Raw genomic sequence first — 57,671 nt, 5'->3', positions numbered from 1 at the left:
CGAGCGCTTGAGAACTATATTAAAGCTAACATATATATAGCAAAAGTAAGCAGAAAGGATTTGGAGGATGTATCAAATATTCTAGAGAATAAAGTTGCTAATGAGCGAGGTATTATAAAATTATATCTTGCCTTATTTAATGTGTTGAAAATTAAGCACCAATTGGTGTATACTAGTGATAGAAGAGAAATAAAATTTGATAAAGATTTTCAGTCATATAATTTTTTACAAGAAAGTATGATTTACTTTCCTAGAAGTAAGTTATATATGGCTCCTACTAAACTAGAATTCAGATTAGGTTTCCCACCGGGATATCTTACTGATAATTATGGATTGTTTATTAGGGAGGTAACATTGGGTGGTTTTACTTCAGGAGTTGGAAGTATTAAATATATAAAGCCTGTTAATCATGATAAAACCAACTATAACTTAACTATGAATGTAAGTTTTGACCCTGATGACCTTACAATCACAAAACTTAAGATGAATCGTACGATGGATGGTTATTATTCAGTGTATCTACAACCATTTATGGATATTGCCAAAGAGGAAATTAAAAATGAAATGATAGAAGGAGTTATTAAATCTATCAACCCAAATCTAGAGATTATTGAAAAAAAGGTTTTCAATGCATCTTCAAAAGATTTTGGGAACAAACCTTTACAGATTATAGCTGATTTAAAATCTGAGGATTACGTAGATAAAGCAGGAAATAAATACCTATTCAAGATAGGAAAGATAATTGGTCCTCAACAAGAGCTGTACCAAGAAAAAAAGCGTCAACTTCCTGTAGAAAATGAATTTGAAAGAAGTTATGACAGAAAAATTATTGTAGATATTCCTTCGGGATACCAATTTAGAAACCTTGATAATATTATTATTAATGAATCTTACAATAAAGATGATAAGCAATTATTTATGTTTACCTCTTCGTATGAGATAAAAAATAATCAACTTATAGTCTCAATAAAGGAGTTTTATAATCAAAATATTATTGATGTTTCACTATATGAAGAATACAGAAGAGTAATCAATAGTGCCGCGAATTTTAATAAGGTGACTTTAATTTTAGAGAAAGTGTAACTAAAAAATAGTTAATATAGCTTTCTTTCGATTTTTAAGCTAATTAATACCACTTCTAAAAGAGAAGTTAAATAGTGGAGAAGATGGGACTAACTTTGTTGGGCCCATAGACCACATTTTGAGAATGAAGCCTAAAATGGCTATCGCCATTAAGACCATTTGTTTACATCAAAACCATTAAAACTAACGTTTTAAGTTTTACTGTAAACAAAAAGCCCGCACTACCGTGCAGGCTTCTATTGATCTGTGGAGAAGATGGGACTCGAACCCACGACCTCTTGACTGCCAGTCAAGCACTCTAGCCAGCTGAGCTACATCCCCATATTTCCCGCGGTGATGTAGCGAAGCGCCTGTCCGCCGTAGCGTAGCGAAGGAGGAAGCTACATCCCCATTTTTGTTTATTAATTAGCGCCCTTGAGTACTAATAATGGAATTCTACTTTCAAAATCTTTTTTCAGAACTTTATTTTCTTCCCAAAGTTTTCCAAAGAATCCTCTATTACGTCTGAAAACGCATAATAGATCCGGGTTATTTTCATTAAGATGTTCTAAAACCCCCTGAAACAGCGTTGCATTTTCGGAAGATTTGTAAGAACTAATTAGCGCTGCCAAATCTTTTTGAAACTCCAAATCTTCTGGCAAAAAGTCTGCTGTCTTTACCTGAAGAAGTTTAATTTCGGCGTTAAATGTACTCAAAATTTCTTTGATCGGAGCTAAAGCGTTTTGTTTTTTGATATGACCGGATTTTATAGCCATTAAAACTTTGGATATAGTTTTGAACGCATAATTTTCCGGAATAATTAATACAGGTATTTCTGTCTTTTTTACCAAACTTCCTGAAGTTTCTCCAAGATAATAAGGTTCTTTGATATCATCACTTTCGGCACCCAAAATGATTAAATCAATAGAGTGTTTTAAGTTAAAATCTGGAATCGCTTCTAATAAGTCACCTTCTAGCGGAAGTGCAATAAGATCAACCCCTTTTGTATCTACTTGAGCAATTTTTTCTTCAATAGTAGTAACCGAAATGTCTTTGAGTGTTTCATTTACAGAAGGAAGGCTTCCTGATCTGGCTAACTCCTTAAAAGCTTGCACGACATATACCGTTCCTCCAAGTTCTTTTGCAAAATCAATCGCATATTGAAGCCGATGGATACTTACAGAATTTTGTGAAATCCCTAAAGGAACAAGAATGTTTTTCATTAGTAAGCTTGATTTGTGTTTCAGGATGCAAAATTACAATTTTTGAACAGCCGTATTGGTTTAGAAAATGATTTCTTTTCTTAAAGTTTATATAAAATCATATCCTGATATACTTCAAGTGCTTTTCTGAGAAAGAATAGTTCGTATTTTTGGCATTTGAAAAAAATATGATTCGTAAAGCTTTACTTTCTGATTTAGATGCTATTCATAAATTAACGCAGGCTTGCGCTAAAGCGATGATAGCAAAAGGAATTTTTCAATGGAATGAGGACTATCCTACTCGATCTCGATTTCAGAAAGATATCGAACTAGAGGAGTTATATATTTTGGAAGAAGAGCATCTGATCAAAGGAATTATAGTGATTACAGAATTGATGGATGACGAATACATTCCAGTACAATGGTTAACAGATAATCAAAACAATCTTTATATACATCGATTAGCAGTGCATCCTGATTATTGGGGTAAGGGACTTGCACAACAATTGATGAGCTGGGCAGAAACAAATGCCGTAAAGAATGGTTATCAGTCTGTTCGCCTCGACACGTTTAGCCAAAATAAAAGAAATCAAAAATTTTATGAAACCAGAGGATATAAGAAATTAGGAAATATTTTCTTCCCTAAGCAAAGTGAGCATCCTTTTTATTGTTATGAACTACTATTGTGAGCAGTGTTATAAGTTTTAAAAATATAAACCGTCTTGCAGTTCCTGCAATCATCGCGGGAATTGCAGAACCGGTATTGTCTGCAACCGATACCGCAATTGTGGGTAACATACCGGTTAACGGCACAGAATCTTTGGCAGCAGTAGGAATTGTGGGATCTTTTCTATCTATGTTGATATGGGTACTGGCACAAACTCGTGCGGCTATCTCAGCAATCATTTCACAATATTTAGGTGCAGGAAAACTTGATGAAGTAAAGACATTGCCTGCGCAGGCAATTCTTTTTAATATTGGCTTAAGTATTACGATTCTTCTTATTACAGTTCCCTTTATTAAAGAGATTTTCATACTTCTAAAAGCAGAAGGTCAGGTGCTGGAGTATTGTATCTCATATTACAGTATTAGAGTGTGGGGATTTCCCTTGTCATTGTTTGTGTTTGCTGTTTTTGGAATTTTTCGAGGACTACAAAACACGTTTTGGCCAATGATTATTGCACTTATTGGGGTTCTGGCCAATATCGTTTTGGATTTTGCTTTGGTGTATGGGATAGAAGGCATTTTAGAACCCATGTATCTTGAAGGTGCTGCTTGGGCAAGTTTATTTTCACAAATTTTAATGGCGGTATTATCTCTGATTTTATTGTTGAAAAAAACCGAGGTATCATTACGATTAGAAAAACTATGGCATCCTGAAATGAAACGCTTTTTAGTAATGAGTGGAAATCTTTTTATTCGTTCACTGGCATTAAATACAACATTACTTCTGGCAGTAAGAGAAGCAACAAGTATAGGAACAAATTATATCGCAGCACATAGTATTGCGATACAGTTATGGTTGTTCTTTGCTTTTTTTATTGATGGATACGGTGGTGCGGGTAATATACTAGGAGGACGATTATTAGGCGCTAAAGATTATAAAAGCTTAGTTTCCATGTCAAAGAAAGTTAATATATATGGAATTGCCGTGGCTTGTATTCTTGGAGGATTTTCTTTGCTGATTCCAGAACAGTTAGGTTTAATTTTTACAAAAGATCCAGAAGTACTAACAATATTTACAGGTTTCTTTTATTTAGTGATACTAGCATTGCCTATTAATGCATTAGCTTTTGTTGGTGATGGAATATTCAAAGGACTTGGTGAGACTGGTTTTTTACGAAATGTGTTATTGGGATCTACTTTCCTTGGTTTTATTCCTACCTTATTACTGGCGAGATATTTTGATTGGAAACTGCACGGAATATGGATTGCGATTAGTGTTTGGATGTTAATCAGGGGATTGGCCTTAGTGGTTAAATTCAGAAAGAAGTATTACCCCTTAGCAATTTATTAGAATATAATTCTAATAATAACCATTGCAATAATTACATATAAACAAACCAATACGGTCACTAATCTAAATTTTTCCACATACTTTTTTTCCATACATTAAAAGTAATAGATGTATCAAAAAATATGAATACGTGAAAACACCTGTTTATCCTGAGTGATTACATCTTATTTTTGAATCTAAAATATTGCCTATTTTTAACAAAAATCTAATAGCATGGCTACTACCCGCAGAAACGGAAGTTTATACACACATTCAGAAAATCATATTGCCACTGTAGAGTTTGGGCATCCTTCCAGTAATTCTTTTCCGTCTGAGTTACTAGAGAGATTAGCTAACACTTTTAATACATTATCTGCTGATCCTTCTGTGTATGTTATTGTTCTAAAATCGGAAGGAGAAAAAGCTTTTTGTGCAGGAGCTTCTTTTGATGAATTAATATCAGTTTCTAATCTTGAAGAGGGGGAAAGATTCTTTTCGGGATTTGCTAATGTGATTAACGCCATGCGGAAATGTAAAAAACCAATCATTGGCAGAATACAAGGAAAAACAGTTGGTGGAGGAGTAGGGTTGGCTTCGGCTTGTGATTACTGTATGGCAACAGAAGCAGCTTCTATCAAATTAAGTGAGCTAACCATTGGCATCGGACCATTTGTAATAGAGCCGGCAGTTTCCAGGAAAATAGGTTTGGCGGCATTTGAAGCGTTAGCGTGGGATGCATCTCAATGGAAAAACGCATATTGGGCAAAAGAACAAGGATTATATGCCCGAGTATTTGAAACCATTTCTGAGTTGGATAAAGAAGTTCAGTTCTTTGCAGAGAAAGTAGCAAGTTATAATCCTAATGCAATACAAGCAATGAAGCAGGTAAACTGGAAAGGAACAGAACACTGGGATCAATTATTGACAGAAAGAGCAGCAGTATCCGGAGAATTGGTACTTTCAACGGTTACCAAAGAAGCATTAAAAAAATTTAAAAAATAAGATATGGATATACTCAATTTTTTAGGAGGCAATGGATTATTCCTGATTATGGGAATCATATTGGTGGTAGTTTACTTTTATAATAAAAGAAAGAGAAGATAATGTTCATTAACTTTGTAGAAAGTTTTAAAGCAAGAAATGAGTAAAATCAGAATCACCAAACAGTTTTCTTTTGAAACCGGTCATGCATTATACGGTTATGACGGTAAGTGTAAAAACGTACACGGTCATAGTTATAAATTAAGTGTTACTGTTATTGGAAACCCTATTACAGATACTTCTCACGTAAAATTAGGAATGGTAATTGATTTTGGTGACCTTAAGAAAATAGTAAAAGAAGATATAGAAGATGTCTTTGATCACGCAACCGTCTTTAATAAAAATACACCACATGTAGAGTTGGCTAAAGAATTAGAGCAGAGAGGGCATAATGTGATACTAGTAGATTATCAACCTACAAGTGAAAATATGGTGATTGATTTTGCCAAAAAAATTAGAGCTCGACTTCCGGAGAACATATTACTACATTCTTTGAAACTTCAGGAAACCGAGACCTCTTTTGCAGAGTGGTATGCATCGGATAATGATTAAAAATAAGTTTTGACTTTTTAGTATCTAATAACGTACATGAAACCGATAAATCTTCCAGAAGGCAAAAAGATATATTTTGCATCCGATAACCATTTAGGAGCTCCTACTACCGAGAAGAGTTTTCCAAGAGAGCAAAAGTTCGTAAAATGGTTGGATGAAGTTAAAGAAGATGCAGCAGCTATTTTTTTGTTAGGAGATCTTTTCGACTTTTGGTTTGAATATAAAACAGTGGTGCCAAAAGGGTTTACCAGAACTTTAGGGAAACTGGCAGAGATTACGGATGCTGGTATTCCTGTGTACTATTTTGTGGGGAACCATGATCTTTGGATGAATGGTTATTTTGAAGAAGAATTGAACATTCCGGTATTTCATAAACCTCAGGAATTCACTTTTAACAACACTACATTTCTTATTGGTCATGGAGATGGTTTAGGACCAGGAGATAAAGGATACAAACGCATGAAAAAAGTGTTTACCAATCCTGTTGCTAAATGGTTTTTTAGATGGTTACATCCAGATTTAGGAGTAAAACTAGCACAATACCTTTCTGTAAAAAACAAATTGATTTCTGGTGATGAAGATGTTACTTTTTTAGGAGAGGATAATGAATGGCTTGTACAATATTGTAAAAGAAAACTGGAGACAAAACATACCGACTATTTTGTTTTTGGTCATAGACACTTACCCATGGAAATTAAGCTGAATGACAATTCTAACTACACCAATCTTGGAGATTGGATTGTTCATTATACCTATGCCGTTTTTGATGGTGAAGAAATGAAATTAGAGAAATATAAAGAAGAATAAGAAAAGCGGATGATCAAACATGATCATCCGCTTTTCTTATAGGGTAGAACTTCTAAGAACACATTATTGTTTTGCTATCTTTTGGGTTATTACTGTATCATCTAATCGTACTTTAATGATGTAAAGCCCGCTTGAAATCATACCTTTTTTCATGTCATTTAATGAAATTGATTTAGTGCCAGATTCCATAGCGCCGATGTTTTTCTTCGCTATAATATTTCCTTTTAGATCAATAATCTCAATAGAAGAATACATTACTTTCTTAGACATAGAAATAGAGATACTAACATCATCGGAAGTAATGGGCATTGGATACACACCAATAGAATATTCTTCGGTATTCTCTTTAACCAATTCATTTAACCTGTTGATGTCTAAACCTTTGACAATAAATTTTTCCCAAGACCCAATGGCATTTCTATTGCAGTTAATAGCCTTATTACCATTTTCATGACTTACGTACTTTCCGTTATTTCCTTTTATGGCATAAAGATCTCCACCAAGGGATTCTAATCTAAATTTTTCCCAAGATCCAACAGCGTTTCTATTACAGTTCATAGGCTTATTACCATTTTCTGAACTAACATATTTGCCATTACTTCCCTTAAAGCTTACCGTTCCATTTCCAGCAGATTCAACAATAAATTGCTCGCCTGTTCCTACAGAGTTTCGGTTGGCTTGCATGGTTCTGGTTCCACCTTCAGAACTTACGTATTTATTAATGCTTTGCCCTAATATTGTCACTAAACCGTTATTTCCTCCACCATCTCCTACAGTAAATGAAATAGATTTTGTTGTTTTGGCTCCTTTGCTATCTGTAGCTTCTGCCTTTAATGTATAACTTCCTTCAGGTAGATTTTTAAGAGCATCATCTTGATTATTTTGATTCCAATTATAAGGAGAAAAGTTTTCTTGTCTTATAAAAGAATTATTAAGATATAGGCGTACATTACTAACACCATCGCTGTCTGTTGCAGTAACCGTAACTTCCAGCGTGGCAGGAGCAGAAAAAGTAGCGTTATTTGATGGAGTTATAAAAGAAGTGTTAGGTCCAGTATTATTTCCACCACCATCATTTCCTCCAAAGCGAGGTCTGGATCTTAACCAATCCATATCAAATCTTGGTCCTATTTGATTACATCCGGCCGGTCCCAGATCAACTCTCCCAGGGCATCCGGCTTCATCAGGAGCATCATTAACAGGTCCATTACCACATTGGATATCATTATATGGAGGATCTCCATCTCTAAAATTTCTATGAAGTGGATGCTTTTTTAATTCATCACAGACATCTTTAATATTATAATCAGTACCGTTAATGCTTAAGGTTTTGCTACCCAGATTGTGATCAAAATTAGAAGAATCACACCAGCAAAAACCGTTGGCTTCAAAACTGTCTTTCCAGCCAGGTCTTGGATTCCATTGTTGTGCGAACATTAAGTTAGCAGTAAAGAAAATTACCAAAATGTTTAAAATAGATAATTTACGTTTCATAGTTGTTGGTTTTAAAAGTTAGTATTCATTAATGAGGTTTACTGAATCTACCAACTACAAAAGTATTTCAATGAAGTGAATTGGATGAACAAGAAATAGAATCCGTAGAGAAAGAATGAGCTTTCGTATAAACAGGCAAAACAGATTTCTAAAAGTGATAGTTTATTCTCTTAGAAATGATATTATATTAACTTCTTGGTTTAACTTCTTGAGGCAATAATTTCTTTAGAAACGTGGATCCCAATTTCTTCTGAATCCTGCAAAGCATTTGGATGCTCTATGAAGATTACTCGATTGTTAAAAACAGCTTCAATTAGAAAGTGATTTCCATTAAAATAAGATTTCTTCACTGTAGCTTTTAGATTTGCATGTGCATCTATCTGTAACTCGTGAGGATATAATAAAACAGTTTTGTCGCTATCACCATCCGATAAAAAATTTGAAATAGGCAATTCATTTACTTCCCCAAATAGAGAAGCGATATAGTAGTTTTCAGGATTTTTATAGATAGTATGTGTGTTTCCTTTTATGATGATTTCTCCTTTATGAATCACAATTGTTTCTTCTGCAAAGGATAATATATCTGTTTTATCGTGGGTTGCCGTAATACTTGTGATCTTATTTCTTTTTAAATAAGCAAAGAGGTTTCTGCGTAAAGAGCTGCGTCTAAAATTATCAATATTTCCAAAAGGTTCATCCAACAGCAGTAATTCAGGTCTTTTTGCAAGCACTTTTGCCAATGCGACTCTTTGTTTTTGGCCACCACTTAGGTTTTCAACTTTAGTATCAGCAAATGGAATCATTTCTACTATTTCCAGAAGTTCGTTAACTCTACCTGCTTTTAGCTCTGGTTCGAAATTGGAAAGAAATTGACCTATGTTTTCTGCCACAGTTCTGTAGGATTGCAATTCAAATCCCTGAGAAAGGTATTTCATGTTTTCTTGTCCGGGAACTAAATTATAAGCAGGTCCTAATATTTTTTGATCATCCCAAAACAGTGTTCCCTGATCTACATCCAGAAGACCATAAATGATCTTTAGTAAAGTGCTTTTGCCGCAACCGCTGGCTCCAATCAGCGCAATATGCTGCCCTTTTTCAATAGTAAAACTGATATCTTTTAAAACCGGAACGGTATCATAAGCGAAGGAAACATTTTGAACTGTAAGCATATTTCAAATATAAATAACTTCAACAAAAAAATCCGTCTCTTTTCAGAAAACGGATCTTTTAACCCAGTTTATGCATTGGAACTTCGTTATGAGTGTCGAAAGTGCCATAAAATATGATATTTTCCAAGTTTTAGCATAGCACCGCTATGGTGAAACTTTAAAATGTAGTGAAACGGTATATTTTACAGTAGTTTAGACACGGAATAGATTTTTCAATGTATAAACTGGGTTTAATTTTAATGATAGAACAATTATCCTTTTATCTCATCATTTACTTGTTCCGGTAATACTTCATACCCCATATTGAATAGCGTAAAGCTAAAAATATCAGCGTATTGTTCGATTGTTTTAGCTACGGGGGTACCAGCTCCGTGTCCTGCGTTGGTTTCGATCCTTATCAATGTTGGGTTAGAACCACTTTGTTTTGCTTGCAATTCTGCAGCAAATTTGAAGGAGTGTGCTGGTACAACACGGTCATCATGATCTCCTGTTGTAACTAAAGTAGCCGGATATTTTACACCTTCTTTTACGTTATGTACAGGAGAATATCCTTTTAAGTATTCGAACATTTGTTTATCATCTTGTGCAGTACCGTAGTCATATGCCCAACCGGCTCCTGCTGTAAATGTATGATAACGTAACATATCGAGTACGCCAACGGCAGGTAGTGCTACTTTCATTAGGTCTGGACGTTGTGTCATGGTTGCTCCTACTAATAATCCTCCGTTCGATCCTCCTCTAATGGCTAAGTATTCACTAGAAGTGTATTTATTCTCAATAAGATATTCTGCGGCAGCGATAAAGTCATTAAATACGTTTTGCTTTTGCATTTTTGTTCCGGCATCATGCCATTTTTTACCGTATTCTCCACCACCTCTTAAGTTAGGAACGGCATAGATACCACCTTGCTCCATCCATACTGCGTTAGCAATACTAAAAGAAGGTGTAAGACTGATATTAAATCCACCATATCCATACAATATAGTAGGATTTTTACCTGTAAGTTCTATACCTTTTTTATGAGTAATAATCATAGGAACTTTAGTGCCATCTTTAGAGTTATAGAAAACTTGTTTGCTTTCATAATCCTCTGGATTGAAATCAATTTTTGGCTTGCGATATAATTCTGAAGTACCTTCTGCAATGTTATATTTGTAGATACTTCCAGGAGTTTTATAATTTGTAAAAGAATAATATAATTCCTTTTCTTCCTTTTTGGTTCCAAAACCTCCTACGCTTCCTACTCCCGGTAAATCTACATCACGCACTAATTTTCCATCATAATCATATTGCAATACTTTGGATACCGCATCGACCATATATTCTGCAAAGAAATAACCACCACCGGTACTAGGACTTAATACATTTTCGGTTTCAGGAATAAAATCTTTCCAGTTTTCTGGGGTTGGGTTAGCCGCATCTACTGTTACAATTTTTTTATTTGGAGCATTTAAATTAGTAACCAGATATAGTTTAGAACCCACGTTCTCGATAACATATGTATCGCTATCTGTGTTATCCAGAATAGTAACCAATTTGCTATTTGGTTTGCTAAGATCTTTAATAAATAGTTTATTTCCTGATGTAGAGGTGCTTGCCGAAATAATTAAGTATTTATCATCTTCTGTAACGCGGCCACCTATATATCTATGTTTTTCTTCAGGAGTGCCTCCAAAAATTAAGGCATCATCTTTTTGGGGAGTTCCTAGTTTATGATAGTATACTTTATGTTGGTCTGTTTTAGCCGAGAGCTCACTTCCTTTTGGTTTATCATAACTAGAGTAATAGAAACCTTCATTTGCTTTCCAGGACATTCCCGAAAATTTAATGTCTACAAGTGTGTCCTCAATAATTTCTTTGGTTTCTGCATTTTTAACAATTACTTTTCTCCAGTCACTTCCACCTTCAGAAATTGAATAGGCAAGTAATTTTCCATTTTTAGAAAAACTCAATCCTCCAAGAGAAGTTGTTCCATCTTCACTAAAAGTATTAGGATCTAAAAATATTTCTGGTTCATCACCTTCGTTTTTAAATCTATAGATTACATATTGGTTTTGTAATCCGTCGTTTTTATAAAAATATGTATAGTCACCTTCTTTAAAAGGGGCACCAACTTTTTCATAATTCCATAAACTAGATAATCGTTTTTTTAGCTGATCTCTAAACGGGATACTATCCAGATATCCAAAAGTAACTTTGTTTTGTGCGGTAACCCAGTTTTCAGTTTCTTCGCTGCGATCATCCTCTAGCCAACGATAAGGATCTTTGACTTCTATATCAAAATAAGTATCTACAGTATCTACTTTTTTAGTTTCAGGGTAATTCAATGGAATTATAGTTTTAGCAGTTTCTATTTTCGTTTCTTTTTTGCATCCTATGATAAACGAGATCAAAAATAGGATTAAAAGTGTTTTTTTCATGATGAGTTAAATTTTGTGGGTAAATTATTTTTAGCAAGACTCCATTTGCTAACTCACAAATCTATTAAAAGTAGTAAATTCAGTATGCTAAAGAAAGTATAAAAAAACTGCTCCAACAACGATCATATGGTTATTACACATTTATAGTGTTGCTTTGGGGTTTAGCAACTCTGCTGATCGTTTGTGTAGAGCAGTCGGAATTTTCCGTCCCCTAAGAAACGAAAAATTTTACTTTTATACCAGTAAATTTATGTGACCAGCCTGTTAAAATAGGTTTTTGAAAGTATTCCAATTGGCATAAATTAAGAATGCATTTACCAGAAAAACGAATGCACCGGGACCAATATTTGCCGGATCAAGAGTCGCGTGAAACAAGATTATATTTACCGAAATAGGTGCCATTAGGATTAAAGCAAATGGTACTGCTTTTTTGGTGACTAATAAAAGCCCGACGATTACTTCGATCAATCCAACGGTTTTAAGGATGTAACTTCCTGCTAATGCACCAAAGAATATCCCTGCGTCTGGATTGGCAAATTCAAAATCTGGTAAAAAACCTATAAACTTGTTACTTCCAAAAACGATTAATAAGATTCCTAATAGAACCCTTAATGCTAATATCAATTTAGTATTCATTGTTTTATTTTTTTATGATTAAGTGGTGTATTAGAAGGGCAAATGTTAAAAACCTTACAAATGTTGCTCAAAACCGGAGTTAAAAAAATATCTTACACCTACTGAGAAATAACTAATTGACTTAACTTTTAATATCAAAATAATGAAGCTCACACAACTTCTGATACTCACTTCTTTTATCTATTTATTTACGACGACACCTCTTATTGGACAAGATTATTTTCTAAAAGATAAGACTCCTTTTGACGACAAAATTCCATCACCTGAAGAGTTTCTTGGGTATCCAATAGGGGAACAACATACACGGCATGATCAAATCGTGGCATACTTTGCAAAACTTGCTGAATTATCCGAAAGGGCATCCATTGAAAGCTATGGTAAAACCCATGAGAATAGAAAGTTGATTATACTTACTGTTTCTACACCTGAAAACGTAAAGGGTCTTTCTAGGCTGAAAGAACAGCATTTAAAATATACAAACCCCTCAATTACTCCGTCAAACTATAATGAGCTCCCAATTTTCGTTCAACTGGGATACAACGTGCACGGTAATGAACCTTCCAGTTCTGAAGCGGCGATGCTAACGGCATATGCTTTGGTTGCGTCAAATAGTCCTGAAATAAAAACATATCTGGAGAATGCAATTGTGTTTATTGACCCCACGATAAATCCAGATGGTCGTGACAGACATACACAATGGGCTAATCAGTTTAAAGGGAATCCATTGGTGAGTGACAATTATGACGCTGAACATAATGAAGGATGGCCTCGTGGCCGAACGAATCATTATTGGTTTGATCTGAATAGAGATTGGTTATTAGGTATCCATCCGGAAAGTCGTGGAAAATTGACTTGGTATCATGAATGGTATCCAAATGTAGTAACGGATTTTCACGAAATGGGAACCAATAGCACGTATTTTTTTGAACCGATGAAGCCCATTGGCTCGCAGGATCCGATTATGCCCAAGGAGAATTATGAAGATTTAAATAATTTGTTTGCTCCTTATTTTTCGAATGCTTTGAACAATATAGGATCTTTTTATTTTACCAAAGAGGCTTTTGATGGAACTTATCCCGGTTATGGTTCATCCTATCCTGATTTACAGGGTGCATTGGCTTTATTGTTTGAACAAGCTAGTTCCAGAGGACATTTACAGGACACAGATTATGGAACCATCTCGTTTCCTTTTACAATTCGTAATCAGTATGTTTCTAGTATAGCTACGATAAAAGCCGCTGTCGAAAATAAAGAAACACTCCGCAAGTATCAACAAAACTTTTTTAAATCTGCAGTAACTAATGTAGCAAAGAATACCATTGCAGGTTATGAGTTTGGAGATGCTTATGATCAGAATAGAAATAAAGCATTTATTGATAAATTATTGCTTCATAAAATCAAGGTATATAAAAAGGGAGATCGATATGTAGTACCTGTAAAACAACCTCAAAAGCGAATGGTTCAAACAATCTTCGAAACCTACAATAAATATAGAGATAGCGTTTTTTATGATGCTTCAGCCTGGAGTGTTGCCAATTTTTATAACATGAAGTATAAGGGACTTAAATCATTAAGTTTAGAAGAAGAAGTCACTTCTACAGCAGGTGTTGTGGATATTACAAAGGTTTCAAAATCGGATTATGCTTATATCATGGATTGGGATGATTATAATGCACCGGCTGCTCTGTATTATATGCAATCCAAAGGATTACTTGTAGCTTCGGGCTTTAAGCCATTTAGTATTAAAACTTCCGCAGGAAATAAAGGTTTTAATTATGGAAGTGTTTTGATTCCGGTCAGCAAGCAGAAAAAAACCAGTGACGAAGTATTTGCAATAGTTAAAGATGCACAGGAAAAGTTTAACGTTCCTGTTTTTAGTACCAATACTGGATTTAGTACCTCTGGAATTGATTTAGGAAGTGGTAATTTTAGAAAGTTAGACACTCCCAAGGCACTGTTGTTGATTGGCGATGGGGTTAATTCATATGAGGCAGGAGAGGTATGGCATTTACTGGATACCCGAGTTCATATGCCTATTACTAAGTTAAGAATGAGCATGTTTAATAGGGCTCCTTTAAAAGAATATAACACTTTAGTGATGGTGTCCGGTGGATATCAACAGTTAGATTCTCTTCAACAGAAAAAAATAAAGGAATGGGTGTCTCACGGAAATACGCTGGTCACTATTGCAAATGCTTCGAAGTGGGTTATTGATAAGAAAGTGGTAAAAGAGAAGCTCATCAAAAAAGAAAAAGATACAGTGAAGAATAAAACAGTAAAACGATTGCCATACGTGGATGCAAGAGAAAATATAGGACGAGAACGTGTAGGAGGTGCAATTTTTGAAGTAGATCTTGATATTACCCATCCATTAGGTTTTGGATATCGAGATGCTTCACTACCTGTGTATAAGAATAATGAGGTATTTATGGCTCCTAGTAAGAACCCATACGCTACCGTGGCAAAATATACAGAAGATCCTCATATTGATGGATTCGTATCCACGGATAATTATGAGAATTATTTAAGGCCATCAGCTTCACTGCTAGTGAGTGCTATAGGAAGTGGTAGAGTAATCCTTTTTGCGGATAACCCTAATTTTAGAGGTTCTTGGTACGGAACTAACCGTCTATTTCTGAATGCATTATTTTTAGGAAAGCACATATATGTTCCTAAGGTTAGAGAGTAATGCTAATTTGTAAAATGTAAATAAAGAAAAAACCCTTGTTATCCTTTTATGATGACAAGGGTTTTGTAATAAAGGTTGGTTATTTAGCCGATTAATTTATTTTCTACAAGATACTCTCCAATCTGAACGGCATTGGTAGCAGCTCCTTTACGAAGATTATCTGATACGATCCACATATTAAGTGCATTTTCTCTCGAGTGATCTCTTCTAATTCTACCTACAAAAACATCATTCTTTCCTTCTGCATAAATTGGCATTGGATAGGTATTTGTATCCGGGTTATCTTGTACAGTAACTCCAGAAGTAGCATTCAAAATTTGGCGAATATCATTTTCCTGAAATTCATTTTCAAATTCAAGATTTACACTCTCGCTATGTCCTCCAACAACGGGAATTCGAATGGCAGTAGCTGTAACAGCTATCGTACGATCATCCAGAATTTTCTGAGTTTCATTCACTAGCTTCATTTCTTCTTTAGTATATCCATTTTCCTGGAATGCATCACAGTGCGGAATAGCATTGCGATGTATTGGATACGGATACGCCATTTCTCCTTTTTCACCTGCATATTCATTTTCCAACTGTTGTACGGCTTTTACACCAGTGCCTGTAATGGATTGATAAGTAGAAATGATAGCACGCTTAATCCTATATTTTTCGTGTAACGGTCCTAATGCCATCACTAGTTGTATTGTGGAACAGTTAGGATTGGCAATAATTTTATCTTCTGCTGTTAAATCTTTAGCATTGATTTCTGGTACCACCAACTTTTTAGTTGGATCCATTCTCCAAGCCGAAGAGTTATCAATTACTGTAATTCCTGCATCTGCAAATTTAGGAGCCCATTCTTCAGAAGTACTTCCTCCTGCAGAAAATAATGCTACATCAGGTTGCATTTCTATAGCTGTAGCTAATCCAACTACGGTAAACTCCTGATTTTTATAAGATATTTTCTTACCTACAGATCTTTCTGAGGCTACAGGAATTAATTCCGTTACCGGAAAATTACGTTCTTCTAATACTTTTAACATTACTGTGCCTACTAATCCAGTGGCACCTACAACAGCTACTTTCATCTGCTTTATTTATTATTGACTTTTGACAATACAAAAATCGGTCTTTGTTTTTAAATTCCAGCAAATGTGCTGATTATTTCTATAAGGAGAATGATTTTTTCAGAAATAATATCAATTTAAACATTTTGTTATATATTAAACATTTTGTAAAAAAGAACCGCTCTGTTTATAGAGCGGTTTAGTTAGAATATGTAGTATAGCGGTAGCTATAGATAATTCATTTGATATGCGAGATTTTATTTTTTAAGTAAATCTCTGATTTCAGCTAATAACTCTTCCTGAGTAGGACCAGCTGGTGCAGCAGGGGCTTCTTCTTTCTTTTTCTGGCTTTTTTCATATGCTTTTAGAACCATAAAAATACAGAAACCAATAATTATGAAATCGATTACTGTTTGAACAAAATTTCCATAATTTATTGTTACTGGTGCTATTGCTTCTCCAGCTTCATTAACTGAAGCTTCGGTAAGCGCAAACTTAAGCTCTGTAAAATTAACATCTCCTAACAATAAGCCAATAGGAGGCATCAAAACATCGTTTGTAAAAGAAGTTACAATTTTACCAAAAGCCCCACCTACGATTACCGCAGTAGCAAGACTTACAATATCTCCCTTCATCAAGAAAGACTTAAAATCTTTAAAAAATCCCATTTTATTAAATTTAGATAATTAGTATGCTACTAATTTAACAAAAATTAAGAAACAAGTGGATAATTATTGAAGTCTTAAAAACCTTGTTTTTCGATGAACATCAATTATTATCGATAATAACGCGTTTTACTCTCGGAGAGATTGCCGTAAGGAGCTCATAAGAAATGGTACCCGCACCTTCGGCGATTATCGCTGCAGAAGATGTATTGTCAAAAATAATTACTTCGTCGCCTTCTTTACAATCAATATCCGTGATGTCTATCATAATCATGTCCATACATACATTACCGATTATGTAAGCCTTTTTACCATGTATGGTGACAAAGCTATTTTTGTTTCCGTATTGTCTTCCGATACCATCAGCATGTCCGATTGGTATAGTTGCCGTTTTGGTATAGCCATCTGCTTTAAAAGCTCTGTTGTACCCCAGAGTTTCTCCGGGTTCTAACATATGGATCTGGGAGATAATTGATTTTAAAGATGCTACCGGTTTTAATTCCTTATCATAAATTACTTCGTTACCATATCCATATAAGCCGATTCCGGTTCGAACCATATCAAAATGGGCTTCGGGATAGTTTAGTATTCCTGAAGTATTCGATTGGTGTAGCATTGGTGTGTAACCCAATTTTGCAATCATTTCTGAAGCAGTCTTCTTAAATGAGTTGATCTGGTTTAGCGTAAACTCTTTTTCATTATGATCCTCGCTTGCCGCAAGATGAGAGAATAGCGATTGTATTTTGACGCTGTCAGTTTTGTTTAAGTGATCCATGATGTAATCTACATCATTCTCCCAAAAACCTATTCGGTTTAATCCGGTATTGAACTTTATATGTGCAGGATATCCTTTTTGTTTTTTAGTTACAGCAACTTTTATAAACTCTCTTAAAATCCTCGGACTATATAAACTGGGCTCCAGGCGATAGTCTATTAGCGATGAAAAATTTATAGGTTGGGGATGTAGTACGAGGATGGGAGTTGTGATTCCCGCTTCTCGTAAAGCAATTCCTTCAGAAACATAGGCAACAGCAAAATAATCTGCTCCAATTCTTTCCAAATGCTTTGCCATAACTACAGCATCACTTCCATAACCTGCAGCTTTTACTACAGCTAATAGTTTAACTTCTGGTTTTAGCTTACTTCTTAAATAGTTATAATTATGAGTAAGATGCGCCAGATTAATTTCCAGAACGGTTTCTTTTACACTACTCATTAGGTTTTTCAGAATTTTTAGATAATTCTTTAGGATCAGTTACCTCTATTTCTTTTACTTTTTCTTTTAATGTAGCCTTATAATAAGCGGCACGACTTAGGGGTTCATACTCATCGGTTTCTCCAAGTAATACCAAATCATCTTTTTTTGATTTTCGAAAACTAAACTGAGCAAGATTACCGGTTCGTGTGCAAACAGCATGAACTTTGGTTACATATTCTGCAGTGGCCATTAGTGCCGGCATCGGTCCGAAAGGATTTCCTTTAAAATCCATATCTAATCCTGCAACGATAACACGAATACCTTTATTGGCTAAATCATTACAAACACTTACGATCTCATCATCAAAAAATTGTGCTTCGTCGATGCCTACAACATCACAGGTATCCGCCAGAATTCTAATATTAGCCGCTGCTGGAACCGGAGTAGAACGAATCTCATTAGCATCGTGAGAAACTACCATTTCGTCATCATAACGCACATCGATGGCTGGTTTAAAAATTTCAACTTTTTGTTTGGCAAACTGTGCACGTTTCAGTCTACGGATCAATTCTTCGGTCTTACCCGAAAACATCGAACCACAGATTACTTCTATCCACCCAAATTGCTCTTTATGATTTACCGTATTTTCGAGAAACATTTTGTATTTTTCAGCATCAATTAAAAGAAACCCTACTCCTTTAATACCAAATGAGTTTTATAACGATAGATGAAACCATCTCACATTTCACTATATTATTTGGTATTGCTCTAAAGATGAGGTAAATTTATTAAAAAACAAAAAGCATAGCCCAAACGAACAAGAAAGTTATGAAGAAGAAATTGGAAGCAGAGCTTATAAGCATTGCACATAAAATATTACAAGGTAAGGATCGATCCACTCTACAACAGTTGCAAGAAGATGCGAGACAATTATATGAAAAATTAAGTATTTTAAATTTTGCTGAATCTCATTTTGCAGATAACCAACCAACTATTGGGCAGATTAGAAGTTCTTTAGAAGAACAAAATACTATCGAGATTGAAGAGGAACCTATTAAGAAGGTACAACCTAAACCGATTATTAGTCTTGATGAAGAGCCGGAAGTAGAAGAGGTTTCTGAAACCATGTTTAACCTTGGAAACAAAACGATTGAACCACCTGTAGAAGAAATTGAGGAGCAAAAACCTGAAATTGTTATTGAAAAAATCAATGAGAAGGTAACCGAAGATCTTTTTGTTCCCGTTCCTAAATTTACAGAAGAAAATGTTTTGTTATCTGAACCGGTATATGAAAAAAATGATAAAGAAGAAATAGGATCAGCACCTCAAAGTATGCCTATTTTGGATAAGATTAATGATGTAGATGAAAAACCAAAATCACTGAACGATCAATTAAAAAAAGGTATTAATATTGGGCTTAACGATCGCCTGGCTTTCATAAAACATTTGTTTGATGGAAGTTCCACAGATTATAACCGCGTGCTTTCACAACTGAATACACTGAATAGTAAAAGTGGAGCGCGACAGTTTATTAAAAACATGGTAAAACCAGATTATAATAATTGGGTAGGAAAAGAGGAATATGAAGAGCGTTTTATGGAAATTGTAACCAATAAATACGAATTCTAGGTAAGGATTAGTTCTTTTTGATCACTAAGTCTTCAAGAAATAAAGTAATAACAAGATATATGAAGATTATTTATTGGGTTGCTACAGTAGCGATGTGTGGAATTATGTTATTTTCTGCACAAATGTATTTTTTTAATACTGAAATGGTAAGAGGATTTTTTGAAAATCTGGATTACCCAACCTATTTAGTAATACCTTTGGCGATTGCTAAAATAGTAGGAATCATTGTGATCCTTACCAATAAAATAAAGTGGTTAAAAGAATGGGCGTATGCAGGATTCTTTTTCGATATGGTATTAGCCTATACCGCTCATTACATGAAAGATGATGGAGAAGGATTATTTGCTGCTTTAGGATTGATATTCCTGATCATATCATATACAACCGGTAAAAAAGTAAGACCTTAATACATGTCTAAATTATACTTAGTTCCCACTCCGATTGGTAATCTGGAAGACATGACTTTTAGAGCTATTAAAGTACTCAAAGAAGTCGATCTAATTTTAGCCGAAGATACCCGCACTAGTGGTAAATTGCTGAAACATTATGAAATTATGACACACATGCAAAGTCATCATATGCATAATGAACATAAAACTACAGAAAGCATTATCAGAAGATTACAAAGTGGTGAAACGGTTGCACTAATAAGTGATGCAGGAACGCCGGCCATAAGCGATCCTGGATTTTTATTAACGAGAGCTTGTGTAGAAAATAATATCGAAGTAGAATGTTTGCCTGGAGCAACTGCATTTGTACCGGCTTTGGTTAATAGTGGTTTGCCAAATGACAAGTTTGTATTTGAAGGGTTTCTTCCGGTAAAAAAAGGAAGACAAACCCGATTACAACTATTGGCAGAAGAAACCAGAACCATGATTTTCTATGAATCACCTCATAAGCTCATAAAAACGTTAGGAAATTTTGTAGAATATTTTGGAGATGATAGATTGGTTTCTGTGTCAAGAGAATTAAGTAAGCTTCACGAAGAAACGGTTCGAGGAACTGCAAAAGAAGTACTGTCTCATTTTGAAAATAAACCTCCCAAAGGAGAGATAGTTATTGTAGTTGGAGGTAAAAAATAATATATGGACGTATCAGACTTTATTAAAAAACTTAGAAACACTCCAGAAGAAGTTACATTTCAGAATACAATGGATATCATAGATGCTCATTACAGTTTTGAACCTGTATCTTTTGTTAATGGAAATATAACCAATGAAGCTGGGCAAAATTCTGGTTCTTGTAAGTTGTTTTCTTTTGCAAAATTGCAAAACCTAACTAAAGAAGAAACATTACATTGTTTTGGAAAGTATTATAAAGATGTTCTGGGAAATCCTGAAGGAACGGATCATCAGAACATTCGTAATTTTATGAAAACAGGATGGAGTGGGATATCTTTTACAGGGACAGCATTGACTAATAGGCTTTTATAACTGATCACCACCACTAATTAATAAGTAAACACAATTTTATTTATGTTCCTTAAGCTTTTTAGCAATCTCGCCTAATGATAATTGTTGTCCGGGATTTATGAGTAAAGAAGAAAAAGGATCAGTATTTAGGTTAGCAGTTATTAGGACTTCTTCTTTTTTTGTATCATTAATAAGAGCAAAATTAATTTGTTTGTCTAATTCATAATTTGGATCATGAACAGGCATTTTGGATTTAGCTTCCGGAGTATAAACAGGCATCTGATTATAATCAGTAAGGTTTTGCTTATCTATAAAAATATTCTTTTCTTCTGTAACTTTTTCCTGGCCATGAATACCTATAGTTAGAAAACAAGTCAGAATAATAAAAAGATATTTATGGATTGAAGCATTCATAATGGATAATTTTTTGAGCCATAAAATTACGTATTTTGGTTTGTTTTAAAGACGCTAAACGAATTTAAAAATTACAGGTATCTCTAAACGTTTTGATTATACAATAATAGTTGTTGCCTTAGTAGTTGTGGTACTATGGCAGTTACCGTATTTCGGATGGTTTCAATATCCTTTTCGATTGCTGGGAACATGGTTTCACGAAATGGGCCACGGACTGACGGCCTTGTTAGCAGGAGGAAGTTTTGAGTATTTAGAGATTTATGAAAATGGTGGAGGTGTTGCCTATTATCACTTAGGAGGAAGCTATTTACCAGCATTTATGGGTAATGCATTGGTAGCCGCAGGTGGATTATTAGGTCCTGCAATTGTGGGAGCATTATTGATTGTTTCGGCAAAATCTCATAGAAGCTCTATGATTGCACTTAGGATATTAATAGGCATTATGATACTTTCCCTATTATTATGGATTAGATCTTTTTGGGGAATTGCAGTAATGAGTTGTTTTGCGGTGTTTTTGTTTGTGATTACACTATTCAAAAGTAGAAAGTTAGAGGTTGTTGTGATCTTGTTTTTAGGCTTGCAATCTGTATTAAGCACCTATCTTCAGTTAGACTATTTGTTTACAAAACAGTTCGAAAGAGATGGCGCGATTCAGATTTCAGACACGCAGGCTATTGCAGAAAATACGATTGGCACTTATTGGATATGGGCTATATTTATCATTTTGATGAGTGTATATCTTCTCTGGAAAAGTTTTCGGTATTACTTTAAAAAATAACAACCCGAACTGATAAATTCAGGTTGTTTATTCATAAAATAATGCTTCGTTTTTTGAAAACATATTAATTTACTAACAAGAAATTTTAGCATATTTAGGATCCAGTGTTGTACCGTACACCTTATAGCATTCTGTAACTGGTTTGTCATATGTCTTGGTAAAAATCGTAGACCAACCAAATGCCCAGTTTTCTTCAACCTTCAGATAGATAGAAGTGGCGCCTTCCGGAATAGTTTCTGACTTGTTTACTCCTAGCGAGATATCTCCTGAATGCTTACTAAATTCCTTACCATTCAGTTTGTAAGAAAGTGTAAATCGTGCTACATATCCTCCTTCGCATCTAATAAGAATAGATCCTGTTTGTTTTGCGTCTAAGTGAGACAATACTGCTTCTTTTAATTCCATGATTTGTTTTTTAAACTTCTACTCTATTTATAATTAGGCTTTTCGAATCCGCCGATGTAATCAAAAAAGTAGCTACTCTTCTAATGGTTTATTTTAATTACACTCAAAATTAATGTAACCACCTGTATTTCAATAGCGTATAAGTTTCTGTTTTCAAAACCACGTATTTTCCCCATTTGCATAGTAGAATTACCTATTTGTTAAATGATTGGCTCTAAATGTTAGAAATATAAACACGTGGTAAATACGTGTTTTTTCAGGGTTATTACCTGTTAATCTGCCCATTATTAGTTACCAAAGTGTTTTTTGCTTAGCTTTAAGGAACAAACCAATTTAACGTAATAAATATTCACACAAATGGAACAAGCACTAGAACAAAAACAGCTAATTACAAAGGAGCAGTCGGATAGCATAACGAGATGGCAGGAAGAAGAAGTATTACTATTAGCTAGACATTTTCAGCGACTAAATATTGATAATAAAACTTCTACTAGTCATTATTCTCGCACGAATTTTTTTGAGATGAATACAGATGATATTAAGACCTTAAATACCCTTAAGGATATTAAAAGCATTAGAATTTACATGAGTCTGGAAGATGAGGATAAAAATAAATTCACTTTTCACCCAATCATAAATATTAAGTATGGAAGTGCCGGTAATGAAGTCTGGTTTACTTTAGAAGCTAAATATCAAAAACCAAAAGTGCCAATAGCTGCAAATGTAAATGATGGAGGAACCATTGTGCCAGGCATATTTAAGGAAATGATTTTGGCCAATTGGAATAGTGTAGAAGATAATTTAATCGATGATCTTTTTGTGGCAAAAGACGAGAGAACAAGGGCATTAACCAGAGTTAACTTTTTTAATGTTAGCAGTGATATGGTGCTGGAGCTTTTTAATACCACCTTACAGGATAATATTTCGAGATTTATTATGTATCCAGGTGTCGATATGAACAAGTTTCAACATCGAAATATGATCTCATTTACTCCGGTAATAGGAATTGTTCCTGATACCAAGGTATTAACTGAGGTGATATCAAGACATGGTTTAGTAGAATTTGATAATGAAGAGATTTTTATTGAATATTCTAAACCCTGTCCACCTACTTGTCCACCCAACTCTAATTAAGTAATTGATGAGTCCAGAGTTTTTTGATATTTTAGGTAGCATTTCATCTTTCATAGTTGTTATACCTTTAGTATTATCGATATTCAAGTTTAAATCATTACATAAAATACAACTAAAACTAGTTTACTTACTTGTAGTGGTTTTTGTAGTTGAGTTTATTGCGAACATATTATGGTATCAAAAAATTAATAACCTGCCATTGTATCATTTTTATGCAATCATAGAGTTTTTATTGATTATCAATATATACCGAGTAGTATTATCCAAAATATTCTCAAAATGGTTTTTCATTATTCTGGGCGTTGCTTTTACAGTATTTGCAGTGGTGAATACACTGTTTTTTCAGGATTTAAATACCTTTAATTCTAACGTAACAACATTGTTAGGAGTTGTGGTGATATTTTTGGCACTGAGTTACTTCTATGCCTTATTAAAGGAAGTAAAATATAGTGCTTTAGAAACGAACCCCATGTTTTGGATCAATTCTGGTTTTTTAATTTATTTTTCGAGTAACTTAATACTGTTTTTTATTAATAACAATATGTTCAAAGGGTCTACTGAAGCAAGTTATTTGGTTTGGGGACTTCATGCTATTGTAAACATAGTACTAATGCTATTTTATATCACTGCTTTATGGGTGAATCCGAAGAAGCTATAACACTAAAGATCATCATCATCGGTATGGTCGTGATTTTTTTACTGTCACTATCGGTGATTGTGTTTTTTATTATCTATCAGCGAAGATTACTGGGGCAACAAAAAAGACATCAAAAAGCAGAGTCAGACTATCAGAAAGAATTGCTAAAAACATCTATCCAGAGCCAGGAAGAAGAACGTAGCAGAATAGCTAAAGAGTTACACGATGACGTAGGAGCTATGTTAACTACAACGAAGCTATATATTGGCCAGATAACACCAGAATTAGCACCAGAAGAATTAACAACAATAGCAAATAAAATCAGTGGTTTTTTTGATGATATGATTCACAGTGTGCGGAGTATTTCTCAGGATTTAAGACCAGTGGTGTTAGAGAAGTTAGGGTTTCTGGAAGCTATTGATAGCTTGGTGCAAACGGTACGAGATTCCGGAAAAATCAAAATTTCTTTTGTAAATAATACGACACAGCATATAGCTAAAACAAAAGAACTAAATCTATATAGAATAATTCAGGAGTTAATTACCAATACCCTTAAACATGCAGAAGCTTCTACCATAAAAATTGAAATGAAAAATCAGGATGAGAAACTGATTATTGTGTATGAGGATAATGGAAAAGGATTAGATGAAAAACAACTTCAATTCAGAAAAGGATTAGGACTAAAAAACATCGAAAGCAGGTTATCTGTTTTATCCGGAACCATAAGTTTTCTGGAAGAAAAATCAGGAATGAAAGTCCGGCTAGAAATACCACAGTAAGCACTCTTAACAACCTAAATAAAAAAACCATGGAGATTATTAAACTAGGATTGGTAGACGATCATAATTTATTTCGGGAAGGTATCAAATCGTTATTAGATAAAATGAAAAATATTCAGCTTGTACTGGAAGCAGTAAGCGGCAAGGATCTTTTAACGAAGTTAAACAACGTCGTTCCTGATGTAATACTACTGGATCTGGAGATGGAAGAAATGAACGGAGTAGATGCAACGGTAAAAGTCAAAGAGTTGTATCCGGATATGAAAGTGATTATACTTACGATGCATAAAGAAGAGCGAATGATATCCTACTTGATGGAGGTCGGAGCTAATGGATACCTTTTAAAAGACACCAATCAACAAGAGTTGGAAGATGCAATACGATCCGTGTGTGAAAAAGGATTTTATTTTAACCCTTTTGTTTCTCAGGCATTATTAAAAGGATTGAAAAACAAATCAGCCAAACCTCCTGCAATTGGCAAAGACTATCATCTTACCTCAAGAGAATTAGAAGTATTGGAATTAGTCACGAAAGAATATACTACGGCAGAAATTGCCGAAGAACTATTTCTGAGTGTACGAACTATAGAAGGACATCGTAAAAATTTGATGATGAAGTTAGAGGTAAAAAACACAGCCGGGTTGATTATTAAAGCTGTGAGGGAGAAGATTATTGCTGTGTGAGAAGGAATAAAAAAAAGACCTCACAGTCCGCCTCGGCGGACTGTGAGGTCTGATCTAATATCTAACCGTCTAATTAATCCAACGATCTATAAAATTAAACGTGTTTTCCTTTTTCCCAACCGTGTTTGCCAAGATATTGCTCTCCGGACTCTATGGCTCCTTCTTCTACAGTAGTTCCCATAGAATCATTCCAGCGGTTTAGGTATCCAAATAAGGAAATAACGCCAAGCATTTCTACTATTTCACCTTCATCCCAGTATTTATAAAGTTCTGTTTTGATAGCTTCATCTACATTGTTAGGAACTAAAGATGCAGCAAGCGAGAAATCAAGGGCGGCACGCTCAGCATCACTAAACGCAGGATGTGTTTTATATTCCCAGATGTTATCTAATTGTTCTTGTTCTGCTCCGTAGCGTTCTGCTGCTCTAATTGCGTGAGCCTGGCAATACCTACAGCCTGTAGCATTACTACTTACCCAGGCAATCATACGTTTTAAGGCTGAGGTCACGCGACCTTCATTAGCCATTACTGCTTTATTGAGATTGATAAACGCTTTAGAAATGGCTGGTCTTCTCTGCATGGTTAAAACAGAATTAGGACAGAAGCCTAAGGTTTCATTAAAGAATTCGGCCAATTCTTTGGTTTCTAAATCGTGATCAGCGGATAAAGGTGTTACTAGTGGCATGTGTATGTGTACGTTTTGAATTAATTTAAATTTTAGCAAACCAAAATACAAAACTAATGTCAAACCAAGAGGAGTAGGGATGTTTTTTGTACTTTGGATTTTTAAATAATTTCTGAAGGACAATGCCAATGAGATGGACCCTAAAACCAAAACCTGAAACTTCAATAATCAACAACTTAGCAGAAGTTCTAAGCGTAGATACTACAATTGCCTCACTATTGGTCCAAAGAGGAATTGAAACCTATGATCAGGCCAGAAAGTTCTTCAGACCATCATTAGAAGATCTACATGATCCTTTTTTAATGAAGGATATGGACAGAGCTGTCTCTAGAATTGAAAAAGCAGTATCGGATCAGGAAAATATCATGGTATATGGAGATTATGATGTGGATGGAACAACTTCTGTAGCATTAATGTCTTCGTTTCTGGAAACCTTATCATCGCAGGTAACTACTTATATTCCGGATCGGTATGCAGAAGGGTATGGCGTTTCTTACCAAGGAATTGACTATGCCGCTGATAATGATATTTCTTTGATTATAGCATTAGATTGTGGGATCAAAGCTATAGATAAAGTAGCATATGCAAAGTCCAAAGGAATTGATTTTATTATCTGTGATCATCATCGCCCGGGAGACACAATTCCGCATGCGGCGGCTGTCTTGGATCCGAAACGACAGGATTGTGAATATCCTTATAAAGAATTATGTGGTTGCGGAGTTGGATTTAAATTAGTGCAAGCCATTGCTTCAAAAAAAGGGCAATCTGTAGATGATTTGCTCTTGTATTTAGATTTGGTTGCTACTGCAATTGGTGCTGATATTGTTCCGATAACCGGAGAGAATAGAGTTCTGGCATATTTTGGTTTACAAGTAATCAACCAAAATCCTAGAACTGGTTTTCGGGCAATGCTTTCACAAGTAAAAAAAGAAACCTTAACTATTACAGATGTGGTATTTATTCTAGCACCCAGAATTAATGCAGCTGGCAGGATGAAGCATGGATTACATGCGGTGAACTTATTGAAGGAAGAAGATCCGGAAATTGCCTTACAGTATGCTTCCGAAATAGAAATATACAATAGCGATAGAAAAGATGCTGATAAAAGTATTACAGAAGATGCTTTGATTCAAATTGCCCAAAATTCTGAAGAAGATAGATTCACCACAGTAGTATACGATGAGAATTGGCATAAAGGCGTTATCGGAATTGTAGCTTCCAGACTTACTGAAACGTACTACAGACCTACGTTAGTTTTTACTAAAAGTGGAGATAAGCTAGCAGCTTCTGCCAGATCTGTCAAGGGATTTGATGTATATAATGCCTTAGAAGCTTGCTCAGAACATATAGAACAGTTCGGAGGTCATAAATATGCCGCTGGATTAACGTTGAAAGAAGAGCAGTATGAGTTGTTTAAGCAAAAATTCGAAGAAGTAGTAAATTCCACCATCGATAAAAAATTATTGACTCCCGAAATACAGATAGATGCGATGATAGAATTTGATCAGATCACACCAAAATTCTTTCGGATACTCAAGCAATTCGCGCCATTTGGCCCAGGAAATATGACCCCGGTTTTTATGACTGAAAATGTAAAAGATACTGGATATGCAAAGTGCGTAGGAGCTGATGAAAAACATTTGAAATGTAAAATGCAGAAGAGTGGAATGGCAATCGGTGCGATTGGTTTTAATCTTGGCTCAAAATATAATTCAATTATAGAAAATCAAAATGTAAAGATTGCCTATTCTATTGATGAAAATGAATGGAACGGAACGGTATCTCTTCAACTGAAGCTTAGGGACATAATTTAACTAATTTTTATTTAGATTAATTATAAATAATTAATACTTTTGAATCAAATAAGATTCAGAATGAGTGCTATTGATAAAATATATAGTAATAAAGTTGGTATATCTTTTTTTTGGAAGCAACAGAAACCAATGGGCTCGCCCAAGGTTCAATTAGTATTTAGAGATATTGGATTTTTACTTACACTAAATGAACTAAAAGATTTTTCAGATGCTTGCAGAATTACAGAACAATCACAGTGTTGCAATCAATGCTCTGATCATCAAAATTGCAGATCACTGTTGCTTAGAACACCCTCTGATAAAATAGATTTGGCTATAAGCAAAGATGAATTAGAGCTGGTACAGGAGTTGATTAATGGCACTATTTTTAGAGTAGAATTACAACATTGGGTAACCACTTCTGGTCTTAATTAAATACTATCTGAGGAAGTCTAAAATTTTATAAGCGATTTCTTCAGCTTTAGTTTCTTGAATAAAGTGTTTTTCGTCAATAAAATGAATATCTGCTTCATCTATTTTAAGCGCATTCGTTACTTTGGTTTGCTGCGGAGTCCATTGTAACATAGTATCGTGAATTCCCCAAATCACCGACACAGGAATGTCTATACTTTCGAAAACCAGAGAATAGTCAGGAAAGTAGTTGCAGGTTCTGGTAAAGAAATAATACATTCCGTCAGTTTTCCCTTCTAATAAAGGAGTTTTATAACCTTCTACATCAATTTCATTTAATTTATTTTCTTTTAATCCTTCTTTGAATAAGGTTTTCAATAATGTATTTGTGGTAACTCCATTTCGATAGGACCACATAGCAGCTTTTGCAGCTGGTCCGGGGCTAAATCGTATAGGAGGATAAAATCCTTCTTCGTATAATAAGGTATTCAACACGATTAATTCTTCAATTCTTTTCGGAGCTTGATTAAAAAGCTCCCAGGTCCATACACCACCTACATCGTGCATGACATGAGACCAATACTCTATACCCAATCCATCCATAAGAGCCAGCAATCTTTTAGCGTGCTCTTTCTCACTATAAATTTTATATCCTTCAGGAGAGTCGCTAGAACCATATCCCAGCATATCCGGAACGATTACACGATATCCTCCTGCAACCAATGGGTCAATCATTTTTCGGTATAACCAACCCGATGTTGGAACTCCATGAAGTAATACAATCACAGGACCATTTCCTTTGTCTATATATTTGATGATACCGTCTTCTGTAGGAAAGGATCGCTGCTCTGCTCTAAATTCTTCATAGGTCATCTGACCTTTTCGGATTTTGGTGTTTTGATATGGTTTACACCCAAAAAAGATTACTACAACAAAAAGTAGTAAAGAAAGCTTCTTCATTTAGAATGATAATTTGTGAGCCAGCAATTTACTCAAAATGATTTTTCTATACTATTACATTTAACAAATTTCTAGTACGGTTTATGAAGATTCAAATTATCATATCAGGCTTTTGATATTTTTAATCTTCCTCATAATATTTTCAGGATGAAATTAACGTTTTGCTAAACCACCCTGTTTATAGTTATTTGGTTTCCATGGAAACTAAAACAATCTCCTGCTTTTTTGCCTAATAACAATTTCCCAATAGGAGTATTAGCTGCTATAGCAAAATATGTTTTTTTGTTACTAGTAATTTCTCCAACGGAAATACTTAAAAAATAATTTGCATTAGAGGTTTCTATAATACTTCCTAATCGTATGACTTCAGAATTAGTAGATATGTCAATTTTGGATAAAACTTCTTGTAATTTTTGCGCCTCGGATAATTGTGCACCTGCTTTTTCTCTTTCTAATTGAAGCATCGCTCGTCCGGTTTCGTGTTTGTCACCAGCCGTACTTTTTGTCTCAGAAGTAAGAGAGTCCTGTATATTGGCAATCCTGTCCTCAATTCGATTAAGGCGGTTTTGCACAAATTGTTTACAATGATTGTATAGTTCTTCCTTTAGATTTTTCAAGAAAATGGATTTAAGATTTCAAGATATAATAACCCTGATGATTGTACAAATCGTTTTGCGAACAGCATTCTCCCTCTCAATCTTTTATTCTGATAAGGACCATGTTCCATAATTACGCATTTGCTGAAGGATCCATTTTTTTCTTTCCTGAACATATGCTGATGGAGGATTAGCTAGGTATTTTCTCGGATTTGGAAGGATAGCCGCTATGGCAGCTGATTCATTAGGTTGTAGATCTTTTGAAGATTTGTTAAACCAAAATTTTGCAGCAGCCTCTGCACCATAAATACCATTGCCCATTTCGATACTGTTTAGGTATACTTCCAGAATGCGTTCTTTACTCCAGAAAGTTTCGATTAAAAAGGTGAAATAACTTTCTAATCCTTTGCGAACCCAGCTGCGTTGCGGCCATAAAAACACATTTTTTGCGGTTTGTTGTGAGATCGTACTGGCTCCTCTTAGTCGTTTGCCAGACTTGTGTTCTGAGATAGCTTTTTCTATCGCTTTAGTGTCAAAACCATGATGTTCCATAAATCTTTGATCTTCACTGCAGATCACGGCAAGTTGTAAGTTTTTAGAAATATCTTTTAAGGAAACCCATTGATGCTTGCCAGTGATCTTATTCTCTGATTGAAAATGCCTAATACCCATTAAAGGTGTTACCGAAATATCAATCCATTTGTAGATAAGCACCCACAATATACTAAGCAGGAAAAAGATCAAAATGCCTTTATATACAAAACGGAAGATTTTTTTCATAATGAATCAATACAACTGTCTATAAAAGATCAGCTAATTCTAAACCAACAAGACTTCCAATTGCCACACCCATTCCGCCAAGTCTTACACCGCAGAACACGTTATCAGAAACTTGCTTGACAATCGATTTCTTTTGATTTCCAACACCCATAATTCCACTCCAGCGATGATCAATTTCAAAATCTGTATTTGGTAAAATTGTGGTGAGCAAAATCTCTTCGAGTTTTTGCTGTACTAACTGAGTTTGATCTAGTGCGGTAGTTTCTTCCGCTTTAAAATCTAGATTTCTCCCTCCACCAAAAAGAATTCTGTTGTCAATATTTCTAAAATAATAATAGCCTCTATCCAGATGAAAAGCTCCTTTTATATGTAAGCCTTCGATAGGTTTAGTAATTAATACCTGTGCTCTGGCCGGTTGCACGTCTGTAATACCTAATTGCGAAGCAAATCCATTGGTAGCGATTAAGACCTTATTAGTTACTAACGTAAAATGATCTGTTTTTATTTCTACAGATGCGGAGGTGTCAGTAATTTCGTTGACGTTACAATTATTCAGTATTTTGATTCCGGCAGTCTGAACTTTATACAATAAAGCATCCATCATTTTACCTGTATCAACTTGTCCTTCAAATTGGTTGAGAATATAATTAGGTTGGATGTTTCTAAAACTGAAAATGTTATCTTTTTTCAAAAATACATTGTCCTTAAAAATTGGTTTTAATAGTGAATTGATATGATCAATTTTGGAAAGACAGGTTTCGTATAAATCGTTATCAGTTTTGGTAAAAAGTTCATAGCCTCCATAAGAAGAGTAATCGATTTTAGAATCTCCCAGATTCTTGCGTAATAGTTGAAGTCCACGATTTCTTTTTTGTACCAATTGTAAAACTTCTTCTTCAGAATGAGTGTTGAGGTCGTCAAGGATTTCTGACAAACTCCCGAAGCACGCAAAACCTGCATTTTTAGTACTGGCACCATTAGGAAGGATGCCTCGTTCCAGTACAAGAATTTTAGCATTTGGAAACTTCTCCCTAAGACGAAGAGCACTATTTAGACCGACAATTCCACTACCAATAATGGTAAAATCAATATTAGATAACCAGTTTTTATGTTCCCAATAGCTTAAAGACATCTTATAAAGTCATAAAAAAAGCCTCAATAAAGAGGCTTAAATGTTGATTAGTTTTCTTTTGGTTCTTCCATTTCGAAATCCTCCATAAATTTGGTAGTATAGTTCCCGGAAACGTAATCCGGATGATCCATCAACTGTCTATGGAATGGAACAGTAGTCTTGATTCCTTCTACCACGAATTCATCAAGAGCTCTTTTCATTTTATTGATTGCCTCCTCACGTGTCTGCGCGGTAGTGATCAACTTAGCAATCATAGAGTCGTAGTTTGGTGGAATGATATAACCACTATATACGTGTGTATCGATACGAACTCCGTGTCCACCAGGAAGATGTAAATTAGTTATTTTACCTGGAGAAGGTCGGAAATCCTTGTAAGGATCTTCTGCATTGATTCTACATTCTATAGAATGCAGCTGAGGATAATAATTTTTACCGGAAATCGGCACTCCTGCAGCTACTAATATTTGTTCTCTAATTAAATCATAATCTACTACTTGTTCTGTAATTGGGTGCTCTACCTGAATACGTGTATTCATCTCCATAAAGTAGAAATTACGATGCTTATCAACCAAAAACTCTACAGTTCCGGCGCCTTCATATTTAATATATTCTGCTGCCTTAACTGCTGCTTCTCCCATTTTATCTCTTAGTTCATCAGTCATGAACGGAGAAGGGGTTTCTTCGGTAAGTTTTTGATGTCTTCGTTGTACAGAGCAATCTCTTTCTGATAAGTGGCAAGCTCTACCGTTACTGTCACCTACAATTTGGATTTCGATATGACGAGGTTCCTCAATAAGTTTCTCCATGTACATATCATCGTTACCAAATGCAGCTTTACTTTCTTGTCTGGCAGATTCCCAAGCATTTTGTAGGTCTTCTTCTTTCCAAACAGCACGCATTCCTTTTCCGCCGCCACCGGCACTCGCTTTAAGCATAACCGGATAACCAGTTTCTTTAGCCACTTTTATACAAGTTTCAAAATCAGGAATTATACCTTCGCTACCAGGTACACAAGGCACGCCGGCTTCGATCATCGTAGATTTAGCAGATGCTTTGTCTCCCATTCTGTCAATCATTTCTGGGCTTGCTCCGATAAATTTTATCTCGTGTTCTTCACAAATTTTGGAAAATTTCGCGTTTTCTGATAAGAATCCATATCCGGGATGGATGGCATCTGCATTTGTGATTTCTGCAGCGGCTATTATATTAGACATTTTAAGGTACGATTCGCTACTAGGTGCGGGTCCGATACATACTGCTTCATCTGCGAAACGAACATGTAAACTTTCGGCATCTGCGGTAGAATATACTGCTACAGTTTTAATACCCATTTCTTTGCAGGTTCTGATTACACGCAATGCAATCTCACCTCTATTGGCAATTAGAATTTTTTTAAACATAACGTTCTAAATTTAAAAATCTCAAATTCCACGTTCCAAATTCCGACGTATTGGATTTTGGGATTTGTCAATTGGAATTTTAAAATTGGGTTATGATGGGTCTATTAAAAATAAAGGTTGATCAAATTCTATAGGAGAATTATCATCCGCTAATATTTTTACGATTTTACCTGAAACTTCACTTTCGATTTCGTTAAAAAGCTTCATTGCTTCAATAATACAAAGTACATCTCCTTCTTTGATAGTATCACCAACTTCTACAAAAGTCGGCTTATCCGGTGCAGGTTTTCTATAAAGTGTTCCTATGATAGGAGATTTTATAGTGATGTATTTTGAATTGTCATCTGCTACAGGCGTATCTGCAGCGGGAGCAACAGGTGTTGATTCTGTAGTTTGTACTGGTGCTACTGGTTGGGGAGCAACTCCAGTACTCATAGGAATCTGTTGTACAATTGTTGTTTCTTTGTTTTCTTCTGAAGTAGTTTTGATAGTAATTTTTACATCTTCCATCTCTAACTTCACTTCGCTAGCCCCAGATTTGGCCACGAATTTGATTAAATTCTGAATTTCTTTTAAATCCATAATGTTGGGTATTGTGTGTTTTAGTTGTTTAGGAATTATAGGCCCATTTTAAGAAAATTGACCCCCAAGTAAAGCCTCCACCAAATGAGGCAAATACTATATTATCTCCTTTTTTGAGTTGTTTTTCGTAATCACTTAATAATAATGGCAATGTAGCTGAGGTAGTATTACCATATCTATGAATATTCATAAGAACTTTGCTTTCATCCAGGTTCATTCTATTGGCGGTAGCATCAATAATACGTTTATTAGCCTGATGCGCAACTAGCCAATCTACATCATCACCTGTCATATCATTGCGTTCCAAGATTTTAGTGCTTGCATCTGCCATATTGGAAACTGCATATTTAAATACTGATTTTCCGTCTTGTTGAACAAAATGTTGTCTATTTGCTACGGTTTCTTTAGATGGAGGCAGGATAGACCCACCTGCTTCAATTTTTAGGAACTCACGTCCTACACCATCAGTACGTAAGTACTCATCTTGTAGCCCTAATCCTTCTTGGTTAGGTTCGAAAAGCACTGCTCCACCGCCGTCACCAAAAATAATACAGGTGGTTCGATCGGTATAGTCAATGATAGAAGACATTTTATCTGCTCCAATCAACAGGATTTTCTTATATCTCCCAGCTTCAATGTAACTGGCCGCAGTAGACATTCCGTATAAAAAACTGGAACAAGCTGCTTGTAAATCGTAAGAAAATGCATTCACGGCTCCTATTTCTGAAGCTGCATATGCAGCTGTTGCAGCTACAGGAAGGTCTGGAGTTGCAGTGGCGAAGATTACCATATCAATCTCTTTGGGATCAAGATTTTTTTTGGCAATTAAATCTTCCGCTGCTTTTATGCCTAAAAAGGAACTTCCTTTTCCTTCTTCTTTTAGTATTCTTCTTTCTTTAATACCGGTACGAGTGGTGATCCATTCATCGTTTGTATCAACCATGGTTGCTAATATCTCATTAGATAACACATAGTCTGGCACATAGGCGCCTACAGCTGTGATAGCGGCTGTGATTTTACTCATATCTTGATTTTAGTTTCATCTGAGACCTATTATTTATAAGTTTCAGATGGAATTCGCTAGTGCCCGTTTTACGGGAATTAGCATCAATAAATTGCTTAGGTTATTTCATGACTCATTACACAAAAATGTAAAAAGTGGTTGAAATTACTAAATTACATGCAAATATGGCGCAAAATAACTGGATTTTGACACATATTCAACTAAAAACAAAAAAACTCTCACATTTGTGAGAGTTCTCTATAGAATTTTAACAGTATGCTTACGCTACTTCTTCTTCAGTATTGTCAATAATTACTTGACCACGGTAGTATAATTTACCTTCGAACCAATGTGCTCTGTGGTATAAATGTGCTTCTCCAGTTGTAGGATCAGTTGCTATTTGTGGTACAGTAGCTTTATAATGTGTTCTTCTCTTATCTCTTCTTGTTTTGGAGATTTTTCTTTTAGGATGTGCCATTGCTTAGCTATTATTTATCGTTTAATAAGTTTTTTAATTTATCCCAACGAGGATCAATTTCCTCGTTATCATTTTCTAATGTTTTTTCTTTCGGACTTAACTCTTCCAGTCTTTCTAGTATATCTGATTCTAATGTTCCGTCTTCGACACCCGGATGAACTCGTTTAGAAGGTACTCCTAAAACTATAAGTTCATAAATATATTGCTGAACGTTGATTTCATATTCTCCATAAGGAATAATAAGAATTTCTTCATTCTCATTGTTATACTCTTCACCGAACTTAACTACTAAAAAGAATTCATTTTCAATAGGCAAGTCAAAAGGTTCGTTAGTAACATCGCAATTTACATTCACTATGCCATTAGCCGTAAAACGAAGTTCTAACATCGTTGTTTTCTTGTTAAACTCCAGATCGACTTTTATAGCAGATGCATTAAATTCATCATACTCAAAATGTTCGAAGAACGTATTGCCAATTTGATACTCAAAATTGTGTAATCCTTGCTTCAGTCCAACAAAAGGGATGTTAAACTCTTTTTGTGGTTTCATCTCATCATCAGTTTCGAGTCTCTGCCGATTCGGCAAAGGCGGGTGCAAAGATAACAAAAAAACATTATGAATGCATTTTTGTAAATAAAATTATATCAGAAAGTTAGTATTTAGTTAATAAGACTTTGAGTAATTGAGTCTATGCCCCTTCTTTTTCTATAAATTAACCGAATTAAGAGGGTTCGATCTGAATTCAAATTTTTATCCTGATTATGCAAGGTTTCTATGTTTCCAATGCATTTGTATTTTTTTCGTTTTTAGCTTTTATTTTGGTTAAGAGCTACATTGCTTCCTATTTTAACACTTACTTTCTAGTGCCTATTGTTTCTCTTTGTTTCCTTTGAATTGAGGTTTTCTAGGCTGTTTTTTTAACGGATTTGCGGTTAACTCAAGATATTCTTGTCTGTTTTTAAAAATTTTCAAAGCCGCAAATACGGCTTCCTTAAAAGATTCGTTATCCGCTTTATTTTTTCCTGCAATTTCAAAAGCAGTCCCATGATCAGGAGAAGTGCGCACTTTATTCAATCCTGCTGTATAATTGACACCTTTTCCAAAGGATAATGTTTTAAAAGGAATCAATCCCTGATCGTGATAAGCAGCAACAACTGCATCAAATGATTTATAACTGTCTGATCCAAAAAAACTATCTGCCGCATAGGGGCCATATACTAATTTACCTGATTCATTTATTTTTTTGATTGTGGGTTTTAAAACCTCTTCATCTTCCTTTCCAATAACACCATTGTCTCCGCTATGAGGATTAATTCCTAAAACGGCTATTTTTGGTTTGCTGATTCCAAAATCCTGCTTTAGAGCAGTATAAATAGTATCTACCTTTTTTTGGATTAGTTCGGGTGTAATGGTATCCGCAATATCTTTTACGGCAACGTGATCGGTTAGTAACCCTACTTTGAGAGTGTCTGTAATCATGAACATTAAGCTATTTCCCTCTAGTTCCTGATCCAAATAATCGGTATGACCGGGGAAATTAAAATCTTCAGACTGTATGCTATGTTTATTGATAGGAGCTGTTACCAGAACATCTATTTCGTCATTTTTTAATGCAGCAGTTGCTGCCTTTAATGATTTGATGGCATAGGCTCCAATTGTTGAATTTTCTTCTCCAAAATTAATATCTACTCCTTCTTTCCAAACATTGATAACATTTACTTTTCCATCCAGGATTTGGGAAGTATTATCAATACCGTTAAAATTCATATTTAAAGTATACTGCTTTTTCAGAAAAGAAAGAATCTTTACAGATGCAAAGATCACAGGAGTACAAAAATCCAGCATCCGAGGATCTTCAAATGTCTTTAGCGCTACTTCACTTCCAATACCATTTAGGTCACCAATAGATATTCCTAATCTTATTTTTTCTTCTTTCTTCATTATAACTTACTTTATAAGTATTTTTGAAACCTAAAAACAGATCACAAATTTTAAGGTCACAAATTTAACTAAATAATTCGCATTTATGTTTACAGGAATCATTGAAGAATTGGGAACAGTTATGAATCTAAAAACGGATCAAGGGAATCTGGATATTACGGTTCGTGCGAATTTCACTACTGAACTAAAAATTGATCAAAGTGTGGCTCATAATGGAGTGTGTCTTACGGTTGTTTCCATTAAGGATGACACGTATGTTGTAACAGCAATTAAGGAGACGTTAGATAAAACAAACTTAAATGATCTAAAAGAAGGGCAGATAGTAAATTTAGAACGGGGAATGAAACTAGGAGCTCGCCTGGATGGTCATATTGTACAAGGTCACGTAGATCAAACTGCCATTTGTACTAACATAAAAGAGGCAGATGGAAGCTGGTATTTTACTTTCGAGTATGATCCTTCATTAAGTAATATTACCATAGAAAAAGGCTCTATCACTGTTAATGGGGTAAGTCTTACAGTTGTCAATTCCGGAAAATATGAGTTTAGTGTAGCTATTATTCCGTTTACCTATGAACACACTAATTTCAGTACTTTCAAAGTAGGTACTGTAGTTAATTTAGAGTTTGATGTTATTGGTAAATATGTAAAAAGAATAACAGAATTGGGATAAGTTTCCCTCACCTTTTCTAACTAGCCAAAATAGTATCTATTTTTTCTACTTCGCTAAATCGAAATAGAGAAAAGGATTCTTCGTCTATTTTTAAAATCACGCCTCCTAAATCCTTATCGTTTACACATGATTTAAAATCCAACACTTTCCCGAAATGTTGACTTTTGGCATCAATTACTTTATACTGCATAATCACAAGTTTTGATTTGTATTCCCTTTATCATTACTGGTGTTCTTTCCCCAAAAAACATGCCAGAACGTAGTGATCTCGGAAAGTAAATTTAAAATGCTAGGGGCTATTATAAAAATTATTTTATCAGGTTTTATTAACAACGTAGTCTCAATAATCTGATTTTCAGGCGTAACTTAATGAAAAATGATAAAACAATCGTTAGGATTTGGTTAATTTTTTAGATCTGTAAATTCTTTGTTTTATCTTGGTATTATTGTTGTGGGATTGTATGACAGTTCTAATAATTGGGGTTTTGTACTATATGAATTTTGAATTTGCAGTTCAGATTTATTTATCAAAGAAAGATCCCTCAAAATTTAATTTTATAAATCGCTGAATTATGGGTGCACACAAATTATCACTTTTCGTTGTTTTAGCTTTCCTTCCCCTAATGGTTTTATCGCAATATAACATTAGAATTGAAGCTCATGTAATTGATCAAGAAACAAATCAACCTATCCCTTACGCTAATATTGGTTTTGTGGATAATGGAATTGGTACCGTAAGTAGAGAAGACGGTTGGTTCCAACTTTTATATGATGAGTCGAGAATATCCAAGACCGCAACCGTACAAATTTCCAGCATTGGTTATAAAACATTAAGTTTTTCGGCCAATCGGTTTTATAATTTACTTACCAAAGACAATAAATTATTTTTGAAGCCAGAGGTACAAGCTCTGGATGAGGCAGTGGTTTTCGCGGGGAAAAGTGTCCGTGACTCCCTGGGATATTTTTCATACGCTTCTAACCTGATGGCATATTGGAAAGATAAACAAGCACTGGGTGGCGAGATAGGTTCTTTGATAAAACTTGGAAAAAAGAGAGATACGAAACTTCATAAATTAAAGTTTAATATTCTCGAAAATTCAGCAGATAGTATTTTGGTAAGGGTAAATGTTTACAATGTAAAAAGAGGAAAACCGAATCGTAATATCCTTCGCAATAATATTTATCATACCATTTCAAAGAAAAAAGGAGAAGAGATAATTGATTTAGCTCCTTATAATATTAGATTAGAAGACGACTTTATTATTGCATTAGAATTAATAAAAGTACACGGAGATGATATAGAATTTGCTATTACGGCTAGCCCTCGAGGAAAAGCGTACTTAAGATATGTAAGTAAAGATGCCTGGAAAAGATTGTATGAAAGAGGAATAGCCTTTCGTGTAGAAACATCATATTCTGAATCTGAAATTGTAATTGAAGAAAGACCAAAACCAAATCACATAACTATGTATTGGGACACCTCTTTATCTATGAGAAATCGAGATTTGGATGCAGAAAAGAAATTGGTGCAAAAATATCTTTCAGCTTTAGAGGATGTAACCGTTGACCTGATTCCATTTTCTAATAATCTTCAGAACAAACAAACATTTAATATTAAAAATGGCAATGTTAGAGATCTCACAAAGGCTTTAGAAAAGTTAGAATATAACGGTGGTAGCGATTTTTCGGAATTATTCGATGAAAATATACAAACAGATCAATATTTAGTTTTTACAGACGGTTTAGCTACCTATGGTAATCATCAAGCTAAATATGATATACCTGTTTTTTATATAAACAGTAAGGAGGAAGGCGATCATGTTTCATTACAACAAGCAAGCCAATACAGTGATGGTTTTTATCTCCACACACCAAAAATGAGTTTGTCACAAATGCTTGCTAATTTGTTGAAAGATACTATTGATGGTTCTGTATATAAAAAGAATAATACTGAAGATTTTCTTACCGGAGAGGTATATGCAGATCAAAGTCCAGTCCAGGGATGTACCGTTCGTGTAAAAGGTTCGTTGATAGAAGCAGAGACCGATGCCGATGGTAAGTTTATGATAGATGCCAAGATAGATGATGTTTTAGTGTTTGAGCATTTTGGTATGGATCCAAAAGAAATGGTCATAACAAATACCAAAGATTTTAAGGTTATATTGAATTCTAAATATGACAGACTAGCAGAAATTAACATAAAATCAAAAAAATCCGGTGGAGGTGAGGATATTGTAAACAAAGGAGATCAAAAAGTAAAAAAAAGAAGTTTAGGGAGTGCTTATTATGTATTGACTGAAGAGGACTTTCCTAAATCGGCAGTTTTTTTATCAGATATTATACGTGGTCGATTTCCTGGAGTTGAGATTTTAGGGAGTGGAGATCGGGCAGGATATCGTATAAGAGGCTCAAGATCTATCACACAAAGTGTTCCACCACTATTTGTAGTTGATGGTGTGCAACTTTTCGAGCCGCCTGGTTTTTTACTTCCTAATTTAATTAAAAGTATATCTGTAATTAATGGTTTGGCAGGGACGGTAAGATACGGATCATTAGGAGCAGGAGGTGTGTTTATTATTGAGACAAAACTTAATTCTCCGGATTTCAAAGAAGATGAAGAAATGAATTCTTTGTTTGCGAAAGGGAATGATTATAACGAATCTGTGGTTCTTATAGACACTAATCAAGACAGACCAACGTATTTAAATGACTTATGGAATAGTGTTACTTATCAAGAAGCGGTTGCGGCATATTATGAATTAAGAGATACTTATTTTACAGAGGTTTCTTTCTATATTTATGCGGCGGACTATTTTAGAATGTGGGACAAGGATTTCTCAAAACAAGTACTGTCAAATATTGCCGAGATCGGAAGTAATAATTATAAGGCAATGCGTTCACTAGCATTTAAATTAGAGGAGTTAGGAGAAATTGAAGCATCAGTATTGGTATACGAAAAGTTACTGGAATTGAAGCCAAACTACGCACAATCTTATTTGGATGTAGCAAGAATATATACCGATAGAGGAAATTACAAAGAGGCGTTTGATCTTTATAAAGAAATGTTGGCTAATAGAAATGAAAATGTCAAATTTGATGCTGTTGCTGAACAGTTAAAGTCTCAAATACAACGTTTTATGAATAATCATAGAGTAGAAGTATCTTATACGGATTTGCCAGAAAGTTTTTTAGGGGTGAAAAGTGCTCCTGCGAGAATTGTTTTTGATTGGAACGATCTTAATGCTGCTTTCGAGCTTCAGTTTGTAAGCCCTAAAAATAAATACTTTAAATGGTCTCATCACTATGAGCAACAACCTGATGTTCTATTAAAAGAATTAGAACAAGGGGTGAGTTCGAAGGAGTTTGTTCTGGATGAAACGTTCCAAGGACAATGGATTATAAATATTAAATCTTTAAATGAGAATACTTCTTCTCTAAATCCGGTTTATATGAAGTATACTATTTATCATAATTATGGATTACCAGAAGAAACCAAAGAGGTAAAGTTTATCAAACTAAACAATCAAAAGGAAAAAGTTAGTTTGGATAAATTTACGATCTGATAGATAAGATATTTTATTGATCAGGATATAAAAAAAGCCCTAGTGTTTACTAGGGCTTTTAGGCGGTCCCACTTGGGCTTCCTTGGGCTTTGCTCAGGACAGGCTTCTCGTCCTATTTGTTTTTTTAAAAGAAAAAGCTGCTCCTGTAAAAAGAAACAGCTTTATTCAAAATGTGTGGTCCCACTTGGGCTCGAACCAAGGACCCCCTGATTATGAGTCAGGTGCTCTAACCAGCTGAGCTATGGGACCTAAAACGGAGGGCAAATTTAAGTAATTGCTACAAACGCGCCAAAAAAATCTTTCGATATTTTGAGAAAACTTTAGGCGCGCTAAAATCTAACTTAATGCTCCTTCTATTTTGGCGAGGGTTGGGAAGGGGCTTCTTGACAAAGCTCTACCAAAACACCATTAGTAGTTTTAGGGTGTATGAAAGCAACCAACTTATTATCTGCTCCTTTTTTTGGAGTTTTATTAATCAATTGAAACCCTTCTTTCTCTAATCTTTCCAATTCTTTTTCGATATTATCTACATCAAATGCAATATGATGTATGCCTTCTCCTTTTTTAGCAATAAATTTTCCAATAGGACCATCATCTTTAGTGCTGGCCAGAAGTTCTATCTTGTTCTCACCGACTTTAAAAAATGAAGTAATCACAGCTTCACTTTCTACAACTTCTTGTTTGTACGGAGGAACTCCTAATAATTGTTCGTATAAGGTATTGGCCTGATCAATATCTTTTACTGCAATTCCTATGTGTTCTATCTTATTAATATGTTTCATGGGATGTTGTTATTACTACAAGGTAAATACTAAGGTGTAAAAGTATAAAATAGTTATAAGTAAAGGATTTTATAACAAAAGAAAATAAAGAATCACATAATTACCTATTTTTGCAATCATGGAAACAAACAGACAGAAAAAAATAGGTGGGGTATTACAGCGCGATGTTGCCGATGTAATACAACATGCGTTGCGTGAAGCGGGAGTACAAGGGATTTTAGTTTCTGTTACTAAGGTAAGTGTAACTACGGATTTATCAATAGCAAAAGTATATATGAGTGTTTTTCCTCATAGTGAAGGAGAAAAGGTATTAACTGAAGTTAATGCTGTAAAATCACAAATAAAGCATCAGGTAGCACAGCGTACAAAAAATCAACTACGTCGTATGCCGGAATTATCCTATTTTATAGATGATTCCTTAGAGTATATAGATAATATTGACAAAGCAATAAAGGGGAAAGAAAACCCTATCCAAAATCCTGATTTACTACCACGTCGTAAAAAGAAGTAAAATTTTATTGCGTTTGATAAAGAATAAGGGTCTTATAATCTCTTTAATCTTTTATCTTTATTCCAAAATTAAATTTATTTAGATTCGGTATTTAACGATTTGAAATTTTCTTACTACATCGCTAAGCGGTATCTTTTTTCTCCTGGTAGCAGTAATGCAATCAATATTATTACCGGTATTGCAGCTGCTGGAGTAGTCATTGGCGCAATGTCTTTGTTTATAGTATTATGCGGTTTTGCAGGTCTCAAGGATTTTAGTCTTCAGTTTTCATCTTATTTTGATCCTGACCTTAAGCTTTTTCCGGCAAGTGGTAAGACCTTTGCTTTTACGGATTCTCAAAAAGAAAAATTAGCTAATTTAGAGGGTGTTGCTAGTTTTTCTGAGATTATAGAAGAGCGTGTATTTCTCGAATTTAAAGACAAACAAAAAACTGGTTTTATAAAAGGTATAGATGCTAATTATAAAAATGTAATCCAAACTGACAGTATCATATTTGCCGGAGAATGGTTAACCGGTAATGATGCACAAGTAGTTGCCGGATTTGGTATAAGCAGAGAATTAGGTATGGGTGTAGAACAGATATACACCAATTTTTTAAACATATATGTTCCTAAACCAGGTAAAGGAATCCCTAAAGATCCATCCAAAGCATTTAGAAAAAAAACAGCGGTTAATACCGGAATTTATACGGTAAACGAAGATCTCGACAAAAAGTATATTTTTTCTACCATTGGATTGGCAAGAGATTTATTAAAAATACCTGAAGGCTTTGTTACAAATATAGAGCTAAAGTTATCACCGGACGTAGATGAAGAGGATATAAAGGAGCAATTACAAACACTTTTTGCAGATCAGGTAATTATAAAAAATAGGATACAGCTTAATGATACTTTGTATAAAATGCTAAATACAGAGAATTTAGCCTCATATTTGGTGATCACCTTGATAGCGATCATTGCACTTTTCAATGTTGCTGGAGCAATCATCATGATGATCATTGATAAAAAAAGTAACATTAAGACATTATATAATTTAGGAGCCACTTTACCAAAAATCAGGGCAATATTCTTGCTTCAAGGATCGCTGATGACCATTTTGGGGGCATTGCTGGGTCTTCTTTTAGGTTTTATTGTAATAGTATGTCAGCAACAGTTTGGGTTGTTAATGATCACACCATCATTACCGTATCCAACTAAAATCACAGTGGTTAGCTTTGTACTTGTATTTTTTACAATTACGGTGATTGGTATTGTAGCGTCATTACTTGCTTCTAGCCGAATTAATCAGAAGTTAGTAAGCTTTTAATTAATAGGCTTATACAAATTCGAATCCGGTAAACTTTTCCTGAATCTCATCAAAAGCGGCAAATACATCTTCAGAATGATCACTAGTTACCATTTTCATTCGGTATTCTTTAAAATGTGGAATTCCTTTGAAGTAGTTGGTATAGTGTCTTCGTGTTTCAAAAACACCAAGCTTTTCTCCTTTCCAGTCAATAGCCATTTGTAAGTGTCTGCGTGCTGCAATCACTCTTTCTTCTATAGTTGGTGGTGGTAGATGTTCTCCAGTTTTGAAAAAGTGTTTTACCTCTTTGAAAAACCAAGGATATCCAATACTGGCCCGACCGATCATGGCTCCATCCAATCCGTATTGATCCCGCATTTCCATGGCACGCTCCGGACTATCTACATCACCATTGCCAAAAACTGGAATATGCATTCTGGGATTATTCTTTACTTCTGCAATAGGTCTCCAATCGGCATTACCTTTGTACATTTGTGCGCGTGTGCGGCCATGAATAGCAATAGCTTTGGCTCCTGCATCTTGTATTCTTTCTGCTACTTCGACAATCTTAATAGAATCATGATCCCAGCCTAACCTGGTTTTGACAGTTACAGGTAATTTAGTATGTTTAACCATTGCTTTGGTTAGAGAAACCATTAAATCAATATCTTTAAGAATACCAGCTCCGGCACCTTTACTAACTACCTTTTTTACCGGACAACCAAAATTAATATCTATAATATCCGGACCAGATGCTTCTACAATCTCTACAGATTTAAGCATGGAATCGAGGTTAGCTCCAAAAATCTGAATTCCAACCGGACGTTCCTTCTCATAAATATCCAATTTCATAACACTCTTTGCTGCATCCCGAATTAACCCTTCACTGGATATAAACTCAGTATATACAACATCTGCTCCTTGTTCTTTGCATAGTGCCCGAAACGGGGGATCACTTACATCTTCCATAGGTGCTAACAGCAACGGAAATTCTCCTACATCTATGTCTCCAATCTTTGCCACAACCTTTGTCTATTACGTTATTTTTATTTTATTATGACGCAAAAGTACGAATTATAAGCAATCTTCGAAGATCTATAAAGTTTCTATTGCAAGACAGGTTTAAAAATGCGGGGTGAGATGATATAAACCTTCTAAAATCGATTATATTTGCAGACTAAATGATTTTGATTCAATAGAATCGGAATTTTTCGGGCAGGGATAGAAGTGGCATCCTTTTTTGTTGTTGAAGGCAAGCGCGGTAGAAAACAAAAAAGATATAACGGATAGCCCGGTTCAGCCCGCCAAAAAAAATAGAGATGAAGAACATAAGAAATTTTTGCATTATTGCGCATATTGATCACGGTAAGAGTACGCTGGCGGATCGGCTTTTAGATTTTACCGGATCTGTTACAGCTCGTGAAGCTCAGAATCAGTTATTGGATAATATGGATCTGGAACGCGAACGTGGGATTACGATCAAGAGTCACGCGATCCAGATGGAGTACACATATAAAGGTGAAGAGTATATTCTGAATCTTATTGATACTCCCGGACACGTAGATTTTTCTTATGAAGTTTCTCGTTCTATTGCTGCTTGTGAAGGTGCCTTGCTAATTGTTGATGCCGCACAAAGTATACAGGCGCAGACCATTTCTAATTTATACTTAGCGCTAGAAAACGACCTGGAAATTATTCCGGTGTTAAATAAGGTAGATTTACCAAGTGCTAATCCAGAAGAAGTAACAGATGATATAGTAGATTTGTTAGGTTGTGATCCTGAAGAGGTGATTCCTGCCAGTGCAAAAACCGGTATTGGAATCGAAGAAATTCTGACCGCCATTATCGAACGAATTCCTGCCCCAGAAGGAAATCCTAATGAACCATTACAGGCTTTGATTTTCGATTCTGTATACAATTCTTTTAGAGGAGTAGAGACTTATTTTAAGGTGGTGAATGGTGAAATAAGAAAAGGACAGCAAATTAAATTTGTTGCCACAGGAAAAAATTATTTTGCTGATGAGGTGGGTACGTTAAAACTAAAACAAGCTCCCAAACAAGTAATTAAAACAGGTGATGTGGGATATCTCATCACAGGTATCAAAGATGCACGCGAAGTAAAGGTAGGAGATACCATTACAGATGCAAAAACTCCAACCAAGAATGCTATCGCAGGTTTTGAGGATGTAAAACCTATGGTGTTTGCCGGGATTTATCCTGTAGATACAGAGGATTACGAGGAACTGAGAGCTTCTATGGAAAAACTACAGCTTAATGACGCATCGTTGGTCTTTGTGCCGGAGAGTTCTGCAGCATTAGGTTTTGGTTTCAGATGTGGATTTTTGGGAATGTTACATATGGAGATTATCCAGGAGCGTCTGGAACGTGAGTTTAACATGACTGTAATTACTACAGTGCCTAACGTATCATATCACGCCTTCACCAATAAAAATCCTGATGACATTATCGTAGTAAATAATCCATCTGATTTACCGGATCCATCGTCGATGAATCGTGTAGAAGAGCCTTATATAAAAGCTTCTATTATTACAAAATCAGATTTTGTGGGATCTGTAATGTCTTTATGTATTGAGAAACGTGGTGAAATCACAAATCAAACATATCTGACAACAGAGCGTGTAGAGCTTACTTTTGATATGCCACTAGCGGAAATCGTTTTTGATTTTTACGATCGCCTTAAAACTGTGTCCAAAGGATATGCTTCTTTTGATTATACTCCAATTGGGATGCGTGCTTCTAAATTGGTAAAAGTGGATATTTTACTGAATGGAAATACCGTAGATGCATTGTCCGCATTATTGCATAAGGATAATGCGTATGCTATCGGTAAAAAGATTTGCGAAAAACTGAAAGAATTGATTCCGCGTCAGCAATTTGATATTCCAATCCAAGCTGCAATTGGAGCTAAATTTATTGCTCGTGAAACGGTAAAAGCGCTACGTAAAGATGTAACGGCCAAATGTTATGGTGGAGATATCTCTCGTAAACGTAAATTACTTGAAAAGCAGAAGAAAGGTAAAAAGCGTATGCGTCAGGTAGGAAATGTAGAAATTCCTCAAGAAGCGTTTATGGCGGTGCTAAAGCTGAATGACTAATTTTATTTAGGGAATTTTACTGGAAATAAGTAGGAATAAACCTATATTTATTGAGTTAAAAAACAAGATTAAATGCATTTTTTTAGGATAAAGTGTATTTATTGATTGTATTTTGCTATATTTGTTCCAGATTTAAAATATAATTAAAAACCCCTAACGCAACTAGCTATGCAGAATTTTTTTACCAAGCAACCTATTTACGTTTACTTTTTTATTATTTCTATCGTATTGGCTTGCCTTTCTTAGTAAAAGATAGTTCTCTATCAGTCACCTTTTGATATAAAAAATACTCGGATTAAATAAATTTGTTTTTTTTGGCTTCGATCATCTTTGCCAACATATATTCTACACCGTTTTCATCGTTACTCTTGGTGCTGTAATTGGCGGCTGCTTTTACATTAGGATGTGCATTTTGCATAGCAAAACTGTAGGTGGCTTGTGACATCATCTCCAAATCATTGTTGTAATCACCAAATACCATGGTTTCTTGGGTTGAAATATTGAGACTCTTTTGAAGATTTTGAAGTGCGTGTCCTTTATTAGCATCATTGTGAGATAAGTCTAACCACACTTTGCCAGAAACTTTTACTTTTAATCTGTTTTCTAGATGTTTTAAGGCGGGATATAGATACTTTTCTGATCCTTTTTCATTGCAGATAGCGATTTTTAGATACTGATCATCTAGTACCTGAGACAAATCATCTACAATCTTATATCTTCCGTAGAATTCGTTAAGCATGTTTTCAAAATCTTTCCCATAATCTTCGATATATGCTCTCTTTCGACCACATAATATTACCTGAGAGCCTTTTAAATCTTTTGTGATTTCTAATAACTCTAAATAGGTTTCGCGATCAATTTCTGTGGTTTGCAATTCTTCATCCTTGTGCATGGTTAAAGCGCCATTTTCTGCAATGACAATCATATCATCTTTAATGGCGTTCAATTTATGTAGGATACTATAGTATTGTCTGCCGCTTGCGGCAACAAACGTAACTCCTAATTCTTTTAGTTCGTCAAATAGATAGAAAAAGGATTGACTTACTTCTCCTCTGGAATTAAGAAGTGTACCATCCATATCTGTAGCAACCAGTTTTATTTGGGATAAATCCATGCGATTAAAATTTAAAAAGCAAAGGTATAGGAGTTAAAAGTAATACAATCTGTTATTGATATAAATTTATATTAAATTGGTGTTTTAGAATATTTGAAAATGAAATTTTTCCAAAAAGAAATAAAGCTCCAATCGTATCCCAGAGGCTTTCATTTAATTACTGAGGAGGTTCTTGCCGAAATTCCAGAAATTACCAAGATAGAAATCGGGCATTTGCAAGTATTTATTAAGCATACCTCGGCAAGTTTGACAATTAATGAAAATGCGGACCCAACGGTGCGACAAGATTTTGAAAGTCATATGAATACCATGGTGCCAGAAAATGCAGCATACTATATCCACACTTATGAAGGTCCTGATGATATGCCTGCTCATATCAAGGCTTCATTAATGGGTACTTCTGTACAAATACCCATAACTAAAGGGAAACTTAATCTGGGAATCTGGCAAGGTATTTATCTATGTGAACATAGAAATTACGGTGGTTCCAGAAAATTAGTTTTGACGGTTTTTGGTTCTTAAAACCAGTTAGCCCAAGGAATTCTGGATAGCATTAACAACCAGGCGATTGTATAAAAAATAGCCAGCATTTTAAACTTGGGAGTGGAGGTAAGTTTCTTTTTGTGTTTAGAATATCCAATAGTAATAAAAACAACCATAGCAATCATCATCATTGGATGTTCTAGATTATACAACCTTAATAGAGGATCTCCCATAATATCTTTTACAGAAACTCCTTCTGTGAACCACATAATACTTGGAGAAACAAAAAATATAATAATTCCTATAAGCAGTTGAAGATGTGTAACGATTAGACCAAAAAGTGATATTCTAAAATCTTTGGGGGCGTATTCTCTTTTAGAAAAGAAACCGATTAAAGCATTAATAGTGGCTAGTGTAACCACAAGAACAACCAGGTAAGCCCAATAAGAGTGAACGACTTGTATAGCTTCGTACATAATGATGTGTTTAGTTAGTGAAACACTATTTTTATCCTGAACTATTCGGAGGTAAAAATAGTAAGTTGAACTGATTCCGATGAAAAGCGGAATCTTATTTTTAAATTAATTTTCTCAAAGGTAAACATAATGAATAAAAAAACCTCGCTCAAATGGAGCGAGGTTTTGGTATATAATGATAAGAAGGTGTTAGTTAAAGATATATCTTAAACCAACTTGCATTTGCCATCTTGATGATTGTAATCCTCTATCATCTAACTGCTCTAATCCATCTTCGAAAGAAGCAGGGTTAAAACTAAACTCTGGATTTGGACCAGCCTGCTCTGTTTCTAATAATCCAACATTCCCAGGAATAAACTTACGTTTCCCCCAATCTTCATTTAGTAAATTAGTGAAGTTGAAAATATCTAAAGATACCTGAAGTGTATTTTTGTGCTTTCCTGTATTGATATAAAAATCTTGTAGGAATTTTAAATCAATAGTATTACTCCAAGGACCTCTGTCACCATTTCGCTCTGCATATTGTCCTCTTCTACTTCTTAAGTAATCATTTCCTTCAATAAATGCGTCTAAAGCATCCCATTGTTGTTGAGAACTTAATCCATTTTCTCCATCAACCAATACAATTTCGCTTTGGTTAGCAGGTATATATATTAAAGCATTATCTCTAGAGTCATCATTTAAAAGATCTCTACCTTCTCTATAAACAAATGAGTATGGAGCACCTTGATTAGCTTCAAAGAAAAGTGCTATAGTAGATTTCATAAATCCAAGGTATTCCTTTTCATAACTTACGTTTGCAGTGATACGAGAACCTTGAGAGAAATCAGATCTGGATGTTGGTAAGTCAGAGTTTTTACCGTTTACAGTTTGGATATTTCTCCACTGAGAACTGTTTTGAGAAGAAGTTCCATCAAAAATAGCCTCTGCCTCACCGTAAGAGTAAGAAACACTTCCTTGGAATCCATTTTCAAAAGGTTTTCTTAGGGTAACAGATGCGTTGTATGAGAAACCTTCACCAGTATTAGTTCCTAGAGTAATTCTACCATAGGTGTTATCTAAAAGATCACCAAAACTGTCGCTATAAAAAGGTCTGTTATCAGCACCATTCAAGGTGCCTTCTGCTTCCCCAATGTTTAAGTTTTCGTAATAGATATTTGTAATTACATCCGTATACAAGAAGTCTGCACTAGCAATTAATCCCCATATTGGTAATTTTTGATCTATTGCAATATTATACTTCATAAACTGAGGTAACCTTAGGTTCGGTGTAAAAATATCCACATTACCAGCAAGTCCACCTGTTCCAGGTTCTACAGCCACTGGTTGTTGGTTAATGTCAGGGTTAAAAGTGATGGTTGAAGGATCTAAATTAAATCCACCAGTAAATCCACCAGTAATACCATTGTTATTATATGATCCACCAGGCCATACTAAAGGAATTCTAGAAGTAAACATTCCTAAACCACCACGAACTTGAGTAGTTTTGTTGTTTTTTACATCCCAATTAAAACCAATTCTTGGAGATAAATGAGCTTTAGGGTTAATTGCTTTACCAACTCTTGCTCCCTGAAGATCTTTTCCTGCAGCCTCCAAGATAGGAATTGTTCTATTGTTGAAATCATCATTTACAGGACCATCATCAAAAATAGGTACATCTACTCTTAAACCTGCAGTAAATCTAAAGTTTTCAGCAATACTCACTTCATCCTGAATGTAAACACTTGGCTGGTATAATTTGAATTCTGAAGCACCGTCAGATTCATCACCTACAGCTGTTCCTCCAACTAAAGAATAACCTCTTTGGTATTCATCAATAATACCAGCGTAGAAGTCGCTAACACTGTTAAATGTGTAGTCACCATAGTTAAACGCAAAGAAAAGGTTCTTTATTTTTGAAAACTCGTGTTGGGTACCAATTGTAATGGTGTGTTTACCGCTATAGATTTCAAAATTATCCGCTATATTTAAAATATCCTGATCCAATAAGTTAGCAGTAGAGAAAGGTTCAGCACCAAAAGTAATAGTACCACCACCATCTCTGATATCGACACTTGGGAATGGATTACCAGAAGGATCACGATCATCTCTAACCGATTTATATCCAACTAATAGACTATTAGATGCCCAACTACCGAAAGAAGAATTTAATTCTAAAGTAGTTTCATTTTTTGTACTTTCAAAAAATTCAGACCCATTAATGAAACCAATATTTCTGTTACCACTATTTCTAGCTTCAAGATTTTCTGCCTTTACAAAATTGTGTTTAACACTCAACTGATGATTATCGTTAATATTCCAGTCTAGTCTTACTGTAAACTTATCACTATCTAACGTTCTGGTATTATTATCAAATCCACCTGGATTAAATCCGTATGTAGTCTGTAAAAAATTAGAAAGATCTTGGATTTCAGATAAACTGGAATCACCTTGGTAATTACTAAAATTAAAAGGTTGTGGAGTTTCAGTTTGTTCTCTTTCGTAGTTTACAAAATAGAATAATTTGTCTTTTACGATTGGACCACCTACTCTAATACCATAGATATTAGAAGAAAAGTCTGCTAATTTTTCAGCAGATTCACCATCTCCAACAAGACTAGGAGGAGTTTTTCCTGCAAGATCCTGATTTCTAAAGTATGTATATGCAGATCCTTGAATTTTATTTGTTCCTGATCTTGTAATTGCATTGATCGCACCACCTGCAAATCCGGATTGTCTCACATCAAAAGGAGCAATGTTTATCTGGAATGTTTCTATCGCGTCGATAGAAAAAGGGTTTACTCCTGTTTGTCCACCATCTGTTCCTGATCCTGCTAAACCAAATACATCATTACTAACACCACCATCGATATAGAGTGCATTGTATCTGTTATTCTGTCCGGCTAAAGAAACAGAGAAACCATCATCACCTTCAGTAATCTGAGCTTGTGGAGTAATTCTCACAAAATCCGCAACCGATCTAGATACAGAAGGTAAAGAGTTGATCTGTCTTTCTGTTACGGTAGTTTCCGTTCCTGTTTTACCAGAATCAAATACCCCATTTCGAGTAGCTGTTATTACAACTTCTTCAAGAGCGCTAGCTTCTTCTTTCATCTGAGTGCTGATGTTTTTAGAATCTCCTAATTGAAGATATACTCCATCCTGAACAAATCCTAAAAACCCTACGTATGAGATTGTTATTCGGTACGGCCCACCAGTTCTCATATTGGCGATTCTATAGAAACCGTCAAAATCTGTAATTGCACCATACTTAGTCCCAGAAGGAGTGTGAATAGCAATTACATTAGCACCCGGAAGTGCTGCTCCCGTATTATCCGTTACTTTTCCATTCATGGAAGATTTTGTAACACCTTGAGCAAGCGCTTCTGAAAACGTTGCTAAAAGAATTACAACAAATAAAAATGTAATCTTTTTCATTATAATGAATTGAGTTAATTGTTTGGCGCAAAAAAACAAATCTTTGCGCAATTAAAGTTTATCTTAATGTTAAAATTTTTACATAAAATTTTAACGGTTTTAAGGTAACTCAATTTTATAATGAATTGATTTGGAGTTAATTGAAAATATCAAAAAGTTATGAACCAAAAAAAACTTAACTCAAATACTTTTTTAGCAGTGTTTTTGTGGACGAATCATGGTCAGAAATCTGCGAATTATCGATTTCATTTAAAATTTTTGTAGCCAATTGCTTACCTAATTCCACACCCCATTGATCATAACTAAATATGTTCCAAATTACTCCTTGAACAAAAATTCTTTGTTCATACATCGACACTAATGCACCTAGACTTTTAGGGGTTAATTTGTTAATAAGTACAGTGGTGGTAGGTTTATTTCCTGTAAAAATTTTGAAAGGCACTAACTGTTTTAGTTTATCTTCAGGAAGATTTTTGGATTTTAATTCATCAAGAACTTCAGCTTCAGTTTTTCCGTTCATTAAGGCTTCAGTCTGTGCAAAGAAATTCGCCATGAGTTTATCCTGATGATCTTTATCTTCAAACAAAGAGTGTTTAAAACCAATAAATTCTGCTGGAATCAATTTGGTTCCTTGATGAATTAACTGAAAGAATGCATGTTGAGCGTTTGTTCCCGGTTCTCCCCAGATGATGGTTCCTGTTTGATAGTCAATAGGGTTCCCATTGCGATCTACACTTTTACCATTACTTTCCATAATACCTTGTTGCAAGTATGCCGGTAATCTATGCAGGTATTGCGAATATGGGATGACTGCTTCGCTCTCAGCACCAAAGAAGTTATTATACCATATACTAAGTAATCCCAAAACAACGGGTAGATTCTCCTCGAAATCGGCAGTTTTGAAATGTTCATCCATTTCATGAGCACCCACTAATAAAGACTCAAAGTTTTTATAACCAACGGATAAACTTATGGATAATCCCACAGCGCTCCACAGTGAAAAACGACCTCCAACCCAATCCCATAATGGGAAAATATTGTCTGAATCAATACCAAATTTAGTTACATTAGGAATGTTACTGGATACGGCAACGAAATGTTTGCTTACCGCTTCTTGAGAAGCTTGTTTTATAAACCAACTTCTGGCGGTAGTAGCATTGGATAATGTTTCCTGCGTAGAGAAAGTTTTTGATACCACTACAAATAACGTAGTTTCCGGATCAAGATCTTTTAAGTTTTGGTGTACGTGATCACCATCTACATTGGATATAAAATGTACTTTCAGATGGTTTTTATAATATTCTAAAGATTCTGTAATCATGGCAGGTCCAAGATCAGAACCGCCAATACCGATATTTACAATATCTGTGAATGGTTTGTTAGTATATCCTTTTAATTCACCATTAATAACCTTATCACAAAATGTTTTTATTTTATTTTTTACATCAGATACTTCTGGTACTACATTTTTTCCGTCTACATTAACAGTGTTACTTGACGGAGCTCTAAGGGCTGTGTGCAGTACTGCTCGGTTCTCTGTTTCATTTATGGCTTCTCCTTCAAAATAGCTTTGTATTGCTTTATCGAGCTGTACCTCTTTGGCAAGATCTATTAAAAGCTTTTTTGTGGTTTCATCAATTCTATTTTTAGAATAATCTACATAAAAATCCTTCCATTCAATGGAGAATTTTTCTGATCTATCTGGAGATTTTGCAAAAAGATCTTTTAAATGCGAGTGTTTTATATCCTCGTAATGGTTTTGAAGTGCTTCCCAAGCTTTTGTGGTGGTGGGATTAATAGTTGGTAATGCCATCTGGTTATAAAATTTCTTGTTTTGGTTTGAAAATAATGCTGTCTAATTTCGTTTTTAGTGGTTCTATATGTTTAAAATAAGAAGGTCGCAAACTATCATTTAACGGTTTGGAGGCAGGTAAATCTTGTTTGAAAGGATCTACTTCTTTACCATTTTTCCAGAAACGATAACATACGTGTGGTCCACTGGTATTCCCTGTCATTCCTATGTAACCGATAACCTCGCCTTGTCTTACATATTCACCGACTTTTACTGCTCGTCTACTCATATGTAAGTATTGAGTATCATAAGTAGCATTATGTCTGATTTTTACATATTTTCCATTTCCTCCTTTTCGTTCTGACTTGGTAACAGTACCATCTGCAGTTGCCAATATGGGAGTTCCAACTGGTGCCGCAAAATCTGTTCCGCGATGTGGTCTTATTTTATTCCCATAGTACCGTATTCTTCGTTTAAGATTATATCTTGAAGAAATTCTACTAAATTGAACCGGTGCTCTAAGAAATGCTCTGCGTAAATTATTTGCTTCTTGATCAAAATAATCAAACGTTCCATTAATTGTATCATCTTCGAATTTAAATGCATAGATAGGTTTACTTCTATGCTCAAAGTATGAGGCTTTGATTTCACCTATTCCAGCCGGGATGGTATCGTTTATGTATTTTTCTGTATAAATTACTTTAAATTGATCTCCTGCCTGAAGTCTTGTAAAATCTATGGTCCATGCATAAATATCTGCCATTTTATAAGCAACCAGGAAGCTTAGGTCCATTTCGTCAAAGGTTTGAGACAGGTTACTTTCTATAGTTCCGGAAGCTATTCTTTCAACTATTTTTACTGGTTTTGCACTTTTTCTGGCAACGATACTGTCTCTAAAATCTACAACCGTATAATCTATAAGTCCATTTTGATACACAAATACTTGTGCTTTTTCGGTAGTATCTTTGGATTTAAGAATGGCATATGCTTTACCCGCTGTGATTCTGGCAACATTAAAAGTGTCTTTGATTTTATTTGAAATTTCAAAAACTTTGGCTCTGGAGATACCGTGACTGTCTAAGATAGCTCCAAAACTATCTCCTGGTCTTACTGTATCTCTAACAACTGTGAAGTCATTAAGATTGTATCCAAATTCCTTAACAACTGGTGGTTCTTTTATTTCTTCAATTATTTCAGGAACGACATCTACCGGTTCTTTTTTTTCTTGCTGACATGAAATCAATACTACTGCCATTAGTAGTATGTAACCTAAATTCTTCAACTGACTTTATTTTGTGGTATTAAATTGATGGGTAACCCATTGTTGTCCCCAATTTTCTTTTTCTTCTTCACTCCAAAGATTAGGAAAAAAAATGATCCTTTGAAAACTTGGTGGTAAAAACTTTTTCCAGTTGGTTCCTCCTGTGGCTAATACTTCGCCTTTATCTCTATTAAGATACCTGTAGGCGGCACCCATATGCATTAATAACCAATTAATATTCACATTGGTGTCAAAAGTACGTAATGCATTAATAAGGTGCACATTATTTTGCTCTTTTTCCGGAAGTTCCAGGTATCTGTGATAAATTGTACTTTGTTTTACCTGGTGAGCAATACGCATCATTCTGGGCGTATACCGATACTCAAACTGTTTTAGTGTTAGTGTCTTTTCACCGGTTTTAATATCCGTAGCCCCGGATTTCCAGTATAAATGTTCATAAACTTCTTCCAAAGCATCTTCTTCAGAAAATTCATCTCTTTCCTTACTATTTACCAAATTAGCTAAAGGAGTGGCATATATCTCTATCAACCTAAATTGAACTGATTGAAAACCACTTGCTGGTAATAATGACATTCGGTATTTTAGAAATTGATCTTTGTCCATTCCTTTGATCATAACATCAAACGAGTCTATCAAAACTCTAAAATATCGATTGATCCGATCTAATTTTTTTGTAAAGAACTCTGCAGTCTGTAGTTTATCATCAATAATCTGCTTTAACTCATGGATGATCAACTTAAAATAAAGTTCTGTAATCTGATGATACATGATAAATATTTCCTCATCAGGAAAATGTGTTCTTGGAATTTGTAAACTAAGTAAAGTGTCCAGGTGAATATAATCCCAATATGTGAGGTAACGGTCGTGTAGTAAACCATCTAAGTAAGATCCCAGATCCTGCCCGGAATTTTTAAACTTTTTTTCGAGTTGTCTTATTTTTTCAGCAATCTCAGGTTTTATGGATTCGTCCATTAATCTATTACAATTTTAAGAGGGTGTTTAAGTCCTTTATAAGCTATTAAATCTGCATTTATTGATCCTACGAGAATATCTGCTTTTATTCTAATAGGCATTCTATTATCATCGTCACTTACCCAAACGGTCAAACTTTCTTCTTCCTTAAATACTCTTTCTGCTTGAACTATTGGGCGAAATTTTAAACAGCGAATTTTATTACCATTCATTTTCACTGTTTCTCTTCCTAAAAAGCGTAGCTTAAACAGGTAATTTTCATTGTCAAAAAACATATTTACCAGCTTCTCATCTCCTTTCTTTAGCGAAGATACGTCAATATTATTTCTTAGATAATAGAACGAAGACATCATGTCCTGGATATTGTCCTTGATAGTAAATGTTTCCTTTTTATTATACTTTTTATTAAATACAAGAGCTTTTTTATTTTCGTGATCAAAGTTAATCTCTATATCTTTGGTGTGACCTCCTTCATTGATCTTACGGATAAAACGATACGGTTTTACTTCGGTTTTATCAACATAAGTTTCATAATAATCTTCTACTTTAAAAAACACACTAAGAACCCCTGAAGATTTTCCTGTGCC

56 protein-coding genes and 2 tRNA genes (2 of these 58 running past the window's edge) are annotated in these 57,671 nt (G+C 34.8%); 24 read left to right on the top strand and 34 right to left on the bottom strand.

The window, feature by feature from the left end; translation table 11 throughout:
* Positions 1-1,083 carry the 3' portion of a DUF3857 domain-containing protein gene (locus tag ACFSR1_RS12160; RefSeq protein ID WP_378292824.1) on the top strand. 897 nt of this gene lie to the left of the window's left edge, so the window shows 1,083 of its 1,980 coding nt (coding positions 898-1,980); its start codon lies beyond the left edge, outside the window; the stop codon is at positions 1,081-1,083.
* Positions 1,084-1,330: 247 nt separating this feature from the next.
* Here ACFSR1_RS12160 and ACFSR1_RS12155 read toward each other — a convergent pair.
* Together ACFSR1_RS12155 and ACFSR1_RS12150 are read right to left on the bottom strand one after the other, a co-directional pair.
* A tRNA-Ala gene (locus ACFSR1_RS12155) sits at positions 1,331-1,404 on the bottom strand.
* An 80-nt stretch (positions 1,405-1,484) separates the two neighbouring features.
* The gene (locus ACFSR1_RS12150) at positions 1,485-2,285 is read right to left on the bottom strand and encodes a universal stress protein (RefSeq protein WP_378292822.1); all 801 of its coding nucleotides are present in this window, start codon (positions 2,283-2,285) and stop codon (positions 1,485-1,487) included.
* A 167-nt stretch (positions 2,286-2,452) separates the two neighbouring features.
* On the opposite strand from ACFSR1_RS12150, the gene ACFSR1_RS12145 reads away from it, so the two are divergent.
* The 5 genes from ACFSR1_RS12145 (at position 2,453) to ACFSR1_RS12125 (ending at position 6,660) form a co-directional block, all read left to right on the top strand.
* Positions 2,453-2,953 carry a GNAT family N-acetyltransferase gene (locus ACFSR1_RS12145; protein ID WP_378292820.1) on the top strand — a complete coding sequence of 167 codons (501 nt, stop codon included), beginning with the start codon at positions 2,453-2,455 and terminating at the stop codon, positions 2,951-2,953.
* A complete protein-coding gene (locus ACFSR1_RS12140; RefSeq protein ID WP_378292818.1) occupies positions 2,950-4,281 on the top strand; it encodes an MATE family efflux transporter in 1,332 nt (443 codons plus the stop codon). The genes ACFSR1_RS12145 and ACFSR1_RS12140 overlap by 4 nt, the downstream gene beginning before the upstream one ends.
* Before the next feature lie 213 nt (positions 4,282-4,494).
* Positions 4,495-5,262, top strand: coding sequence for an enoyl-CoA hydratase/isomerase family protein (locus ACFSR1_RS12135; protein WP_378292816.1), 768 nt, complete (start codon positions 4,495-4,497; stop codon positions 5,260-5,262).
* 138 nt (positions 5,263-5,400) lie between these two features.
* On the top strand, positions 5,401-5,853 hold the full coding sequence (locus ACFSR1_RS12130; protein WP_378292814.1) for a 6-pyruvoyl trahydropterin synthase family protein: 453 nt from the start codon (positions 5,401-5,403) through the stop codon (positions 5,851-5,853).
* A gap of 45 nt (positions 5,854-5,898) precedes the next feature.
* Entirely contained in the window at positions 5,899-6,660 is a 762-nt protein-coding gene (locus ACFSR1_RS12125) for a UDP-2,3-diacylglucosamine diphosphatase (protein WP_378294504.1), read from the top strand.
* Positions 6,661-6,723: 63 nt separating this feature from the next.
* Here ACFSR1_RS12125 and ACFSR1_RS12120 read toward each other — a convergent pair whose 3' ends face one another.
* The 4 genes from ACFSR1_RS12120 to ACFSR1_RS12105 all read right to left on the bottom strand — a co-directional run bounded on the left by ACFSR1_RS12120 (position 6,724) and on the right by ACFSR1_RS12105 (position 12,379).
* Positions 6,724-8,154 carry an Ig-like domain-containing protein gene (locus ACFSR1_RS12120; RefSeq protein ID WP_378292812.1) on the bottom strand — a complete coding sequence of 477 codons (1,431 nt, stop codon included), beginning with the start codon at positions 8,152-8,154 and terminating at the stop codon, positions 6,724-6,726.
* A gap of 200 nt (positions 8,155-8,354) precedes the next feature.
* Positions 8,355-9,323, bottom strand: coding sequence for an ABC transporter ATP-binding protein (locus tag ACFSR1_RS12115; RefSeq protein ID WP_378292810.1), 969 nt, complete (start codon positions 9,321-9,323; stop codon positions 8,355-8,357).
* A 251-nt stretch (positions 9,324-9,574) separates the two neighbouring features.
* Positions 9,575-11,743 (bottom strand): prolyl oligopeptidase family serine peptidase, encoded by a 2,169-nt coding sequence (locus ACFSR1_RS12110; protein ID WP_378292808.1) that lies wholly within the window; start codon positions 11,741-11,743, stop codon positions 9,575-9,577.
* 264 nt (positions 11,744-12,007) lie between these two features.
* Positions 12,008-12,379 (bottom strand): DoxX family membrane protein, encoded by a 372-nt coding sequence (locus tag ACFSR1_RS12105; RefSeq protein WP_378292806.1) that lies wholly within the window; start codon positions 12,377-12,379, stop codon positions 12,008-12,010.
* Positions 12,380-12,521: 142 nt separating this feature from the next.
* Here ACFSR1_RS12105 and ACFSR1_RS12100 point away from each other — a divergent pair, with 142 nt between their 5' ends.
* The gene (locus tag ACFSR1_RS12100) at positions 12,522-15,068 is read left to right on the top strand and encodes a M14 family zinc carboxypeptidase (protein ID WP_378292804.1); all 2,547 of its coding nucleotides are present in this window, start codon (positions 12,522-12,524) and stop codon (positions 15,066-15,068) included.
* Between the two features lie 83 nt (positions 15,069-15,151).
* On the opposite strand, the gene ACFSR1_RS12095 is transcribed toward ACFSR1_RS12100, so the two are convergent.
* The 4 genes from ACFSR1_RS12095 to ACFSR1_RS12080 form a co-directional block, all read right to left on the bottom strand.
* Entirely contained in the window at positions 15,152-16,144 is a 993-nt protein-coding gene (locus tag ACFSR1_RS12095) for an aspartate-semialdehyde dehydrogenase (RefSeq protein ID WP_378292802.1), read from the bottom strand.
* A 236-nt stretch (positions 16,145-16,380) separates the two neighbouring features.
* Positions 16,381-16,791, bottom strand: coding sequence for a large-conductance mechanosensitive channel protein MscL (gene mscL / locus ACFSR1_RS12090; protein ID WP_219011583.1), 411 nt, complete (start codon positions 16,789-16,791; stop codon positions 16,381-16,383).
* A gap of 100 nt (positions 16,792-16,891) precedes the next feature.
* Positions 16,892-18,004, bottom strand: a complete 1,113-nt coding sequence (gene alr / locus ACFSR1_RS12085) for an alanine racemase (protein ID WP_378292799.1) — start codon at positions 18,002-18,004, stop codon at positions 16,892-16,894.
* Entirely contained in the window at positions 17,997-18,644 is a 648-nt protein-coding gene (locus tag ACFSR1_RS12080; RefSeq protein ID WP_378292797.1) for a thymidine kinase, read from the bottom strand. The genes alr and ACFSR1_RS12080 overlap by 8 nt, the downstream gene beginning before the upstream one ends.
* Positions 18,645-18,814: 170 nt before the next feature.
* Here ACFSR1_RS12080 and ACFSR1_RS12075 point away from each other — a divergent pair, with 170 nt between their 5' ends.
* Genes ACFSR1_RS12075 through ACFSR1_RS12060 form a run of 4 tightly spaced genes read left to right on the top strand, consistent with a single transcriptional unit; the run spans position 18,815 to position 21,048 of the window.
* A complete protein-coding gene (locus ACFSR1_RS12075) occupies positions 18,815-19,615 on the top strand; it encodes a hypothetical protein (RefSeq protein WP_378292795.1) in 801 nt (266 codons plus the stop codon).
* A gap of 59 nt (positions 19,616-19,674) precedes the next feature.
* On the top strand, positions 19,675-20,022 hold the full coding sequence (locus ACFSR1_RS12070) for a DoxX family protein (protein WP_378292793.1): 348 nt from the start codon (positions 19,675-19,677) through the stop codon (positions 20,020-20,022).
* A gap of 3 nt (positions 20,023-20,025) precedes the next feature.
* Positions 20,026-20,697, top strand: a complete 672-nt coding sequence (gene rsmI, locus ACFSR1_RS12065; RefSeq protein ID WP_378292791.1) for a 16S rRNA (cytidine(1402)-2'-O)-methyltransferase — start codon at positions 20,026-20,028, stop codon at positions 20,695-20,697.
* Positions 20,698-20,700: 3 nt separating this feature from the next.
* Entirely contained in the window at positions 20,701-21,048 is a 348-nt protein-coding gene (locus ACFSR1_RS12060) for a HopJ type III effector protein (RefSeq protein ID WP_378292789.1), read from the top strand.
* Positions 21,049-21,084: 36 nt separating this feature from the next.
* Here ACFSR1_RS12060 and ACFSR1_RS12055 read toward each other — a convergent pair whose 3' ends face one another.
* Positions 21,085-21,441, bottom strand: coding sequence for a hypothetical protein (locus tag ACFSR1_RS12055; RefSeq protein WP_378292787.1), 357 nt, complete (start codon positions 21,439-21,441; stop codon positions 21,085-21,087).
* A 70-nt stretch (positions 21,442-21,511) separates the two neighbouring features.
* Here ACFSR1_RS12055 and ACFSR1_RS12050 point away from each other — a divergent pair, with 70 nt between their 5' ends.
* Positions 21,512-22,219: a M50 family metallopeptidase gene (locus ACFSR1_RS12050; RefSeq protein WP_378294503.1), complete on the top strand. Its 708-nt coding sequence runs from the start codon at positions 21,512-21,514 to the stop codon at positions 22,217-22,219.
* 72 nt (positions 22,220-22,291) lie between these two features.
* On the opposite strand, the gene ACFSR1_RS12045 is transcribed toward ACFSR1_RS12050, so the two are convergent.
* Positions 22,292-22,624, bottom strand: coding sequence for a hypothetical protein (locus ACFSR1_RS12045; RefSeq protein WP_378292785.1), 333 nt, complete (start codon positions 22,622-22,624; stop codon positions 22,292-22,294).
* Positions 22,625-22,981: 357 nt separating this feature from the next.
* Between ACFSR1_RS12045 and ACFSR1_RS12040 the strand changes: the two genes are divergently transcribed.
* The 4 genes from ACFSR1_RS12040 to ACFSR1_RS12025 are packed head-to-tail and all read left to right on the top strand — an operon-like array spanning position 22,982 to position 25,857.
* Positions 22,982-23,758 carry a hypothetical protein gene (locus tag ACFSR1_RS12040; RefSeq protein ID WP_378292783.1) on the top strand — a complete coding sequence of 259 codons (777 nt, stop codon included), beginning with the start codon at positions 22,982-22,984 and terminating at the stop codon, positions 23,756-23,758.
* 7 nt (positions 23,759-23,765) lie between these two features.
* On the top strand, positions 23,766-24,416 hold the full coding sequence (locus tag ACFSR1_RS12035; RefSeq protein WP_378292781.1) for a hypothetical protein: 651 nt from the start codon (positions 23,766-23,768) through the stop codon (positions 24,414-24,416).
* Complete coding sequence (locus ACFSR1_RS12030) at positions 24,392-25,174, top strand: sensor histidine kinase (RefSeq protein ID WP_378292779.1); 783 nt, start codon at positions 24,392-24,394, stop codon at positions 25,172-25,174. Before ACFSR1_RS12035 ends, ACFSR1_RS12030 begins: the two co-directional genes overlap by 25 nt.
* 29 nt (positions 25,175-25,203) lie before the next feature.
* On the top strand, positions 25,204-25,857 hold the full coding sequence (locus ACFSR1_RS12025) for a response regulator (protein ID WP_378292777.1): 654 nt from the start codon (positions 25,204-25,206) through the stop codon (positions 25,855-25,857).
* A gap of 94 nt (positions 25,858-25,951) precedes the next feature.
* Here the strand turns inward: ACFSR1_RS12025 and ACFSR1_RS12020 are convergent, their stop codons facing one another.
* A complete protein-coding gene (locus tag ACFSR1_RS12020) occupies positions 25,952-26,542 on the bottom strand; it encodes a carboxymuconolactone decarboxylase family protein (protein WP_378292775.1) in 591 nt (196 codons plus the stop codon).
* Positions 26,543-26,670: 128 nt separating this feature from the next.
* On the opposite strand from ACFSR1_RS12020, the gene recJ reads away from it, so the two are divergent.
* Both recJ and ACFSR1_RS12010 read left to right on the top strand, forming a co-directional pair.
* On the top strand, positions 26,671-28,356 hold the full coding sequence (gene recJ, locus ACFSR1_RS12015) for a single-stranded-DNA-specific exonuclease RecJ (protein ID WP_378292773.1): 1,686 nt from the start codon (positions 26,671-26,673) through the stop codon (positions 28,354-28,356).
* A 60-nt stretch (positions 28,357-28,416) separates the two neighbouring features.
* Entirely contained in the window at positions 28,417-28,770 is a 354-nt protein-coding gene (locus tag ACFSR1_RS12010) for a hypothetical protein (RefSeq protein ID WP_378292771.1), read from the top strand.
* Positions 28,771-28,773: 3 nt separating this feature from the next.
* On the opposite strand, the gene ACFSR1_RS12005 is transcribed toward ACFSR1_RS12010, so the two are convergent.
* The 10 genes from ACFSR1_RS12005 to pdxA form a co-directional block, all read right to left on the bottom strand.
* Positions 28,774-29,706, bottom strand: a complete 933-nt coding sequence (locus ACFSR1_RS12005) for an alpha/beta fold hydrolase (protein WP_378292769.1) — start codon at positions 29,704-29,706, stop codon at positions 28,774-28,776.
* 164 nt (positions 29,707-29,870) lie between these two features.
* On the bottom strand, positions 29,871-30,323 hold the full coding sequence (locus tag ACFSR1_RS12000) for a 3-oxoacyl-ACP synthase (protein WP_378292767.1): 453 nt from the start codon (positions 30,321-30,323) through the stop codon (positions 29,871-29,873).
* A gap of 84 nt (positions 30,324-30,407) precedes the next feature.
* Positions 30,408-31,082 (bottom strand): monofunctional biosynthetic peptidoglycan transglycosylase, encoded by a 675-nt coding sequence (gene mtgA, locus ACFSR1_RS11995; protein ID WP_378292765.1) that lies wholly within the window; start codon positions 31,080-31,082, stop codon positions 30,408-30,410.
* A 19-nt stretch (positions 31,083-31,101) separates the two neighbouring features.
* Positions 31,102-32,214 (bottom strand): NAD(P)/FAD-dependent oxidoreductase, encoded by a 1,113-nt coding sequence (locus tag ACFSR1_RS11990; RefSeq protein WP_378292763.1) that lies wholly within the window; start codon positions 32,212-32,214, stop codon positions 31,102-31,104.
* 47 nt (positions 32,215-32,261) lie between these two features.
* The gene (gene accC / locus ACFSR1_RS11985) at positions 32,262-33,614 is read right to left on the bottom strand and encodes an acetyl-CoA carboxylase biotin carboxylase subunit (protein WP_378292761.1); all 1,353 of its coding nucleotides are present in this window, start codon (positions 33,612-33,614) and stop codon (positions 32,262-32,264) included.
* A gap of 90 nt (positions 33,615-33,704) precedes the next feature.
* A complete protein-coding gene (accB, locus tag ACFSR1_RS11980) occupies positions 33,705-34,196 on the bottom strand; it encodes an acetyl-CoA carboxylase biotin carboxyl carrier protein (protein ID WP_378292759.1) in 492 nt (163 codons plus the stop codon).
* A gap of 28 nt (positions 34,197-34,224) precedes the next feature.
* Positions 34,225-35,220 (bottom strand): beta-ketoacyl-ACP synthase III, encoded by a 996-nt coding sequence (locus ACFSR1_RS11975; protein ID WP_378292757.1) that lies wholly within the window; start codon positions 35,218-35,220, stop codon positions 34,225-34,227.
* Positions 35,221-35,479: 259 nt separating this feature from the next.
* Positions 35,480-35,677, bottom strand: coding sequence for a 50S ribosomal protein L32 (rpmF, locus tag ACFSR1_RS11970; protein WP_027394691.1), 198 nt, complete (start codon positions 35,675-35,677; stop codon positions 35,480-35,482).
* Positions 35,678-35,687: 10 nt separating this feature from the next.
* Positions 35,688-36,227 carry a YceD family protein gene (locus tag ACFSR1_RS11965; RefSeq protein ID WP_378292755.1) on the bottom strand — a complete coding sequence of 180 codons (540 nt, stop codon included), beginning with the start codon at positions 36,225-36,227 and terminating at the stop codon, positions 35,688-35,690.
* Between the two features lie 318 nt (positions 36,228-36,545).
* Positions 36,546-37,619 carry a 4-hydroxythreonine-4-phosphate dehydrogenase PdxA gene (gene pdxA, locus ACFSR1_RS11960; protein WP_378292753.1) on the bottom strand — a complete coding sequence of 358 codons (1,074 nt, stop codon included), beginning with the start codon at positions 37,617-37,619 and terminating at the stop codon, positions 36,546-36,548.
* Between the two features lie 85 nt (positions 37,620-37,704).
* Between pdxA and ACFSR1_RS11955 the strand changes: the two genes are divergently transcribed.
* Positions 37,705-38,292, top strand: coding sequence for a riboflavin synthase (locus ACFSR1_RS11955; protein ID WP_378292751.1), 588 nt, complete (start codon positions 37,705-37,707; stop codon positions 38,290-38,292).
* A gap of 16 nt (positions 38,293-38,308) precedes the next feature.
* Here the strand turns inward: ACFSR1_RS11955 and ACFSR1_RS11950 are convergent, their stop codons facing one another.
* Positions 38,309-38,482 carry a hypothetical protein gene (locus ACFSR1_RS11950; protein WP_378292749.1) on the bottom strand — a complete coding sequence of 58 codons (174 nt, stop codon included), beginning with the start codon at positions 38,480-38,482 and terminating at the stop codon, positions 38,309-38,311.
* A 382-nt stretch (positions 38,483-38,864) separates the two neighbouring features.
* Here ACFSR1_RS11950 and ACFSR1_RS11945 point away from each other — a divergent pair, with 382 nt between their 5' ends.
* On the top strand, positions 38,865-41,855 hold the full coding sequence (locus tag ACFSR1_RS11945; RefSeq protein WP_378292747.1) for a carboxypeptidase-like regulatory domain-containing protein: 2,991 nt from the start codon (positions 38,865-38,867) through the stop codon (positions 41,853-41,855).
* A gap of 175 nt (positions 41,856-42,030) precedes the next feature.
* Here the strand turns inward: ACFSR1_RS11945 and ACFSR1_RS11940 are convergent.
* Both ACFSR1_RS11940 and mce read right to left on the bottom strand, forming a co-directional pair.
* Positions 42,031-42,104: transfer RNA gene (locus ACFSR1_RS11940), tRNA-Ile, on the bottom strand.
* 104 nt (positions 42,105-42,208) lie between these two features.
* Positions 42,209-42,628 carry a methylmalonyl-CoA epimerase gene (gene mce, locus ACFSR1_RS11935; RefSeq protein ID WP_378294502.1) on the bottom strand — a complete coding sequence of 140 codons (420 nt, stop codon included), beginning with the start codon at positions 42,626-42,628 and terminating at the stop codon, positions 42,209-42,211.
* A 127-nt stretch (positions 42,629-42,755) separates the two neighbouring features.
* Between mce and rbfA the strand changes: the two genes are divergently transcribed.
* Together rbfA and ACFSR1_RS11925 are read left to right on the top strand one after the other, a co-directional pair.
* Positions 42,756-43,148: a 30S ribosome-binding factor RbfA gene (rbfA, locus tag ACFSR1_RS11930; protein ID WP_378292745.1), complete on the top strand. Its 393-nt coding sequence runs from the start codon at positions 42,756-42,758 to the stop codon at positions 43,146-43,148.
* Between the two features lie 99 nt (positions 43,149-43,247).
* Complete coding sequence (locus ACFSR1_RS11925; RefSeq protein ID WP_378292743.1) at positions 43,248-44,453, top strand: ABC transporter permease; 1,206 nt, start codon at positions 43,248-43,250, stop codon at positions 44,451-44,453.
* Between the two features lie 9 nt (positions 44,454-44,462).
* On the opposite strand, the gene dusB is transcribed toward ACFSR1_RS11925, so the two are convergent.
* The gene (dusB, locus tag ACFSR1_RS11920; RefSeq protein ID WP_378292741.1) at positions 44,463-45,455 is read right to left on the bottom strand and encodes a tRNA dihydrouridine synthase DusB; all 993 of its coding nucleotides are present in this window, start codon (positions 45,453-45,455) and stop codon (positions 44,463-44,465) included.
* Between the two features lie 296 nt (positions 45,456-45,751).
* On the opposite strand from dusB, the gene lepA reads away from it, so the two are divergent.
* Positions 45,752-47,548 carry a translation elongation factor 4 gene (gene lepA / locus ACFSR1_RS11915; protein ID WP_378292739.1) on the top strand — a complete coding sequence of 599 codons (1,797 nt, stop codon included), beginning with the start codon at positions 45,752-45,754 and terminating at the stop codon, positions 47,546-47,548.
* 295 nt (positions 47,549-47,843) lie between these two features.
* On the opposite strand, the gene ACFSR1_RS11910 is transcribed toward lepA, so the two are convergent.
* Entirely contained in the window at positions 47,844-48,662 is an 819-nt protein-coding gene (locus ACFSR1_RS11910; protein ID WP_378292737.1) for an HAD family hydrolase, read from the bottom strand.
* A gap of 99 nt (positions 48,663-48,761) precedes the next feature.
* On the opposite strand from ACFSR1_RS11910, the gene ACFSR1_RS11905 reads away from it, so the two are divergent.
* Positions 48,762-49,184 (top strand): secondary thiamine-phosphate synthase enzyme YjbQ, encoded by a 423-nt coding sequence (locus tag ACFSR1_RS11905; RefSeq protein ID WP_378292735.1) that lies wholly within the window; start codon positions 48,762-48,764, stop codon positions 49,182-49,184.
* Here ACFSR1_RS11905 and ACFSR1_RS11900 read toward each other — a convergent pair.
* The 6 genes from ACFSR1_RS11900 to ACFSR1_RS11875 form a co-directional block, all read right to left on the bottom strand.
* A complete protein-coding gene (locus tag ACFSR1_RS11900) occupies positions 49,181-49,621 on the bottom strand; it encodes a hypothetical protein (protein ID WP_378292733.1) in 441 nt (146 codons plus the stop codon). The genes ACFSR1_RS11905 and ACFSR1_RS11900 overlap by 4 nt on opposite strands.
* Positions 49,622-49,810: 189 nt before the next feature.
* Positions 49,811-53,038 (bottom strand): TonB-dependent receptor, encoded by a 3,228-nt coding sequence (locus ACFSR1_RS11895; protein ID WP_378292732.1) that lies wholly within the window; start codon positions 53,036-53,038, stop codon positions 49,811-49,813.
* A gap of 175 nt (positions 53,039-53,213) precedes the next feature.
* On the bottom strand, positions 53,214-54,851 hold the full coding sequence (pgi, locus tag ACFSR1_RS11890; protein WP_378292730.1) for a glucose-6-phosphate isomerase: 1,638 nt from the start codon (positions 54,849-54,851) through the stop codon (positions 53,214-53,216).
* 4 nt (positions 54,852-54,855) lie between these two features.
* Positions 54,856-56,112, bottom strand: coding sequence for a peptidoglycan DD-metalloendopeptidase family protein (locus tag ACFSR1_RS11885; protein ID WP_378292728.1), 1,257 nt, complete (start codon positions 56,110-56,112; stop codon positions 54,856-54,858).
* A 6-nt stretch (positions 56,113-56,118) separates the two neighbouring features.
* A complete protein-coding gene (locus tag ACFSR1_RS11880) occupies positions 56,119-57,084 on the bottom strand; it encodes a tryptophan 2,3-dioxygenase family protein (RefSeq protein ID WP_378292726.1) in 966 nt (321 codons plus the stop codon).
* A protein-coding gene (locus tag ACFSR1_RS11875; protein WP_378292724.1) for a DUF3108 domain-containing protein crosses the window boundary here: on the bottom strand, positions 57,084-57,671 show its 3' portion. Its footprint extends 189 nt past the window's final position; only the last 588 of its 777 coding nucleotides appear in the window; its start codon lies beyond the right edge, outside the window; it ends in the stop codon at positions 57,084-57,086. The genes ACFSR1_RS11880 and ACFSR1_RS11875 overlap by 1 nt, the downstream gene beginning before the upstream one ends.

Source organism: Aquimarina rubra (assembly GCF_042684305.1).
In the GTDB taxonomy this organism is placed as follows: domain Bacteria; phylum Bacteroidota; class Bacteroidia; order Flavobacteriales; family Flavobacteriaceae; genus Aquimarina; species Aquimarina rubra.
This window is presented reverse-complemented; position numbering and strand designations above follow the sequence as displayed.

Bases quoted from the DNA above. Each gene is read 5' to 3' on its own strand.
- accB (WP_378292759.1), bottom strand. From the start codon at position 34,196: ATGGATTTAAAAGAAATTCAGAATTTAATCAAATTCGTGGCCAAATCT.
- ACFSR1_RS12095 (WP_378292802.1), bottom strand. From the start codon at position 16,144: ATGAAAGTAGCTGTTGTAGGTGCCACTGGATTAGTAGGCACAGTAATG.
- ACFSR1_RS12075 (WP_378292795.1), top strand. From the start codon at position 18,815: ATGAAGAAGAAATTGGAAGCAGAGCTTATAAGCATTGCACATAAAATA.
- ACFSR1_RS11910 (WP_378292737.1), bottom strand. From the start codon at position 48,662: ATGGATTTATCCCAAATAAAACTGGTTGCTACAGATATGGATGGTACA.
- ACFSR1_RS12100 (WP_378292804.1), top strand. From the start codon at position 12,522: ATGAAGCTCACACAACTTCTGATACTCACTTCTTTTATCTATTTATTT.
- ACFSR1_RS12115 (WP_378292810.1), bottom strand. From the start codon at position 9,323: ATGCTTACAGTTCAAAATGTTTCCTTCGCTTATGATACCGTTCCGGTT.
- ACFSR1_RS12055 (WP_378292787.1), bottom strand. From the start codon at position 21,441: ATGAATGCTTCAATCCATAAATATCTTTTTATTATTCTGACTTGTTTT.
- ACFSR1_RS12120 (WP_378292812.1), bottom strand. From the start codon at position 8,154: ATGAAACGTAAATTATCTATTTTAAACATTTTGGTAATTTTCTTTACT.
- ACFSR1_RS11945 (WP_378292747.1), top strand. From the start codon at position 38,865: ATGGGTGCACACAAATTATCACTTTTCGTTGTTTTAGCTTTCCTTCCC.
- ACFSR1_RS12030 (WP_378292779.1), top strand. From the start codon at position 24,392: ATGGGTGAATCCGAAGAAGCTATAACACTAAAGATCATCATCATCGGT.
- mtgA (WP_378292765.1), bottom strand. From the start codon at position 31,082: ATGAAAAAAATCTTCCGTTTTGTATATAAAGGCATTTTGATCTTTTTC.
- ACFSR1_RS12005 (WP_378292769.1), bottom strand. From the start codon at position 29,706: ATGAAGAAGCTTTCTTTACTACTTTTTGTTGTAGTAATCTTTTTTGGG.
- rbfA (WP_378292745.1), top strand. From the start codon at position 42,756: ATGGAAACAAACAGACAGAAAAAAATAGGTGGGGTATTACAGCGCGAT.
- ACFSR1_RS12040 (WP_378292783.1), top strand. From the start codon at position 22,982: ATGGAACAAGCACTAGAACAAAAACAGCTAATTACAAAGGAGCAGTCG.
- ACFSR1_RS11975 (WP_378292757.1), bottom strand. From the start codon at position 35,220: ATGAGTAAAATCACAGCCGCTATCACAGCTGTAGGCGCCTATGTGCCA.
- ACFSR1_RS12020 (WP_378292775.1), bottom strand. From the start codon at position 26,542: ATGCCACTAGTAACACCTTTATCCGCTGATCACGATTTAGAAACCAAA.
- lepA (WP_378292739.1), top strand. From the start codon at position 45,752: ATGAAGAACATAAGAAATTTTTGCATTATTGCGCATATTGATCACGGT.
- rsmI (WP_378292791.1), top strand. From the start codon at position 20,026: ATGTCTAAATTATACTTAGTTCCCACTCCGATTGGTAATCTGGAAGAC.
- ACFSR1_RS11905 (WP_378292735.1), top strand. From the start codon at position 48,762: ATGAAATTTTTCCAAAAAGAAATAAAGCTCCAATCGTATCCCAGAGGC.
- ACFSR1_RS11880 (WP_378292726.1), bottom strand. From the start codon at position 57,084: ATGGACGAATCCATAAAACCTGAGATTGCTGAAAAAATAAGACAACTC.
- ACFSR1_RS12150 (WP_378292822.1), bottom strand. From the start codon at position 2,285: ATGAAAAACATTCTTGTTCCTTTAGGGATTTCACAAAATTCTGTAAGT.
- ACFSR1_RS12045 (WP_378292785.1), bottom strand. From the start codon at position 22,624: ATGGAATTAAAAGAAGCAGTATTGTCTCACTTAGACGCAAAACAAACA.
- ACFSR1_RS12010 (WP_378292771.1), top strand. From the start codon at position 28,417: ATGAGTGCTATTGATAAAATATATAGTAATAAAGTTGGTATATCTTTT.
- ACFSR1_RS12060 (WP_378292789.1), top strand. From the start codon at position 20,701: ATGGACGTATCAGACTTTATTAAAAAACTTAGAAACACTCCAGAAGAA.
- ACFSR1_RS12025 (WP_378292777.1), top strand. From the start codon at position 25,204: ATGGAGATTATTAAACTAGGATTGGTAGACGATCATAATTTATTTCGG.
- ACFSR1_RS12130 (WP_378292814.1), top strand. From the start codon at position 5,401: ATGAGTAAAATCAGAATCACCAAACAGTTTTCTTTTGAAACCGGTCAT.
- accC (WP_378292761.1), bottom strand. From the start codon at position 33,614: ATGTTTAAAAAAATTCTAATTGCCAATAGAGGTGAGATTGCATTGCGT.
- ACFSR1_RS11950 (WP_378292749.1), bottom strand. From the start codon at position 38,482: ATGCAGTATAAAGTAATTGATGCCAAAAGTCAACATTTCGGGAAAGTG.
- ACFSR1_RS12080 (WP_378292797.1), bottom strand. From the start codon at position 18,644: ATGTTTCTCGAAAATACGGTAAATCATAAAGAGCAATTTGGGTGGATA.
- ACFSR1_RS11990 (WP_378292763.1), bottom strand. From the start codon at position 32,214: ATGTCTTTAAGCTATTGGGAACATAAAAACTGGTTATCTAATATTGAT.
- ACFSR1_RS11895 (WP_378292732.1), bottom strand. From the start codon at position 53,038: ATGAAAAAGATTACATTTTTATTTGTTGTAATTCTTTTAGCAACGTTT.
- mscL (WP_219011583.1), bottom strand. From the start codon at position 16,791: ATGGGATTTTTTAAAGATTTTAAGTCTTTCTTGATGAAGGGAGATATT.
- alr (WP_378292799.1), bottom strand. From the start codon at position 18,004: ATGAGTAGTGTAAAAGAAACCGTTCTGGAAATTAATCTGGCGCATCTT.
- ACFSR1_RS12145 (WP_378292820.1), top strand. From the start codon at position 2,453: ATGATTCGTAAAGCTTTACTTTCTGATTTAGATGCTATTCATAAATTA.
- ACFSR1_RS12070 (WP_378292793.1), top strand. From the start codon at position 19,675: ATGAAGATTATTTATTGGGTTGCTACAGTAGCGATGTGTGGAATTATG.
- rpmF (WP_027394691.1), bottom strand. From the start codon at position 35,677: ATGGCACATCCTAAAAGAAAAATCTCCAAAACAAGAAGAGATAAGAGA.
- ACFSR1_RS11900 (WP_378292733.1), bottom strand. From the start codon at position 49,621: ATGTACGAAGCTATACAAGTCGTTCACTCTTATTGGGCTTACCTGGTT.
- ACFSR1_RS11955 (WP_378292751.1), top strand. From the start codon at position 37,705: ATGTTTACAGGAATCATTGAAGAATTGGGAACAGTTATGAATCTAAAA.
- ACFSR1_RS12110 (WP_378292808.1), bottom strand. From the start codon at position 11,743: ATGAAAAAAACACTTTTAATCCTATTTTTGATCTCGTTTATCATAGGA.
- pdxA (WP_378292753.1), bottom strand. From the start codon at position 37,619: ATGAAGAAAGAAGAAAAAATAAGATTAGGAATATCTATTGGTGACCTA.
- ACFSR1_RS12035 (WP_378292781.1), top strand. From the start codon at position 23,766: ATGAGTCCAGAGTTTTTTGATATTTTAGGTAGCATTTCATCTTTCATA.
- ACFSR1_RS11965 (WP_378292755.1), bottom strand. From the start codon at position 36,227: ATGAAACCACAAAAAGAGTTTAACATCCCTTTTGTTGGACTGAAGCAA.
- ACFSR1_RS12105 (WP_378292806.1), bottom strand. From the start codon at position 12,379: ATGAATACTAAATTGATATTAGCATTAAGGGTTCTATTAGGAATCTTA.
- pgi (WP_378292730.1), bottom strand. From the start codon at position 54,851: ATGGCATTACCAACTATTAATCCCACCACCACAAAAGCTTGGGAAGCA.
- recJ (WP_378292773.1), top strand. From the start codon at position 26,671: ATGAGATGGACCCTAAAACCAAAACCTGAAACTTCAATAATCAACAAC.
- ACFSR1_RS12135 (WP_378292816.1), top strand. From the start codon at position 4,495: ATGGCTACTACCCGCAGAAACGGAAGTTTATACACACATTCAGAAAAT.